Source organism: Pseudomonas sp. NDM (assembly GCF_003105095.1).
In the GTDB taxonomy this organism is placed as follows: domain Bacteria; phylum Pseudomonadota; class Gammaproteobacteria; order Pseudomonadales; family Pseudomonadaceae; genus Aquipseudomonas; species Aquipseudomonas moraviensis_A.
This window is the reverse complement of record NZ_QETJ01000005.1, coordinates 1-57671: the sequence shown is the minus strand read 5'-3', so window position 1 is coordinate 57671 and position 57671 is coordinate 1. Positions and strand designations below refer to the sequence as shown.

Below are 57671 nucleotides of genomic sequence, written 5' to 3'. Positions count from 1 at the left end.
TGCACGCCCTGCTCGATCGGCACCTGCGGGCTGAAGTCGATGCAGCGTGCCAGCGCCGACACGTCGGCCCAGGTTTTCAGCACATCGCCCTCCTGCATCGGCAGATAACGGCGCTGCGCTTTCATGCCCAATGCCTGCTCCAGGCATTCGACGAAGCTCATCAGCGCCACCGGACTGCCGCGTCCAATATTGAACAAGCGGTTGGTGCCGCGCTCCCCGCTGAGTGTGGGAGGTTTGTCGAGCAAGCGGAAAATCGCTTCGACGATGTCGTCGATATAGGTGAAATCCCGCGCCATTTCGCCTTGGTTGTAGATGTCGATGGCGCGCCCTTGCAGCATCGCCTCGGTGAATTTGAACAGCGCCATGTCCGGTCGGCCCCACGGGCCGTACACGGTGAAAAAGCGCAGGCCGGTAGCCTGTAATCCGTAGAGATGGCAGTAGCTGTGCGCGAGTAGTTCGTTGGCGCGTTTAGTCGCGGCGTACAGCGAAACCGGCTGATCGACCTGATCGTCTTCGCGAAACGGCATCCGGATGTTGGCACCATAGACCGAGCTGCTGGAGGCGTAGATCAAGTGGGCCGGCGGATGATGCCGGCAGGCTTCGAGGACGTTGAGAAAGCCGACCAGATTCGATTGCGCGTAGGCGTCGGGATTGTCGAGGGAGTAGCGGACTCCGGCCTGCGCGGCGAGGTGAATGACCTGTTTGAATCGGCCCTCCACGAACAGCGCGGTCAATGCTGCCGGGTCGACGATGTCCAGCCGCTGGAAAGTGAAATTGGTCAGCGTTTGCAATCTGTGCAACCGCGCCTGTTTGAGTTTGACGTCGTAGTAAGGATTCAGATTATCGATGCCAACGACCGAAAATCCCTCGCGACTTAAACGCATGGCCGTGTGATAACCGATAAACCCTGCTGCCCCCGTTACCAGAACGCTCATGATTACCCCGATTTACCAGCTCGACTTTCAAGGGATGCGCATTGCCGGACATATCACGAGAGTCTGGCGGCAACTATTCATAGACGAGCCAAGTTGCTGAAGCCAGCGACATCCGACGCAAGGCATTTAATGACCGCACTTTTTGCGCAGCGAAAGATGTAAGATTGAAACTAATTTGCTATCACAGCCGCCATCTAATCGCAACGACTTCAATAACTCGGAAAAGTTTAAAAAATCCGACGAATAGATTTCGACCATAAAGATCAATGATTTACGAAACATGGCCATTATCAGCGGATGAAAGGCAGTCTTTTTGACTGTTATTAATTGACAGCTAGCAAAGACTGGCCGATAACTAATCCCTGCCCGATGAGCTCGCGCCGATGCGCACTTTCCCGCTCTCTGGCTACTTATGTAAGTGGATCCTGAAGGTCGCAACTGCGAACCGTGCGGTAGCTTTGCCTGAACAAAAGCCGCCGGATCGTTATAGCCAAGACGGCCACGGATATAACAATAACCCACCTAAGTTGATTCATTTTTGAAACACTTCTTCTGCCAATAAACATTGATGCATCTGGCTCGGCACTTTGCCTTGATCAGCCTACTACCTACTAGCAAGCATGACGGCTCGTCCCACGTTATCGGCCGCCTTGCTTAAACGATCGCTATGTATGGAGTACTCCAGCATGCTAACGGTTTGCCGCAACGGTTCTAACTGGTATTTATTGCAGTGCAAGCCCCGCCAGGATGAACGGGCACAACTCAATCTGCAGCAACAGAACTATTCGACCTTTCGGCCGCAGCTGATGAGCGAGCGCAGTATTCGTGGCAAACGCCAACGAACCCTGGAATCGCTGTTCCCCGGCTACGTGTTCATTCAGTTGAGCCGTGACGATAATTGGGCGCCGATTCGCTCGACCCGCGGCGTCAGTCGCATCGTCGAATTCAACCACGTCCCGGCCCGGGTCGATGAAGACGTGATCGCACAATTGCGTGAACGCAGCCAGGAGTCGATCGGTTTTCCCGCCGAGCCGACGCTCAAGCCTGGCGAACCTTTGCAGATCGTCCAGGGCCCACTGTCCCTGCTCGAGGGTGTGTTCCTGTCCATGCAGGGCGATGAGCGCGTGATGATCCTGCTCAATTTCCTCAACCGCCAACAACACGTAAGCGTCCCGCTGAGTTACCTCGAACGCCAGCGACAATAGTCCGGATCCGCTTCGCCCTGACACCGACCCCCTCTATCAGGAGCGTGATCCATGGCTCTGAAGCCTCGCTGTTCCCTGGTTTTAGTCGTCGCCTGCTGCGCCCCCGAAGCTGCCTGGAGCGTTGAGCCGCAAGCGATCAATGTCTACGGCTTCGATTTCACCCCGACCTTCGCCTTGTCGGAAAGCTACGACGACAACTTTCGTGAAGTCGAACATGACGTCGAGTCAACCATGGTCACCCGCCTGGCGCCGGCCTTCGAGCTCAAGGCCGAGGATCGCAACAGCGCTACGCGGGTGATCTGGGAGCCGACCCGATACATCTATCACAGCGCCTCGGACGCTTCGAACACCGCCCAGCGTCTGCGCGCCGACAGCATCATGGAGTTCACCGACCGGCATCGGCTGAAACTCGAAGCCGAGGCGCGCAAATACGAGCGCACCACCTCGACCGCCGTCGACGGCATCAACGACAAGATCGAAAGCAAGCGCGTCGGCGGCGTCTACACCTTCGGCGCGCGCAGCGCGCTGAACCAGATCGACCTTGGCGCCAGCTACGCCCAACTGCGCTATGACAACGCCGACGGCATCAACGATGACAAGGAGCGCAACACCAGCAACCTCACCACCACCTGGTATCACCGCCTCGGCAGCAAGACCCGCGGCCTGCTCGAATACGACCACACGCGCTTCGACTACCTGCAATCGAACAGCCCGCGCAGCAGTCGCTCCGATGCGGTGCTGGCCGGGGCCGAATGGGACATGACCGCAAAAACCACCGGCAAATTGCGCGTCGGCTACGAGCGCAAGAACTTCGACCAGAGCGGCTCCGACGATCTGAGCAACCCGACCTGGCAAGTGGATCTGGCGTGGAAACCGCGCACCTACTCGACGTTTACCTTCCTCGCCCGCCAGGCCATGGCCGAAGGCGACGACGGTTCCGACGCGGTGAAAGCCACCTTCACTCAGGTCGGCTGGCGCCACGGCTGGACCGAACGCATCACCAGCGTTGCCGAAGTCGGCATGGGCCATTACGTCTACGAAGGCCAGGACCGCAGCGACGATCTGCAGGATTACAAACTCGGCGTGATTTACGAAATGCGCCGCTGGCTGGACGTCGAACTCGCCTATCGGCACCGCGACAACGACTCCGATGCCGACAACGAAAGCTTCACCCGCAACGTCTTCCAGATCACTTTCGACGTCAGTCTGTAGGAGGGTTGGGCCATGCACTCGCGCCTGATTTTACTGTTGTTGCTGCTCTGGACAGTGCCCACGGTCGAGGCGGCGGACAGCAACGCCGATTACCGCCTTGCTGCCGGCGATGTCTTGCGCATCACGGTGTTCGGCGAGCCGGAACTGAGCTTCAAGAAGATCCGCCTGAACGACGCCGGCACCTTCTCCTACCCGTTTCTCGGCGAAATCGTCGCCAAGGGCCTGACGCCCAATCAGGTCGAACAGAAGATCGTCGACGGCCTCAAGCAAGGCTATCTGGTCGATCCGAAAGTCAGCCTCAGCCAGATCGAATACCGCCCGTTCTACATCAATGGCGAAGTGCAAAAGCCCGGCAGCTATCCGTTCCAGCCCGGCCTGACCCTGGAAAAAGCCATTGCCCTGGGTGGCGGCCTGACCGAACGCGCCTCAATGAAACGCGTGACGATCCTGCGCGGCAGCGGCGGCCCGCCGGTCACTGAAAACATCTCGCGCACCACCGTCATCGCCCCCGGCGACACCATTTCCATTGCACAAGGCTTTTTCTGATCATGGACAACAGCCCAAGCACCTACCTTGAACGTCCGCTTCAGAGCCACTCGCAAACGCAAGCGGCCGATGAGTCGGACACCCTTGATCTGCTGCACCTGTGGCGCGTGATCTGGTCAGCGAAGTGGAATATCGCCTGGCTGGTGCTGCTCAGTAGCGCGCTGGCCGTGGCGGCGCTGTCGTTGATCACGCCGCAGTACGTCGGCAGTGCGACGTTGCTGATCAAGGACAAGACGCCGCCCGTCATGAGTTTTCAGCAAGCCGCTGAAGCCGGAGGCGCCACCACCACCGATTACCTGCAGACCCAGCAAGCCCTGCTGCAATCGCGGGAACTGGCCGAGCGCGCCGTGCGCAAGCTCGGCCTCACCACGAACCCGATCACCGATCCGCGCCAGCAGGCGCAGAGCTGGTTCACCCCGCGCCAATGGCTGGCCGACCTCAATCGTGACCAATGGCTGCCATGGCTGGATCTGCTGCCGCCACCGAAGCCGCCAGCGACCGAAGAACAGGTATTCAACGACGTCACGCAGAACCTGATGCTGCACACCAGCGTCAAGTTTGTCGGCAAGAGCCAGTTGCTGGAAATCGACGTCGAACTGCCCGACCCGGCCCTCGCTGCGGCGGTGGCCAATGCCCTCGCCCAAGGCTTCATCGACAGCCAGCAGGACACCAGCCTCAAGTCCTCGCAAAACAACACCAGCTGGATGAACACCCGCCTGGTCGAGTTGCGCGACAACCTGCGCGTGGCCGAAAACAAGTTGCAGGGGTATCGCGAAGAACAGGGTCTGGTCGATGTCGACGGTGTCGCGACGATCAGTGCCAACGAACTGCAAATGACCGGCAACCGCATGATCGATGCACGCCGCGATCGCGCCGAAGCGGAGAGCCAGTTCCGTCAGGCGCAGTCCTTGAGCAACGGCGACATCAGTCGCTTGTCGAGTGTGCCGGCGGTGCTGAGCAACCCGCTGATTCAGCAGTTCCAGGCCGACCTGGCCAAGGCCCAGGCCAAGGTCGAGGAGTTGTCGGGCCGCTACGGGCCCAAGCACCCGGCACTGATATCCGCCCGTTCCGAACAACGCACGGCGGCCAACAGCCTGCGTCTGCAGGTGCAGCAAGTGGTCGCCGGCATCGAACGCCAATATCAACTGGCGGTGGCCAGCGAGGACGCGTTGCGCAAATCCTTCAACAGCAACAAGGCGCAGATTCAGGACATTTCGCGCAAGGAATTCCAGCTGCGCGAATTCCAGCGGGAAGTCGACAGCACCCGCGCGCTGTATGAAACCTTCGTCACTCGTCTCAAGGAAACCGCCGCCACCTCGGACATGGATTCGGCCAAGGCGCGCATTGTCGACCCGGCGATCGCCCCGCTGGAAGCGAGCAAACCGCGCAAGAACCTGATCCTGGCAATCGTTGCGCTGGTGGCTGCGGTGGTTGGCGTCGCCCTCGCCTTCCTCTTCGATACGCTGAGCAACACCTTCAAGACCGACGACACCGTCGAGAGCCTGCTCAATGTGCCGCTGCTCAGCGTGGTGCCGCTGGTGATGAAGAAGAGCCGTCGACAATTGGCGCGGCTGTTCGAAGACAACGATCACCCGCGCTTCTGCGAAACCATCCGCAACCTGCGCACCTGGCTGATGCTGCAAAACAACGAGCGCCCGGCGCAGGTGGTGCTGGTCACGTCCTCGGTGTCCGGCGAAGGCAAGAGCACCATCGCCAACAATCTCGCTTCGTCGCTGGCGCCGCTGGAACGGGTGCTGCTGATCGATGCCGACATGCGGCAGCCGACGCTGTCGCTGAACTTCGATTTCCCGCCAGAGAGCCCCGGCCTCGCCAACCTCATGGCCGGCACCGCGCGGCTGGAAGACTGCATTCGCAGCGTCGGCAATCTCGACATGCTTCCGGCCGGCTGCCTGGCACCGTCGATGCTGGATCCGTTCGACGCACCACGACTGAAAGCCTCGAGCAGTTCGAGCAACGCCGTGGCCCCCGCGCAGGATTTGCTCAGTTCGCCACGCCTCGGCCGGTTGTTGCACATTCTCAAGTCGCGCTACCGGCACATCATCATCGATTCGCCGCCAGCGGAAATCGTCAGCGACGCGCTGTTGCTGGCCCAGCATTCCGACGCGGTGATCTACGTGGTCAAGGCGCAGAGCACGCCGGTCGGCCAGGTGCGCAAAAGCATTGCCGTGTTGCAGCAGAGCCAGGCGCCCGTATTCGGCGTGGTGCTCAATCAGGTCGATCTGCGCAAGGCGCGCAAGTACGGCCATGGCCATTCCCGTTCCTTCTACGACTACGACTTCGCCCCGCGCTGATTCTCCGGGCCGTGCCGCCCGGCAGCAGCCATCCCTTCCCTGTTCGATGAATCGGAGATCGTGCCGATGACCTCGCAATATTCCGCGCAAATGGCACAGCGTCGCGGCCTCACTTTCTGGGGGCAATGGTTGTGCGCAATGACCCTGGTCAACCTGTTGCTGATGGTGCTGGTGCACTGGCGCATCGGCGCCTTGCCCAGTGAATACCGGCTGCTGATCATCCTCACCGTGCTCGGCTCGATGCCGGTCTACAGCCTCGTCCAGGTCTATCACAAACGTCATGGCCTGCTGGTCGGGCTCGGACGCTTGCTCGCCGGCTGGCTGATTCTGCTCGGGCTGCTGATGAGCATCGCCTTCGTCACCCAGACCAGCGCGTTGTTTTCCCGGCAGGTGGTGATTGTCTGGGCGGTGGTGGGTTTTCTTGCTCAGGCGGCGACGTTTCTGCCGCTGCATCTGTTCGTGCGCATGTACACCAAGATGATCTGCAACGAGCGCCGCGCGGTGATCATCGGCACCTGCCCGACCGCCCATGAGCTGGCACGTAAACTCCTCGACCCGGATCGCGCGCTGCTGCTCGGTTTCGTCGCGGCAAAAGCCGACAGCGGCCCGGCGCCGAGCATTCTGCCGCTGCTCGGCGAGGTTGAGGACATCCGCGAAATCATCACCCGCTTGCAGGCGCGGCGGGTGTACATCGTGCTGCCGATGGCCGAGGCGGCGACCATCGAAGCGTTGTACATCAACCTGCTCGACATGAACGTCGACGTGGTGTGGATTCCGGATCTGGGCAGCATGGTGTTGCTCAATCATTCGATCTCCGAGATCGAGCGGATGCCGGCGATCTACCTCAACGAAAGCCTGCTCACCTCGCATCCCGGCAGCCTGTTCTGCAAGGACCTGTTCGAACGCAGCGTCGCAGCGGTGGCGCTGATTCTGCTCAGCCCGCTGCTGCTCGGCGTGGCCATTGCGGTCAAGCTGACGTCGCCGGGGCCCGTGCTGTTCAAGCAGAACCGCCATGGCTGCGACGGCGAAGTGATCCGCGTGTGGAAGTTTCGCTCGATGCGCGTGCACGACGATCAGCAAGTGCGTCAGGCCACCCGCGACGACGACCGCGTCACACCGCTGGGACGCTTTCTGCGGCGCAGCTCCATCGATGAGCTGCCGCAACTGTTCAACGTGCTGTTCGGGCACATGGCGCTGGTCGGGCCGCGCCCGCACGCAGTCACCCACAACATCTATTACACCGGCAAGGTCCGCGCCTACATGGCGCGGCATCGGCTCAAGCCTGGCATCACCGGTCTGGCGCAGATCACCGGGCACCGCGGCGAAACCGAGACCGTGGAAAAGATGCAGCGCCGGGTCGCCCAGGACCTCAATTACATCAATCAATGGTCGCTGTGGCTGGACATCAAGATCCTGCTGAAGACGCCCTTCACCCTGTTCTCGAAAAACATCTACTGACTGCGGCCAGCGCTCTGGCCCACCCCGCCGCGCATGAGGTTTTCCCATGAATGTGAGTGTATTCGGTATCGGTTATGTCGGACTGGTCCAGGGCGCCGCGCTGGCCGAGGTCGGCCACAACGTGCTGTGTGTGGATGTCGACGCGGCCAAGGTGCAGGCCTTGAACGACGGCAGCCTGCCCATTTACGAACCGGGGCTGAAAAGCCTGGTGCGGGAAAACCATCACAGCGGTCGCCTGCAATTCGGCAGTGATCTGGCCGCTGCGGTAAAGCACGGCGACGTGTTGTTGATCGCCGTTGGCACCCCACCGGACGAGGACGGTTCGGCGGATCTCAAACATGTGCTGAGCGTCGCCCGTACCATCGGCGAGCACCTGCGCGGCGAGCAGATCATCGTCGACAAATCCACGGTCCCGGTGGGTACGGCGGATCGGGTGCGCGAGTGCATCAACACCATCCTCGCCGAAAGCGGCCGCGCTGCGCTGACCTTCGACGTGGTGTCCAACCCGGAATTCCTCAAGGAGGGCTGCGCGGTCGACGACTGCATGCGCCCGGACCGAATCATCATCGGCACCGACAGCCCCCGCGCCGAAGCGGTGATGCGCGAGCTGTACGAACCGTTCAATCGCAACCGCGAAAAAATCATCGTCATGGACGTGCGCAGCGCCGAGCTGACCAAGTACGCCGCCAACTGCATGCTGGCGACCAAGATCAGCTTCATGAACGAGATGGCCGGGCTTGCCGAAAAGCTTGGCGCCGACATCGAAATGGTCCGCCACGGCATCGGTTCGGATCCGCGCATCGGCTACCAGTTCATCTATCCCGGCATCGGTTACGGCGGTTCGTGTTTTCCCAAGGATGTGCGTGCGCTGATCCATGCCGCCCACGGCGTCGACATCGATGCGCGCCTGCTCAGGGCGGTGGAGTCGCGCAACAATGAGCAGAAAAGCACGCTGTTCCACAAGATTGCCGATCACTTCAACGGTGCCCTTGAAGGCAAAACCTTTGCCCTCTGGGGCCTGAGTTTCAAGCCCAACACCGACGACATGCGCGAAGCCCCCAGCCGCGTGTTGATGGAAGCGTTGTGGCGCGCTGGCGCCAGCGTGCAGGCGTTCGACCCGAAAGCCATGGAGCAGGCGCAGCAGCTTTACGGCCCGCGGGACGACCTGACCCTGGCCGGCACCAAAGAGGCGGCGCTGAAAAATGCCGACGCGCTGGTGATCGTCACCGAGTGGCAATCGTTTCGCGCGCCGGACTTCGAATTGCTCGCCCGCCAGCTGAAAAACCCGCTGATCTTCGATGGCCGCAACCTGTTCGATCCGCAACGCCTCAGCGCGCGCGGCTTCACCTACATCAGCGTGGGCCGGCCGACCTGCGCCGCAGAAGCACAGGATCTCGCGTCATGATCCGCCTGGAATTGCTGGATCGTTATTCGCCGGCGCTGCTGGAATCGAACCGGGCGTTCTCCTTTCTCAACTTCGCCTCGATCGGCAGTTTCATCCGCCAACCGCCGCCGTCGCTGGCGTATTTCTGCGACGGCATGCTGATGTCCGGGTTCATGTCGCGCATTACCGGGCGCGCGGTGGAGCGGGTCAGTTTCGATTTCACCTCGATTGCCGATCCGGTGTTGCGCGAGTCCGAGCAACGCGGCAAACGCGTCTACGTAGTCGGCGCGCGGCAGGCGGAGCTTGATCGTTTCGTGGAGAAGCTCGGCACGCAGTACCCGCGCCTGCAGCTGGTTGGCGCGCACAACGGTTACTTCGACGCCGAGCAAGGCGCGGCGCTGCAGGCTGACATCCGTCGGCAGCGGACCAACCTGCTGTTGGTCGGCCTCGGCGCCGGGCTGCAGGAGCGTTTTGTCCTCGATGCGCTGCGCGGGGGCTTCAGCGGCGTGGCATTCACCTGCGGCGGTTTCATTCGTCAGGAGGCGAATGCCAGCGAGCGCTACTACCCCGACGCCATCAACCGCCTGCACCTGCGCGCCTTCTACCGCATGTACCGCGAGCCGCACACGATCAAGCGTTACCTGCTCGACTACCCGAGCAATGCCCTGCGCCTGACCGAACTGATTCTGCGCCAGCAAGTGGCGATCAATGTCACCGCCCCATGAGGATTGTGCCGATGCATATTCTGTTCACGCTCAAGGATTACCAGACTGGCGGCGGCGTCGAGTGCGTGCAGCAACGCCTCGCCGAGCAGTTCCTGGCGGACGGCCGGCGGGTGAGTTTTTTCGTCATGAACGGCGACTCGCCCAACGTCGACGGCGCGCCAAGCCTTGCCGGTGGCGGCGGCGGCCTCGTTGGCTGGCTGAAATCGATCGTGCTGCTGCGCCGCTTGATTCTTCGCGAAGGCGTGACGCATCTGATCGGCGCCAAGGAGCAGGCGAATCTCTGCACCTGGTTCGCCACCTTGGGCAGTCCGTGCCAAGTCATCTACACCCGCCACGCCGCACTGGATTGCGCCGAACAGAACACCGGGCGCGCCAGCCTGCGCCTGTTGTACGCGCTGTATCTGTGCGGCAGCGGCAAGGTGGTCGCGGTGTCCCAAGGTTTGCGCCAGTCGCTTGCCGGGTTGATGCCCTGGGGCCAGCCGCGCATCCGTTATTGCCCGAACGCGGTGATCAGCGAGCAACTGTTGCATGCGGCACAAGCGCCGTTGCCCGGTGGCGTGCCCCATCATTACTGGCTGGGGATGGGCCGACTGGTGGAAACCAAGGGCTTCGATCTGTTGCTCGAAGCCTATGCGCTGGCAGCGCAACAGCGCACGCTGCCCTATCTGGTGATTGCCGGCGACGGCCCGTTGCGCGCAGCGCTTGAAGCGCAGGCGCAAAGACTGGGCATCGAACGTCTGGTGCATTTCACCGGGCATCTGCGCAATCCCTATCCGCTGATTCGCCATGCGCAGCGGTTGGTGCTCAGCTCATTGCACGAAGGTTTGCCGACGGTGCTGGTCGAGGCGCTGGCGCTGGGCACGGCGGTGATTTCCAGCGATTGCGGCAGCGGGCCGCGGGAGTTGCTCGACGACGGACGCCTCGGGCGCTTGGTCAAGGTTAACGATGTGCCGGCCCTGGCGGAGGCGCTGCTCGACAGTCTGGCCAGCCGCGAATCCGCTGCGCCGGCCCGACGCTCGGTCAGCGAAGCGATCCAGCCCTATACCAGCCAGTACGCCGCTCAGGCTTATTACCAGGTGTGGAACCGATGAAAAAACTGCTGATCATCCTCCAGGACCTCGGCGCCGGCGGCGCTGAAAAAATGATGGTGCGCCTCGCCGGTGCCTTGGTTGAAGCCGGCAACGAAGTCACGTTGCTGATGCTCACCGGTGCCGGCATCAATCAACCGGCGCTCGACCCACGGGTCAGGCAAGTGCTGCTCGACAGTCCGCGCAGCGCAGCGGCGGTGCCGGCGCTGACGCGTTTTTTGCGCAGCAATCAATACGACGCGCAACTGGCCGCCCTCACCCACGTCAACGTCGTGGCGATTGCCGCGGCTGTGCTGTCCGGGACTTTGGCGCGGCTGCATGTCAGCGAGCGCAATGCATTCTCGCGGGACAAGCACGTCAACCCGGCCCTGTCGGTGAAGCTCGCCTACTGGCTGGCGCCGTGGCTGTACCGGCTGATTCCCAACCCGGTGATCTGCGTATCACAAGGCGTCGCCGAAGATCTGGTCGACACCACCATCGCCCGTCCGCGCGACGTGACCACCGCCGACAACCCGGTGCTCGACAACGATTTTCGCGACAAACCTGCCGCCGCGCCCAGCCATCCCTGGCTCAAGGACAAAACCACCCCGGTGATCGTCGCTGTGGGTCGGCTGGCGCAGCAAAAAGGTTTCGACACCCTGATCGACGCCTTCGCCCGCCTGCCGCGAGGCGATGCGCGGCTGATCATCTTCGGCGAAGGCGCCCTGCGCGGCGAACTGCTGGCGCAAGCGACAGCGCTCGGCGTTGCACAGCGTTGCGATCTGCCGGGTTACGCCAGTGATCCAATCGCCGAGATCGCTCGGGCAGATTGCTTTGTCCTGTCGTCGCGTTTCGAGGGCAGCCCCAACGCCTTGGTCGAAGCTTTGTCTACCGGCACGCCGGTAGTGGCGACGCGCTGCCCGTATGGCCCGCAGGAAATTCTCGCCGACGGCGCCGTCGCGCCCTTGGTCGAGGTCGACGACCCGGGCGCTCTCGCCGCCGCGATCAGCGCGCAAATGACCGCGCCGCGCGCCTTGCATCGCCAGCGGCGCATCGATGCTGCCGCGCGTTTTGTCAGCGCTCGCGCGGTGCAGACCTACCTCAAGGCGTTACTCGGGAGGCGCTGAGATGAGCCGCCTGCAAGTGCGCTATTCGACGCTGGCCGACGCCTTCACCTTGTTTGGCGTGCTGTTCTATACGCAAGTGATCGGCTTCTTTCTGCGCCTGGGCAATGTCAGCACGCTGGACGATGCGCAGCAGGATCTGGAAGGCAATCTGGCCAATCAGGTCTGCGGCTTGCTGACCTTGCTGGTGCCGCTGTTCTTTTTCATCCGCCACAAGGTTTTTCTCAGCAAGAGCTTCTACCGGCAGAACCTGTTTTTGCTGGTGTTCCTCGGCTGCGTGGCGGCGTCGATCAGTTGGTCGAGCGAGCCGATGCTCAGCTTCAAGCGTTTCGTCGCGCTGCTCAGCGTAGTGTTCTTCGCCGGTTTCATTGCCTGGCGCTACAGCATCGAGCGGATCGCTTTTCTGTTCGGTTGCGTGATCGGTGCGGCGGCGCTGGTCGGCTTGATCTTCGCCGTGATTCGCCCGGACATCGCCTTCATTTCCGGCGGCATCCGTGACGGTGCCTTTCGCGGCGTGTTCGCGGAAAAGAACGCCGGCGCACGCCTGAACGCCATCGCGATCCTGTTGCTGCTGCCGATGATCCGCCAACGCAACCCGCTGGCAATCCTCTACGGGCTGTTCGCGCTGATCGCCATTGGCCTGGCGCAGTCGGCCACGGCGATTGCGCTGATCGTCGCCGGCACCGCCAGTTACGCCTACTTCATCACGCTGATCCGCTTGCGCATCAACCGCTCCCTGCTGGCCTTCACCGCCGCGACGCTGGTGTTCTTCCTCTTGTGTGGGGTGCTTTACGCCAACTACGCCATGCTGCTGGAACTGGTCGGCCGCGACCCGTCACTCACTGACCGCACGTTGATCTGGGAGCTGTTGCAGCCGCTGATCGATGCGCAATTTCTCAAGGGCTACGGCTTCGGCGCGTTCTGGGCCAGCGCCGATGCCGATGCGTTCATTACCCGCTGGGGCTACATCGGCAATGCCCACAGTGGCTACGTCGAAACCCTGCTCAACGGCGGCGTGATCCAGTTGATTGCCCTGCTGCTGATGTTTGCCCAGACGCTGAGCAAGCGCTACCGGGCAATCACCGCAGATCAGTCGGCGCGCTATCAGGCCTGTGCGCTGGTGATCATCGGCCTGTTCGTGGTCACCAATTACGTCGCCTATGTGATCCCCAACTACCGCTCGGGGGAGTTCCTGATTTTCTGCGTGCTCAGCCTGACCTTCCGCCACCACCTCGTCGCCCGTACGCAGCCGCTGCCAGTCGCCAGCGCTCGGCCGATGCGCACCACTTTCCGGGAGCAACGCCCATGCTGAATGATCCCTCGGCCGTCACCGTGTGCGTGGTGATTCCGCTGTATAACGCCGCCGCCAGCATCCAACGCACGCTGGATTCGGTGAGTGCACAAACCCGCCTGCCGGACAAAGTCATCGTCGTCGATGACGGTTCCAGCGATGCCGGGCCAGAGATCGTCAAGCAGTACGCCGCGCCCTTTCCCATCGTGCTGTTGCAGCAGCCCAACCAAGGCCCGGCCAGTGCGCGCAATCGCGGCGTGTTCAGTGCCGAGGAAACCTTCATCGCCTTCCTCGATGCCGATGACCGCTGGCATCCCGAGAAACTGCAAAAACAACTCACCCTGCACGCCGAACTGAGCCAACAGGGGCGCAAGGTCGGTCTGATCGATTGTTTTCAGATGAGCGAATTCAGTGACGGCAAACGCCAGTTGGAGGACCGCTGCAAACACGGCGACCACTTTGCCGATTTCATGCGCGAAAACATCATCAACGGCACCTCCGGCGTACTCGCCCTGCGCGAAATCATCGTCGCCATTGGCGGCTTTGATCAGAGCCTGCGCTTCGCCGAGGATCGTCTGCTGTGGACGCGCATCGCGGAAATCAGCGAGATCCACAGCGTGCCGCAGATCCTGCACTGGCGCGCCGTCAACGCCGCCAACATCACCGCGCAACCGCACAAGTATTACCCGCACAAGCTGCGCTTCATTCAGCTGTACCTGGCACGCTACGGCACCCGGCTGAACAAGCAGCAGCGGATCTATTTCGTCCTCGCCAATCACGCGGAGTTTCTCAATGCGTTTTCCCGGCGCGGCGATCATCGACGGGTCATCGAGGTGTTCCGGCAGATGCTCGGACATTCGTGGCAGACGCTGTTTTTCTCCCAGGGCAAACCGACCCTGCGCTACCTCTACGCCTGCTTGAAAAACCTGGGCAACAGCCGCTGAGTGTCGGGGATCGCGCCATGGCCAACCGTCGCCTGATGACCCTCGTATGGATTTTCACCGAGAAGTTCGGCCTGATTTTCCTGTCGATGATTACCTTTGTCGTCTACGCGCATTTGCTGACGCCGACCGAGCTGGGCATCGGCACGCTGATCATCGCCGTGGTCGAAATGGTGGGCATTCTGTTCTCGTCGATGCTCGAAGACCCGCTGGTGCGCCTGCAGCGGATGGAAGACAAACACATCAGCAGCGTGTTCTGGTTTGCGGTGCTGGTTAGTCTGTTGTCGATTGCGTTGATCTCGTTGGCGGTCGTGCTGTATACGCCGTCCACCGCGTTGCGCTGGATGACCGCCGTGGCCTCGGTGAAAATCCTCTTCACCCTGATGGCCCGGGTGTATGTGGCACAGATGCGCCGTAGCGGCAATTTCAAGCTGCTGGCCTCGCGCACCTTGCTCGGCAAAGTGGCTGGCGGGGTTGGCGGCGTGGCTGTTGCGCTGCTGGGTTTCGGCCCGTGGGCGGTGGTCGCGCAGGCGCTGATCATGGACGGCATTTCCACGCTGGTGCTGATGCGCAGCGAGCGTCGGCGCATTCCCTTGCTGATCGACCGCCAGGTGCTGGGCGAACTGCTGCGCGCCGGGCTCCCGGTCTGCGTCAACGTCATGAGTTCGCAAACCCTGCAACGCGGCGTCAACTTGATTCTCGGCCTGACTGCCGGGGCGCACGCGGTGGGCATGTTCAACTTGGCGATGCGCATCATCGACCTGCCGCGCTCGGCGATCTACAACGGCTTGATGAGTTATGCCCTGCCGGTGTTCGCCCGGCGCAGTGCCGAACCGGCGCGGCTGATCGGCGTCATCGGCGACTCCACGGCAATCAGCGGCTTCGTGCTGACCCCGCTGTTTTTCGGCATTGCCCTGACCGCCGAAGACATCATCCTGCTGATCTTCGGCGCGAAATGGGCCGACGCGATTCCCTTGCTGCAAGTGCTCGCCGGCACGGCGGCGCTGGGCAATCTGGCGCTGTATGCGACCACTGCGCTGGTGGCGGTCAATCGCACGCATCTGACGCTCAAGGCCGAAGTCGCCACCACCCTGCTCGCGCTGGCGCTGGTGTATCTGCTCGGGGCGAGCTACGGCGGCATGGCGGCGGCACTGGCATTGCTGCTGCGCATGCTGCTGATCACACCCTTGCAGGTGCGCGGCCTGCACGCCGCCATCGGTTACGACTGGCGCAGCTTCTTCCAGTCCAGTTACCGCAGCCTGCTTGCCTCTGTCGTGATGGTCGTGGTGGTGATGTGGCTGTCGCGGCAGACCGGCCTGTCCGGTTATGCGCACCTGGCCGGCGACATCGCCATCGGCACGCTGACCTACGCCTTGGCCTACAGCCTGCTGCACCCGCGCTGGCCGCAAGAATTCAAGTTGGTGTTCACCGCCCGCTGAGCCGGATTTCCTCGCAATGGAGCACGTCGTCATGCGCAAAACCACGTTGATCACGGGCGGTGCCGGCTACATCGGTTCGCACACGGCATTGCAGTTGATCGAGTCCGGACGCTCGGTTCTGATCCTCGACAACCTGTGCAACAGCAGCCGCGAGGCCATCACACGGCTCGAGCTGTTGAGTCATTCGCACATCGATTTCATCGAAGGCGATATCCGCGACGCGGCGTTGCTGGAGGAGATTTTCAGCACTTACGCGATCGACGCGGTGCTGCATTTCGCCGGTCTCAAAGCGGTCGCGCAAAGCATGCGTCGGCCGATGGATTACTACGCCAACAACGTGGTCGGCACGCTGAACCTGTGTCAGGCGATGGCCCGCGCCCACGTGTTCAATCTGGTGTTCAGTTCATCGGCCACTGTCTACGGAGAGCCGACCGTGATGCCGATCGTGGAATCGCATGGCACCGGCAAACCGGCCAATCCGTACGGACGCTCGAAGCTGGTGATCGAAGAATTGCTCAGCGACCTCGCCGTCGCCGACGCGCGCTGGAACATTGCCGTGCTGCGTTACTTCAATCCGATCGGCGCGCACGAGAGCGGGCTGATCGGCGAGGCACCCAACGGTCGGCCGAACAATCTGCTGCCGTGCCTGACCGAGGTTGCCAGCGGCCAGCGCGCGGCGTTGACCGTTTATGGCAACGACTATCCGACCGTCGACGGCACCTGTATTCGCGATTACATCCATGTGCTGGATCTGGCTGCTGGTCATCTCAAGGCACTGCAGGTTTTGCAGGGCGACGAGCATGGCCTGCACGTTTGGAATCTCGGCACCGGCACCGGCTACAGCGTGTTGCAGATCATCAGCGCCTTCGAAGACGTCACCGGTCTGCGCATCCCCTACCGCTTCGCTCCGCGCCGCGCCGGTGATGTCGCCGAATGCCGCGCCGATGCAAGCAAGGCCGGGCGCGAACTGGGCTGGCGCGCGCAACGCGAGCTGACACAAATGCTCATCGACAGCTGGCGCTGGCAGACCAGCAACCCATGGGGCTACCGCCCGCAACCGGCGCCGCTGCTGGCGGTGGGCACGTAATAACGCCGCCAACTCACGTTAGGGACGACTCATGAACAGATCACCATGCATGCTGTTAGTCTTGCTGCTGCTGAGCGCTGGCGCCGAGGCCAATATTCCAGGACCGGTCACTGAAGGCCTGGTGTTGTGGCTCGACGGCAATGACCCGGCCGCGATGACACTGGAGGGGCAAAACCAGGTCGTACGCTGGCTGGACAAATCCGGCAAGGGCAATGACGTCACCGTCGACAACCGCGCGGCGACGATCTTGCCGACGCGGGTCGACAACGCGCTCAACGGCCACGGCGTGGTGCGTTTCAGCGGCACGGCGGCGTTCATGGGCCAGGCGATTCGCACAAGCAAAGGCCCGGTGACGGTCTTCGTCGTCTCGCGACGTCTGCCCGAGCAGGCCGGCGGCAAGGCCTGGCAGCGACTGTTCAGCTCCCGCCCGCAACTGGCGGACAACGACAACGTCGCGCCGAATTTCGGCATCAGTGTGCAGCAGACCAGCGCCTACGAGCCGGCGCTGGCGTTGCTGGAAACCAGTGACGTGCCGATCGGCCCGTTCGCGGTGGCGCGCAACGTAGTCGGCACCTCGGAAATCCTCCGTGGCGACATCGCCGAAGTGCTGGTGTATGACCGTCCATTCAGCAACCAGGACGAACGCCGCACCGTGTTCGAGTATCTGGCGCAAAAGTGGGCGGTCGTGGTTCCGCAGCAGGCCGATGCGTGGACCCGGGTTGGCCCGTTAGGCCCGACCCCGACGCACGTTACCCCCGATCTGCCGTTGTCGGATCAGGCCAATGCCGGCGGCTGGAAGCTCGATACGCGGCTGTCCGACGAATTCAACGGCAGCACGCTCGATGCCCAACGCTGGCACGTCAACAACGCCACCGGCACCGATTCCCTCGGGCGCAAACCGGCGCTGTTTTTACCGGAGAACGCCAAGGTCGGCAGCGGTAATCTGAACATCACTTTCCGCAAACAGACCCTCCCCGAGAAATACGTCGCCTTGGGCTACAAGGACTACAGCTCGGCGATGGTCCGCACCAACGAACGGGGGATGTACGGCTATTACGAAGCCCGGGCGAAGCCGATGAACTCTGCCGGCTCCAGTGCGTTCTGGCTGGCGTGGACCGGGCTGCCGGACAACGCCACGGAAATCGACATCTTCGAAATCGGCGGCAAAACCCGCAACGAAGCGTTCGACCGCCGGTACAACATGAACGCCCATGTCTGGGCCAGACCGCAGAATGATCAACACCTGAGTTCCGGCAGCACCTGGAACGCCCCTTGGCGGCTGGCCAGTACCTTTCATGTGTACGGTTTCGACTGGCAACCCGAGACGTTGCGCTGGTACGTCGACGGCGTTCTGGTCCGGGAGGCGAAGAACACCTATTGGCACTTCCCCATGCAAATCGTTTTCGACAGCGAAGCGATGTGGGACTGGTTCGGGGTGGTCGACGATGCTGACCTGCCGTCGGTGTTTCGCATTGATTACGTCAGGGTCTGGACACGCTCAGCGCAATAGGCCCGCGTTCAACGGTTGTGCACCATCGCCTGCATCTGCCAGAGCGTGCGGAACCGTCCCTGACTTTCGCGCAACTCCTGCGGCGTGCCGTCCTGCACGATCTCGCCGTCCTCCAGCACCAGCACCCGGTCGAAATTGGCGATGGTCGAGAGGCGGTGCGCCACCGCGAGGACTGTCCTGCCGCGCATCAGGTTGCTCAGTGCACGCTGGATGATCGCTTCCGAATCGGAATCCAGTGCCGAGGTCGCCTCGTCGAGAATCAGGATCGGTGCGTCCTTCAGAAACGCTCGCGCCAGCCCCAGACGCTGGCGCTGACCACCGGACAAGGTCACTCCGCGCTCACCGACCGGGGTGTGATAACCCTGCGGTAGCGCCTGGACGAATTCGTCGCAAAACGCTTGGTGCGCCGCTGCGATGATCTGCTGTTCGGTGGCATGGGGCTGGCCGTAGCCGATGTTTTCCAGAATGCTGCGATTGAACAGCGTGGGCTCTTGCGGCACCACGGCGATCTGCCGGCGCAAACTGTCCTGGCTGACCGAACGGATGTCGCGGTCGTCGATCAGGATGACCCCGCTGCGCACGTCATCCAGGCGTTGCAGCAAACCGAGCAACGTCGATTTTCCCGAGCCCGAAGTGCCGGCAATGCCGACGCTTTGTCCCGCCGGGATATCGAGGAAAAAATGCTCGAAGACTTTGCGCCCGTCCGGGTACGCATAGCCCACGTCGAGCATCTTGATATGGCCACGGGTCGGCGCCAGTTCTTCCGCGGTGTCGCTGAGTTCGTGGGGCTGGGCGACGATGCCCAGCGTCTCGCTGATGACACCCATCTGCTGGCTGGTTTCCACCAGGGCCAGCGCCAGTTCGCGCGAACCGTGCAGGATGCGAAAGGTCAACGCGCTGACCATCACCACATCGCCCGCCGTGACCTGCCCCGCTCGCCAGAGCAGGATCGCCCAGCCGAGCATGCCGCCCGCCATCACGGTCAGGCAGATGTCGTGCAGCACCCGCGCCTTCTCCATGTACATCCAGCTGCTACGGTGCGAATCGGCCTCGATGCCGATCTCGCGCTCCAGGCGCAGACGCTCGCGTTGCCGCCCGGAGAACGCCTTGATCGTCCAGACATTGGACACCAGATCGACAATCTCGCCACCGACCCGCGCCGACTGCGAAGCAAAAGCAATGTGCCGGCTGCGGCCGCGCACGCCGAACACGGTGATCAGCGCGGCGACCACGATCACGCAGCCGACCAGGGCCAGTGCCATGCCCCCGTGCACCGCCAACAGCAAAGCCACGGCACCGATGAAATCCACGCACGGCGGCACGATGCGCCAGGTCAACCCGCCATAGACCTTGTCGGCAGCAGCGCCGATCGCCGAGACGCGATTGGCCAGCGAGCCGGAGAAGTGCCGCTTGAAATAGCGCATCGGGTGGCCGGTCAGATGATGAAACAGGTCCACGCGCAGATCGGCGCAACTGCCGACGATAGTGTGGCAGCCGACCCAGCCGCCGAGGCGCCACAGCAGGTTTTCCATCACGATCAACGCCATGAACAGGCCAAACGCGTGCCAGACCTGGTCCGCCGCCGACCCGGCGGCCATGGCATCGACCAGCAGTTTCATGCCGTACTGCACCACCACCGCACAGCACGCCGCGCCCATCACCAGTGCGACCATGGCGATGAAGTGCGCCGGACGAATTCTGATGTAGCGCCATAAGAAGGCAGCGGCCGACGCCGGCAAGGGCTCATCGCGCATTTGCTGGAAGTTCATCTCCCGCGCCCCTCAATGTGCCCGCCATTGACCCTGCGCAAACAGGCGGCAACCCGCTCGGGCACCTGCGCCAGCTCGACGTGCAGCGGGTGAAATGCCGCGCGCTCGCCCTCGCCATCGGGGTAGCCGAACACTCCGGTCGGGCAATACCGGCCGTTATCCCAGCCTGGGTAATCGAGAAACGGGTACCAGCAGATCCCCTGCACCGGCACACCGCGTTCGAGGGCCAGCAGCGTCTGATCAAGGATGTAAGCCAGCCACGGCAGGCGTTCTTCATCTTCGGCCCCGGTTTCAGCGATCAGTATTGGCCGCTGATAACGCTGGTGCAGTTCCTTGAGCATGCCCGACAACGGTCGGAAGTCGCGCTCGCCGCGAAGGATGCGCCGGCCGTGGTAATACCACTGGTTATGCGCATAGAAATTGGCGCCGATGATATCCAGGTAATGCTCCTGCCCGCCCAGGCCGGGCCATTCACGGCCAGTGAGCAGATCCCACGCCTGAAATTGCGACAGCCGATAGGCTTCGGCCGCTTCGATATCGTCGCTGCGCCTGGAGCCGGCGATCACATGGATCAACGGATCGCACTGGACGAACCGAGCATGGGGCGCCCGTTCGCGAATCGCTTCGATCGCAGCGATGCTCGCCCGCACCAGTTGATGCTTGAGTTCCTGCGCGCGCCCGCGTGCGGTCGGGTTGAAGTACGCGACCTCGCCCCCCGCCCAACTCCAGAACGAAATCTCATTGATCGGCGAGTAGAACGGCACGCTGACGCCCTCGTCCAGCATCACCGTCGCTGCAGCAGCGGCGAAACGGGCAAAACGCTCGACGAATGCCGGGCGCCAGAAATCCAGGTCATCCGGATAACCGTAATGGCACAGATCCCAGACCACTTGCACCTGCTGCGCTTGCGCGGCTTTGAGCATCGGCACGAAGCTGCTCCAGTCATAGCGACCGGGGCTGCGTTCGATCAGGTGCCAGCGCAAGCCGTCGCGGGCACAACGAATGTTCAACCCGCTCAGTCGCTGGTAATCCTTGTCCACCCAGCGCGCGTGTCCGGTGTCGGCCAGCAGGTCCAGGCGCCGACCATCCTGGCGGCGCTGACTGGAACATTCGAAACCGGCCATGACGAAGCTGCTGAAGATCGAATGAGCGCCTGCGCCGGGCTCGGGTTCGTCGCCTTTCGGCTGCGCGGTCATGAAGCATCGGTCTCGGTTGCGGCAATGGCGGGTGCCTGCGCCGCTTGAATATCCCGATACAGGGCCAGCGCCTGCCCCACCACCTGATCCATGTTGTAGTACTTGTAGGTGCCCAGCCGCCCAAGGAACGTGACGTTCGGCGTCTGCTCGGCGAGTGCGCGGTAGCGTTTGTAAAGTTCGGTATTTTCCGCCCGGGGCACCGGGTAATACGGGTCGCCGTCGTCACACGGATATTCGTAAGTAATGCTGGTGCACGGGTGCGTTTGCCCGGTCAGGTGTTTGTATTCAGTGATGCGGGTGTACGGCACGTCCGGGTGCGGATAATTCACCACCGCTACCGGCTGATAGTGTTCCTGTTCGAGTGTCTGGTGCTCGAAACGCAGGGATCGATACGGCAAGTGGCCCAGCTGGAAATCGAAGTATTCGTCGATCGGGCCGCAGTAGATCAGATGCTCGTACTTCACCTCGTCGCGCACAGCCTTGAAATCCGTACTGAGCAACAGATCGATGTTTGGGTGATCGAGCATGCGTTCGAACATTTGCGTGTAGCCGGCCATGGGCATGATCTGGAAGGTATCGCCGAAATAGCGGTCGTCTTCGCTGGTTCGCGTCGGAATGCGCGAGGTCACCGATTTATCCAGCGCCGACGGATCCAGCCCCCACTGCTTGCGCGTGTAGCCACGAAAGAATTTCTCGTAGAGTTCACGGCCGATCTGATTGACCACCACATCTTCGGAAGTGCGAATGGTCGCCACCGGTTCGGCGCGCTCGGCGAGGAACACCTCGGCTTCCTCGGAGGACATCGACAAGCCGTAGAGCCTGTTCAGCGTGGTCAGATTGATCGGAATCGGCAGCAGTTGGCCGTCTACCTGGGCGAGGACGCGATGTTCGTAAGGTCGCCATTCAGTGAAGCGCGACAGGTAGTCGACAATGCGCTGGGCATTGGTGTGAAAGATATGCGGACCGTAACGATGCACCATCACGCCGGCGGCGTCGTAGTGGTCGTAGGCATTGCCGGCGATGTGCGGGCGCCGGTCGATCAGCAATACCCGACGGCCCAATCCTTCGGCCAGACGCTCGGCGATGACACTACCGGCGAACCCGGCACCGACGATCAGGTAGTCGTAGGATGGGCAGGACTTTGCGCGCTCCAGGCTTATCGTAGGCATTCGATCTGCTCCTGCATGAAGCGACTGGTGTTGTCCCACGACATGCCAGCGATGGCGGCATCGGCGCACTGCAGAAATTCCGGCGTGCCTTTGAGTGCCAAAGCTTTCTCGATCGCCTCGACAAAAGCCTCGGCAGTGGCGGCAATGAACACCGCGCCGCTCTCGCCGTAGCCGCTGACCACGTCGTGAATCGGCGTCGACACCACCGGGCAACCGCCCGCCAGATACTCCGGGGTCTTGGTCGGGCTGATGTAGCGCGTGGACGCATTGAGGGCGAACGGCATCAGCGCCACGTCCCAACCCGCCAGGTAATCCGGCAGTTCGGTGTATTGCTTCGAACCCAGATAATGAATGTTCGGACGTTGCGGCAGCGTCTGCGGATCAATCTTCACCACCGGCCCGATCAGCGCGATCTGCCAGTCAGGGCGCATCGTCGCCACGCGCTCGATCAACTCGATATCGAAGCGTTCGTCGATCACGCCGAAAAAGCCCAGGCGTGGCCGCGCGATCCCTACCTGATCCGGCGGTTCCGGCAATGCCTGCCGCGCCGCGGCGAAATGCGCGATGTCGACGCTGCTCGGCACCGGATAGGCATTGCCGTGCTGGCGTTGCTTGACCTCCCACAGGCTGTAGCCACCGGTGAACACCACGTCGGCGCGGGCCAGCAGTTGCTGCTCCATATCGATCAATTGCGCGGGCGCGCCCATGAACGCCGACAGTTCATCCATGCAGTCATAGACGGTGACGCGAGCGTCGAGGTGCTCGGTAAACAGCAAGCTCATCGGCGTGAGGTACCACAGCAGCAGATCGCCCTGAACGTGGCCGGCGAGGTGCTCATCGAGCAATTGCCTCTGCGCCTGCTCAATTGCCTCGCCACTCATGCCAATCGGCAACTGTGGCACCGCGACTTCTATCCCCTCCCCCGGATTCGAAATTTCCAGTCTGGGCGTGGCGTCTTCGGCAAATACCGGTTCCTCGAAAAACACCACGTCGTAGTGTTTCGCCAATCGCGACATGACGTGCTGCGGCCGCTGATAGACAAAGCCCCAGCGCAAATGCGACAGGCACACCAGCGTGGGCCGCACCTGAAGGGATGTTTCGAGAGCATTCTGCGCACTCGCCAGTGCGAGCGCCTCGGGTTGTTCTGCAAGGTTCATGGCGAAAATTCCTCATCGGGGAAACAAGTCGACACAGTGCCGAGCCACCGGGCCGTCTCACTTGTCGGCACTGCAAGTGCAGGGCATTTCTCGATGAGGCCGTAAGGCTCTTGAAGGTTGGAATAGCGGCGTTCACACGTCGTTCAGCCCAACCATGGGCGCAGCCGATGAACTGCACATACCGGCTGGCAAACGAAGTTGAACTCGCCGGACAATCCATCCCCTACCGTCCAGGACAACATGGTTTTTGCCGCCGCACAGGCGCCTCGAAACCATGCACAAAGCCATCGGCCGATGGCAGTACTTGGGAGGACGGGCGCATGATCTTGATTACCGGTGGTGCGGGATACATTGGTGCGCACGTCGCACTGGAGTGGCTGGGCCAGGGCGTGGACGTGTTGATTCTCGACAACTTGTGCAACAGCCAGCGCGCAGCGATCGAGCGCATCAGTACTCTGGCGGGAAAACGACCGGAGTTCATTCAGGGTGACGTGCGCAATCGACGACTGCTCGATAACCTTTTGCACGATTACCCGATCGATGCCGTGGTGCATTGCGCCGGGTTGAAAGCGGTCGGTGAAAGCGTGCGCGAGCCCCTGCGCTATTTCGACACCAATGTCGGCGGCAGCCTGACCTTGTGCCAGGCCATGGCCGAGGCTGGAGTGTTCCATCTGCTGTTCAGTTCATCGGCCACTGTTTACGGCAACTGCGCCACCCTGCCGATCAACGAAAACTGCGCCACCGGCCAGCCGACCAATCCCTACGGCATGTCGAAGCTGATGTCGGAAAACATCATGAAGAGTGTCGCCAGCTCCGACCCGCGCTGGTCGATCGGTCTGCTGCGCTATTTCAATCCGATCGGTGCGCATCCTTCCGGCCTGCTCGGCGAGGCGCCCACCAGCACGCCCAACAACCTGCTGCCCTATCTGCTGGAAGTCGCCAGTGGTCGACGCGCGCAGCTGTCAGTGTTCGGCAACGATTACCCGACTCCGGACGGCACCGGTATTCGCGATTACCTGCACGTGGTCGATCTTGCGCTCGGTCATGTCTGCGCGCTCGACGCCTTGCGCGATCGCCATGGCATGAGCGTCTGGAACCTGGGTACCGGGCGCGGCTATTCGGTGCTGGAGGTGGTCAGCGCGTTCGAACAGGTCATTGGTATCAAGATCCCGTTGCGTATTGAAGCGCGGCGCCCGGGCGACATCGCGCAGTGCTGGGCGGACCCGCATAAAGCCCTCGAAGAACTGGACTGGCAGGCGAGCCGCTCATTGCCGTGCATGCTCGCCGATGCCTGGCGCTGGCAGTGCAATCAGCTTGGGCAGGTCGACGTGCGCCAGGCCAATTGAACGTTGCGCACGGTCATTCATTGTCGTGACCGTGCGCGTCGGCACACGTTAATCGCCCGGACTCGCCGCCAGCGATGCGTTCCGCCTGATCGATACCGCGCTTGAGCGCATCCTCGACCGCCCATTCGATGCCGGGCAGTTTCCTGATGCGCTCGTAGGCGCATTCGCCGGTCGCGGTGTAGACGCTGATGAACATTTCCACGTCGCCGTATAACCAGAGCCCGATTCATAGCAGTGCCGGCACCAGCCATGGCACCAGTCGTTCGTACATGGTCGGTTTCATCATTTCGGTGATCCTGACGGTGATTCCCTTTGGCCTGGTCATGTACCCGACCCTGCCGCGCAGCGTCACCGCCTGGGTGGTCGTCGCGTCGGGTGTGGTGCAGGTTTTCGCATGGGCAGCATCCACCACAACATGCTGGCGCACTGACGCCGCTGAACGGGGTGCTGCCCTCGCCCTTTGCTCTACCATCCATCGGGTACGGTGGAAAATCATCAAACCCAGAGGCAGGTCCGTTATCAGAAGCGGTAACGACTTCAGCAACAGACAATCTCGAGGACACTGATGGCTAATGATCCTTCCACCTCCGGGTGCGCCGGCCCGGAGTGCACCTGCGAGTGCGGCGTTGACTATTCATACGACCCTCGCGCCATCGGCACGCTTTCATCGTGAGTCTTGATCGACGCAGCCTCAATCTGGTCGCGGCCGCGTTCGCGCTGACGGCGTTGTCCTATGGCCTGGCGCGCTTCGCTTATGGACTGTTGCTGCCGCAGATCCGTCAGGATCTGGCGCTGAGCGTGTCCGCTGCCGGCTGGATCGGCGGCAGCGCTTTTGCCGCTTATTGCGTAGGCATCGTTGCGACGTTTGTCTGCAACGGCAAGGTCAGTCCGCGCGGGTTGACGGTAATGGCCGGCGCGGCTGCAACGCTGGGGATGGGCCTGGTGGTTATCGCTTCGTCGGGATTGGCGTTGGGCTGCGGCGTGGCGCTGGCGGGATTGAGCACGGGTCTGACCTCGCCGCCACTGGCCAGTGCGGTGGCGGCGCGTCTGGTCGATGCGGATCGCCCGCGAGCGAATGGCTTTATCAATGCCGGGACGGCGGTCGGTATCGTTTTTTCCGGCCTGGCCGCGATCGCGGCCGCCGGGCAATGGCGCGAGCTGTATGCGCTGTTTGCCTTGATCGGCATCGGCGTCACGCTCTGGCTGTGGTTTGCCGTCCCGCGCCGGGTTCAGCATGAGGCCTCGCAGAGTTTTTCGCTGCTCATGCTGCGTCGGCCCGGTGTGCTGCCGTTGTGCGCCAGCGCTTTCCTGATGGGATTGGCGAGCACCGCGGTCTGGACATTCGGCGCCGATATCCTGCGCAGCCAGGCCAGTTTCAGCGATCAGTCGATTGCATGGGCCTGGATCGTGTTGGGCGCGGCGGGGATCAGCGGCTGCATGACCGGCGTGCTCACAGGGCGCTTCGGTGTCGCACGCATGCAGCATCTGGCGCTGGCCGGCATCGCCCTCGGCACGCTGGGGCTCGCCGCTGCTTCCGTCTCGGCCGGCTTGGGCCTTGCAGCGATGTGCCTGTTTGGCGCGGCGTATATCGTTTCGTCAGGGGTTTATCTGCTGCAAGGCATCAGCCTGTTGCCGGATCGCCCGGACCTGGGGCTGGGCATTCCGTTTTTGCTGTTGGCACTCGGTCAGACCGCCGGCACGCCGATCTTCGGCGCGGTGCTGGAGGCTGCTGGCGTGATCGTTGCCTTGTGTGTTTTTGCGGCGGCCGCGTGCGTCGCCATGCTGCTGAGTCCGAGAGGTGGTGAAAGTCCGCGCAGGCAAATGTGCGGCTCAGGAGTTACCTAAGGCTTGAAGCGCCAATGATTTTTATCGTCAGGAGTAGAAACCATGGCCGTAAATATCAGCAATCTCACCCTCTCCACTCTGGTTCCCGTCTCGGCAACCAACCCGGTTGCACTTGAACTCAACGGCGCCGAGGCCATTGCGCAGTTTCCCAGTATTGTCACGGTGCTGCCGGATGGCTCGCTGCAACTGTCCGCGCCGACCAAGGGCCCATCAGTGATCTGTTGATTTCGCATACCTAGGCGGCTGATACGCGCAGGGCCTGCGCAGGGTGTGCTGGCAGGCCCTCGGGTAAATCTAAACGCCAATTACGACGCGTCGATCCAGATGGTTTTCAGTTCAGTGTATTGGTCGTGCGCCCAGATCGACTTGTCGCGGCCGCCGAAACCCGATTCCTTGTAGCCGCCGAACGGCGTCGAGGCATCGCCCTCGCCGAAGCAATTGACCGTGACGATCCCGGCGCGAATACCGCGCGACAGTTTCAGCGCGTGGCGCAGGTTGCCGGTGTACGCCGAAGCGGCCAATCCATAAGCCGTGTCGTTGGCCAGCGCTATGGCCTCATCGACGGTCTGAAAAGTCGTGACGCTCAGCACCGGGCCGAAGATCTCTTCCTGGAACAGGCGACTGTCGCGGCTGACGCCATCGACGATGGTCGGCTCGACGAAAATATCGTTGCGGGTCTGGCCGCCCGCCAGCACGTTGAGGTTTTCATCGCGGGCGAGATCAAGATACGAACGCACCTTGTCGAAATGCGCCTTGCTGATCATCGAACCCAAGCGGTTCTCAGGGTCAAGGGGGTCGCCCATTTTCCAGTCGCCGAGGTGCATCTGCATGCGCTGCAAGAGTTCCTCCTTGATGTCGGCGTGGACGATCAGCCGCGACGAGGCCGAGCAGTTTTCGCCCATGTTCCAGAACGCGCCATTGACCACATGCTGCGCGACCACATCGATGTCTTCGACATCGTTCATCACCACCGCCGGGTTCTTGCCTCCGCACTCCAGCACGATGCGCTTGAGGTTGGATTCGCTGGAATATTTGAGGAACAGCCGCCCGGTGTCGGTCGAGCCGGTGAAGCTGACCATCGCCACGTCGGGGTGCCGACCCAACGGCTCGCCGGCCTCTTTACCGCCGCCGGGGACGACGTTGAACACGCCGGCGGGAATCCCCGCCTGATGCGCCAGTTCGGCAACGCGCAAGGTGCTCAGGGTGGTTTCCTTGGCCGGTTTGACCACGATCGAACAGCCTGCGGCCAGCGACGGGCCGATTTTCCAGGCGAGCATCAGCAGCGGGAAATTCCACGGCAGCACCAGCCCGACCACGCCGATCGGCTCGCGCACGACCATGGTCACCGCGCCAGAACCGACCGGCGCCGTGGCGTCGTAAATCTTGTCGATCAGCTCGGCGTGCCAGCGCAAGGTATGGATGGTCTCCGGCACGTCGATGGTCTGGCATTCGCGGATCGGCTTGCCGCTGTCGAGGCTTTCCAGCACCGCCAGTTCATGGGCGTTGTCCTCCAGCAACTGGGCAAAGCGCAGCAACACCGACTTGCGCGCCGAGGGTGCGAGTGACTGCCAGCGGCCGTCATCGAACGCTGCTTTCGCTGCGGCGACGGCCTGATCGATATCTTCGGCATCACACGCGGCAATCTCGCTCAGCACCTGCTCGGTGGCCGGATTGGTCGTGGTGAACGTCTTGCCGGATTTTGCCGGGCAAAACCGGCCATTGATGAATGCCTGATGGCGAAACTCAAGCGTGGCTGCCAGTTCACGGTATTGCTCTTTACTCAGCAGGTCTGCCATTTCAAGCCTCCTCGACGATGCGCGCGACGTTCTTCTGCAGGGTTTCAATCACGCTTTGCAGTTGCTCTTTCTCGGCAGGCTCAAGCGCTTGCAGCGGCGCGCGAACACCGCCGGCACGCAGGCCGCTGAGTTGGCTGCCATGCTTGATCGACTGGACGAACTTGCCACTTTCGAGGACATCCATCAGCGGCAACATCGCCGACATGATCCGCCGGCCCTTGTCGAAGTTCTTCTCCAGAACACAGGCTTCGTACAGCGCAATGTGTTCACGCGGGATGAAGTTGGAACCGGCGCAGACCCAGCTGCGCGCGCCCCAGGCAAAGAACTCCAGCGCCTGATCATCCCAGCCGCAGGACAACTGAATCTGCGGGTGCGAGTGAGCCAGACGATGCAGGCGGCTGGTCTCGCCCGAGCTTTCCTTGATCGCGGCGATGTTCTTGCAGTCGGCAATGGCGGCGAAGAACTCGTCGCCCATCGCCACGCCCATCCGCGACGGGTAGTTGTAAAGCATGATCGGCAGACCGGCGGCCTTGTCCACGGCGAGCACGTGGGCGGCGATCTCCTTCTGGGTCGGCAAGGCATAGGGCGGTGAACCGACCAGGATCGCGTCTGCTTGCAATGCCTTGGCCTGCTCGGCGAAGTACACCGAATCCTCGGTACGGATGCCGCCGGTACCGACCACCAGTGGCAGGCGCCCGCGAATCACCTCTTTCGCGCGCCGGGCCACGGCGACCCGCTCCTCTGCGGTGTGCGCGTAATACTCGCCGGTCGACCCGCCGATCACGATGCCGTGCACCCCGGACTCGATCAGGTATTCGATCACCTCGGAGAACGCCGCATAGTCGATCTGGCCATCGGCGGACAACGGGGTAATGGCCGGGGTAAAGATTCCATCAAAGTTCATCGCGTTTTCTCCAGGGTTCAATATTCAGGATTCGGGCTTCAGGTGTTTCAGCTTTCTCTGCCGGCGCGGTACTGCCCCCACTTGAGGTTCATGTTCACCCCGAGCGAGAGGAACGGTTCAGGCGGGTTGCTGTTGGGGCCGGGCGTCTGCAAGAGGAAATCGATCAGTCCGTCGCGCTGGCCGGCCAGCCAGTCGGCCAGCAACTTGCCGGTGACGGTGCCGCGGGTGACGCCGAGGCCGTTGCAGCCCAGCGCGCCATAGACGTTGGGCGCGAGCTCACCGAAGAAGCCGTTGTGATTGCGCGACATGGCCAGCGCGCCGCCCCAGGTGTAGTCGAACGTGACGTCGGGCAGCATCGGGAAACGCTGGTCGAACGAGGCCTTATGCCGACGCACGAAGCGCTCGTTGTATTTGCGGTTGCTGCGGCCGTCGGGGTTGAAGGTGAAACTGTTGCGGATCAGCAAGCGGTTGTCCGGCGTGCGGCGTACCGTGGTGCCGAACGGGTCTGCCGGAATGGCACCCCAGAACGGTTTGCCGCCCAGGCGCGCCTGCTCTTCCTCGGTCAGCGGCCGGGTGATGCTGGCGTAGGTGTAGATCGGCAACATGCGTCCCTGCAGGAAACCAAACCGCATGCCGAACGAGTTGTTCGCCAGAATCAGTTTGTCGGCCGTGATGCTGCCGTGGGGATGTCTGAGCACGGTCTTCGCGCCGTACTCCACTTCGAGAATCGGCGTGCGCTCATACAGCGTGACGTTGGCCGGCAGATTATCGGCCAAGCCTTTGACCAGCCCGGAAGGCTGCAGCAACACCGCGCCCGGCGTGAACAACGCCTTGCGATAGAAATGCGTACCGAGATGTTCCGGCAATTCATCGGCGTCGATCATTTGAAACGGCTGGTCGAGCTTTTCCAGACCGCGGCGATAGGCATCAAGCACGGCGATACCGCGATTCTCCACGGCTGCCTGATATTTGCCGCACGCCTTCATCTGGCAGTCGATGCGGTATTGATCGACCAGATCCCGCAGGATCGATTGGCCGGCCAGATTGAGTTTCAGACTGGTCCGGGCCAGTGCGATATCACCGATGTAATCATCGGCACCAATATCGTGCGGCAGATCAATGGCAAAACCGGCATTGCGTCCCGAGGGGCCCAATCCAACTTCCTGCGCTTCGACCAATACCACTTCGTCGTCGGGAAAATTCAACGCCAGTTGCCGCGCGCAGGCGAGTCCGGTGAAGCCGGCGCCGATGATCACCCACCGCGCCGAACGCTGCCCACGGTGCGCAGGCTCGGGGCTGCGCGGTTTGCTCAGATGAAACCAGCCACAACTGTCATCGTCGGCGGGTAATGAACTGACTTTCATAGTGTTGAACCGTTAATCGTTGAAGTTGCAAAACGCACGCGGCACAAAGCGAACGCACGCAGTGGCGTTGATCCGGAACTGATAAAAACCGTTACTGGCGCAAACAGTCAGTTCGCGCGCGTTATTCAGTAGTTGGCGGCTACGGCATAACGCCCGCTGCTGGCAGCGTCGCCGGCGTAGTAGTAATCCCTGAACGTCATCGGCGGTAAGCCGAACAGATCCTTGAAGCGCTTGTAGAAGTGCGGATAACTGACAAATCCCGTCGCCAGTGCCACATCGGTCATCGAGCGATCACTTTGCACAATCAATTGCCGCGCCCGGGTCAGGCGCAACTCCAGGTAATAGCGATTGGGCGCGGCATTCAGATAGCGCGCGAACCGCCGCTCCAGTTGCCGGCGCGACACTCCGACATGGCTGGCGATGGCATCAATTTCCATCGGCTCCTCGATGTTGTTTTCCATCAGGTCGATGGCGATGTTCAGCGGCCTGGGAATCGCTGCAGGCCGAACACCGTCGGCAGTCATCGCAGGTTTGCCCCGTGCCGGCTGATGCACCCTTCTGATTTCATCTAACAGCGTCGCATCGTTACGCGAACCCAGTTCCTGCATGATCGCCAGGGTCATATCCAGAGCCGAGTGAGCGTTGGCGCAGGTGGCTCGGCGCTGAGCGAAGATGAATTCACGGCTGGACGCTTTCAACTGCGGGAAGTACTCGCCGATCAGACCGCAACTGTCGCTGTGACAGGCGAACTCCTCGGCGCCGAGCAACCCTGCATCAGCCAGATGGAACGCCGCATTCCAGCATCCGGCAACGATGCCCTTGCCCGCGGTTTTCTTCAGCACACGGCGCAGCAGCAGATGCGCTGCCAGCCTGACGCGCTGACCGCCGATCACGATCACCGCGTCATGGTTGAAGCCTTCTGCAACCAGTCGTTGCGAAGACACCGGCACGCCGACATCGCTTTCGACCGATCCGCCCTGAAGCGACCAGGTCGAGATCCGGTACTGCGTTTCGCCGCAAATCAGGTTGCCAGTGGCCAATGCATCCATTGCCGTGGAAAGCGTCGTCAGGGAGAAATGGTCCAGCAATACGAAGGCCACTCGCACCACGCGCGCTTGTCCGGAGACGGATGCGGACTGGCGAAAGCCGGTGTTTTGCTGCTTCAACGGGCTCTGAAAGGTTTCCATCTTCGCTCACTCACTCGCCGTTCACTGACACCTGCGACCGTAACGTGGGCGACGGGCTGAGCCGCCGCACACTGTGGTCGAACCGATTACTTCGCCGCCGCGCGTGCGTCGCTCAACCAACCGTCATAAGCCTGCTGATTGGCCTTGATCCATTCCGCGGCGTGGCGCTTGATGTCGGCGAGGGATTTTTCACCCTTCTGCATGCGCAGGTTCTGCTCGCTTTCCGCGCTGGGAGGGATGCTGACCTCGGAGAGGAATTTGCGCGCCACCGGGTTCTTCTCGGCGAACTCCTTGTTCATCACGGCATTGATCGTGTCCACCGGGAACCCGAGGTTCTTGCCGTCATGGAAGGTGTCTTTGCTTTCCTTGCCATCCGGCAGCGAGGTGAACGGCACTGGCAGCCAGACCACATCGCGCCCTTCCACCAGCACGCCGGCAATCCACTGCGGCACCCAGGTGAAGAACAACACCGGTTTACCCTGCTGATAGCGCGCGATGGTGTCGGCCATCAAGGCGAAATACGAGCCGCGGTTATCCACCACGGTCGGGCCGAGACCATAGGCTTTCATGTGATGCTCGATCATGATTTCGCAGCCCCAGCCCGGGTTGCAGCCCGTCAGGTCGGCCTTGCCATCGCCGTTGCTGTCGAACAGTTTGGCGATCTCCGGTTTCTTCAGATCGGCGAGGTCCTTGATCTGGTAGGCGTCGGCGGTCTTCTTGTCGATCATGTAGCCCTGCAGCACACCTTTCATGACCTGCCCGACTTTTACCATCACATCGTCGCCGCCGGCCTTTTCATAAAACGCCTGGTGCAGGTTTTCCCATTCATGCACGGTGAAATCCGCATCGCCGTAGGACAGCGCGAGAAACATGGCCGGGTAATCGACTTCTTTCGGCGCTTTGACGTCGTAGCCCAATTCCTTGAGTCCGGCGAGCACCACCTCACCGCGAAAACGCTCTTCGGCGATGCTCGGGAAAATCGGCGTGATCGACACACCGGCGCCCGGTTTGTTGGCATCTGCCGCGTGGACCGCCGAGCACAGCAATGTAGCGAACAGCGACGCCATCAGGCTTTTCTTGAGAGTTGTCAGTTTCATGTTTCACCACGCTTGAAAGTGTTTATGGGTGAGCAGGCAAACTCAATTGGTCACGGGACGTGCAACGGTCTTCTTTTTCTTCAGTTTCATCAGCAGCCCCACCGGGCCGCTCTCATACCAGCGCTGACCGGTGGCCAGGTCACTGCTGCGTTCACCCATGGCCTGGGTCAATCGATCGAGGAACACCGCCAGCAACACCAGCCCGGCGCCGCCGACACTGGCTAGGCCCATGTCGAGGCGACCGATGCCGCTCAACACCATCAAGCCGAGACCGCCCACCGAGATCATCGAGGCGACCACCACCATCGACAGCGACAACATCAGCGTCTGGTTGAGCCCGGCCATCATCGTTGGCGCCGCCAGTGGCAATTGCACCTTCAGCAGCATTTGCGTGGCTGTGCAGCCAAAGGCCCTCGCCGCTTCGACTTTGTCGGCGGGCACCTGACGGATGCCGAGGTTGGTCAGGCGCACCAGTGGCGCGACCGAGAAGATGATGGTGACGATCACCCCGGGGACGTTGCCGATGCCGAAGAGCATGACCACCGGCACCAGATAGACGAATGCCGGCAACGTCTGCATGGCGTCGAGTACCGGGCGGATGATCATTTCCGTGCGATCACTGCGCGCACAGAGGATGCCCAGCGGAATGCCGATGACCGCGCAGAACAACAGCGAGGTCAGCACCAGAGCCAGAGTGACCATGGCGTCATTCCACACGCCGATCAGGCCGAGGCCGGTGAGCGTGGCGACGCTGAAAAGAGCGATGCGTTTGCCGCCGATCTGCCAACTGATCAGCCCGGCAATGATGATGAACACCGTCGGCGGCACCGACAACAGGCTCCACTGCACGCCGTCGAGAACCTGGTCGACCGGCCAGCGGATCGAGCGGAATACTTCGCGAAAGTTACCGACCAGGTATTTGAGCGCGGTTTCGACCCACGCACCGAAGGGAATATTGATGCTCTGGAAAGGATCCAGAATATTGAAATCTGACATGGTGCTACCTCGCCCGCAGAAACTGCTTAATCAATTCTGACTGTTCGGAGTTCAGCTGTTACTCAGGCAGCTCAGTAAATGCCCCTGGGAAATCGAACCTTTATAAAGTCCAACTTCATCCACTACCGGCATTGGCGTTGCCGAAGCCGCGACTATATGAAAGATGTCGCGCAATGAGGCTTCAGCCTTGATGGTTACTTGACTGCCCGGCAAATAAACAACATTCGAATCCTGCTGAGCGATATCGCCGGCCTTCAATATTCGACTGGTGTCGAAACCATTGAAGAAATCCCTCACATATTTATTCACCGGATTGCACAGCAGTTCACGCGGCGTGCCGATCTGCACCACGCGCCCGCCCTCCATGATCGCGATGCGATGGCCGATGCGCACCGCTTCTTCAATGTCGTGGGAGATGAAAATGATAGTGCGATCCTGCTCGGCCTGAAGCTTGATCAATTCGCCCTGCATCTCGCTGCGAATCATCGGGTCGAGTGCAGAGAAGGCTTCGTCCATCAGCAGAATGGCGGGATCATTGGCCAGTGCGCGGGCCAGGCCGACGCGCTGCTGCATGCCGCCGGAGAGTTGATGGGGGAAGCTGAGTTCCTGGCCGGAAAGCCCGACCTGCTCGAGTGCGCCCATGGCCCGGCAGTAGCGTTCTTTCTCGCTGACGCCGCTGATTTCCAGACCGAAACTGACGTTGTCGATCACGCTCATGTGCGGCATCAGGGCGAACGACTGGAAGACCATGCCCATGTCCTTGCGGCGGACTTGCAGCAGATCCTTGTCGGCCAGACCGGTGATTTCCTTGCCGTTAAGGAAGATCTTGCCGGAGGTCGGTTCGATCAACCGGTTGAACAGGCGGACCATGGTCGATTTGCCGGAGCCGGACAAACCCATGATCACGAAGATTTCGCCTCGGCGAACGGAAAAGTTGGCGTCGAATACACCAATTGCCTGACCGGTCTTTTTGAATACTTCAGCTTTCGAGGCGCCCTCTTCAATCATCTTCATGGCCAGCGCTGGCTGATTGCCGAAGACTTTGAAAACATTCTTTACGCAGATGATCTCGTCGGAACTTGTCATACCATGCCTCCTTCGTGCCGCACTTCGATCGCTTTAAACGACGAGCAATTGAGTGAAACCATGTTTGAACGGCAGCAGTAATCAATAAATGTCTTCACGACGGGTTTCCTTTTATTATTTTTGGGTGCCCAGGAAAGAGGGGATGTTGCAAATCTATTAGCATCACCTCGCTTAATCCAACTACATTTACAGGGACAATTCGATAACGTCGGGTTATCGGTTGCAGGGTCGGCCATGGCTGATCCTTCGGCTTCGCACCGTGAGCGACCGGGTCTATTCCCAAAGCGACGCTGGCGTGGCCCTGCGAAGAGCGTTCCGTTACCCTCCTCGCGCTTCGTTGGGGAGCTGTATCGTTAGGAGAGTGTACGAATGACCAAGCATGTCGACCCTGACACCATCCTGTTGAAAATGCCGTCCTTGCGGGCTGTGAAGGCATTTGTCGCGGCCGCCAAGTACGAAAGCTTCACCCGCGCCGCCGAGGCGTTGTGCGTTTCGCAAGCGGCGATCAGTCGGCAGATCCGTGAGCTGGAAAGCTATCTGGGCGCACAGCTGTTTACCCGGGTGGGTCGTGCGGTTGAACTAACCGCCGCCGGCGCGGTGTTCTTCGATGCCGCGCAATTGTCGTTCGTCAACATCGCCCAGGCCGCCGAACGCATCCGCAGCAGCCAGTCGAGCAAGAAGGTGCTCACGGTCTGCTGCTCACCGGCCTTTTCCGCATTGTGGCTGTCGAATCATTTGCAGGAATTCTTCGCTCAGTGCCCGGACATCGAACTCAATCTGATCACCACGCAGAACTTCCTGACCATGGAGCCCGGCGTGCAGCCGGACATTTTCATCACCAAGATTTCGCGGATCCGCGAAGGTTATAGAAGCTATCCGCTGTGCCACGACGTGATCTACCCGGTGTGCACGCCGCAGTACCTGGAGCAGCACCCGGAGATTTCCACCATCGAGGGCGTGCGCGATTCAGCGTTGCTCAACCTCAGCCCTTACGGCCGCTCGCAGGTCGCCGAACACGTCGACTGGGGCGTGTGGCTGGCGTTTCAGGCGATCGATATCGACGACCGCCCGACCAACAGTCCGCAGATCTTCAACGCCAACGATTACAACCTGCTGATCAGCATGGTCCTGACTCACCAAGGCATCGCGCTCGGCTGGAATCATCTGGTCACCTCGCTGGTGCAGCAAGGCCTGCTGGTGCGACCGATCGAGCAACAGGTGCAGTTGCGCAACAGTTGGCACTACTTGAGCTGCCGGGAAAATTCCGACAATGAAGATGAATTGCGGCGCTTTCGCGAATGGATTCTGGCGAAGTTTCCCCGCCGTTGATCTGCGCTGCGCCAGCGTCGGGCGTTTTGGTTATCAATAGCCCGACGAAAATGTCGCTGGAGCAGCTCCCTCGCCTGACCCATTGTTGAGCGGCGCCGACCAAGCACGGTCGCGCTCAACACACAGGAAGGGCTTGCTGCATGTCACTCTTCGAATTCTCTCGCGATTTTGATTTTCTCGACGCTCCGCAGAAAACCCGCGCCATCGTGCAAAACAGTCTGCTGGACATCATCGGTGTCATGGCCGGCGCGGCGAGCAATGGCACCACTGTCGCCATGCGCCGGTTTGCCGAACGGCACTATCCGGCCGGTCTCTACAGCAGTCGCCTGATCTTTGCCGGGCAGCGCGTCAATGTGCTCGGCGCAGCCTGGGCCGGCGGATTCAGCGCTGACAGCCTCGATGCCCATGAAGGCCACTTCAAATCCAAGGGCCATGCCGGGGCAACCGTGGTACCCGCCGTGCTTGCCCTCGCCGATGCGCTGCATCATCAGGGCCGATCCATCACTGGGCATGAGCTGCTGAGCGCTCTGTGCATTGGTTACGAAACCGCACTGCGTGCCGGCTCGGCACTGATGGCGACCTCGCCCACCTATCACGCTTCCGGTGGCTTTTCCGCGCTGGGGGTGGTCTGCGCCGGGGCGCGATTGTTGGGTCTGGATGAGGCCACCTTTCGCCACGCTTTGGGCATTGCCGAATACTTCAGCGCGCGTTGCCCGATGATGCGCGTGGTGCAGGCGCCGACGATGCTGCGTGATGCCCACGGCGCAGGCGCATTCGCCGGTCTGAACGCGCTGTTCATGGCCATGGAAGGCATCACCGGGGCGCCGGCGGAAACGGTCGAAGACGTTACGGTCGCGGAACACTGGCGCGACCTCGGTCAGCGTTGGGAAATCGACAGCCAGTACTTCAAGCCCTGGCCGGTCTGCCGCTGGGCGCAGCCGGCGCTGACGGCGCTGACGGCGATGCTCGAGCTGCAACGGCAACATCCGCTGCTTGCTGCCGATTCGATCGAAAACATCCGGGTGGAAACGTTTTATGAATCGATGTGCCTGCAGGGGCATTCGCCGAAGGATGCCGATCAGGCGCAATACGCCCTCGCATTTCCGCTGGCAGCGCTGGTTGTCAGAGGCAAGGTCGGCCCTGAGGAAGTCACCGGTTCGGCTATTTCTGCGCCGGATATTCTCGCCCTCAGCGCCCGCATCGAAATCGTTGAAGCCGCCGATATCTCGGCGCGATTCCCAGAGGAAATCCTCTCGCGGCTGAGCATTACCTTGAAAAATGGCCAAGTGCTGGTCAGCCCGATCACCGCTGCGCGCGGCGATCCGCACACGCCTTTGAGCGTCGAAGAGCTGCAGCAAAAGTTTGATCTGTTCGCTCAGGGTCTCGGCCATGAGCGCAGTACCGCTGTGAAAACGGCGATCAGGGACATCGCCCAGGCCCGCTGCGCGATCACCGCCCTGCAGCCTGTTTTTCAAGCGATACCGTCGTCACCGTGAACCGTCCATCGATAACCGCAAATCATTAATTGCCCGCAGCAAATGTCGGTTGTGGCGTTTGTCCTGCGCCCGATAGGCTGAGGCTTATCGTTCGCTTATGTAGAAAGTCACGGTTAAAGGTGACCGCTCAAGATCGAAGTCCTGGGAGGATAACAATGAACAACAAGCAAAGCGTTTATGACCTGATCGCACAACGCAAGCCGTGGCATTCGCTGCCGGGCGCGCTCTACCGCAGTGAGGACGTTTACCGTCAGGATCTTGAGCAGATCTGGCACAAGGACTGGATCTTCGCCGGCCACACCTTCGAAATCACCAAACCGGGGCAGTACTTCACCCTGCAGATTGGTGACTACCCGGTGGCCGTCGTTCGCGGCAAGGACGGTGAGGTTCGGGCTTTTCACAACGCCTGTCGGCACCGTGGCGCGAAAATCTGTGAGGCCGACCATGGCAAAGTGGCGAAGATGGTTTGCCCGTATCACAAGTGGACTTACGAGCTGGATGGCAACCTGTTGTTCGCTGGCAACATGGGGCAGGACTTCGACAAATCGCAATACAACCTGAAAAGCGTGCACTGCGAAATCGTCGATACCTACATTTATGTCTGCGTGGCCGCCAAGGCGCCGGACTTCGACGGTTTCCGCAAAGCCGTCAGCCCTTTCATCGCGCCGCACTACCTCGAGAACTGCAAAGTCGCGTTCGAGTCGAACATCGTCGAGAAAGGCAACTGGAAACTGGTATTTGAAAACAATCGCGAGTGCTATCACTGCGACGGCTCACACCCAGAACTCCTGCATTCGTTTGTCGATAACCTGTCAGTCGGTGGCATCAGCGGTGAAGATGATCCCGAGCTGTCGGCGTACTGGGCCAAGTGCGAAAAGGCCGGATTACCCAGCCGTCTGGTAATGGACATCAATGGCCAGTTCCGCATGACGCGCATCCCGCTTTCATCCGGCGCCGTCAGCTACACCATGGACGGCAAGCCGGCGGTCAATGGTCGCCTCGACAAAACCTCCGAAGCCGACATCGGCGCGCTGCTGTACTTCCACTACCCGTCGACCTGGAACCATTTCCTCGGCGACCATGCACTGAGTTTCCGTGTGCTGCCGATCAGCGCTACCGAAACACTGGTCACCACCAAATGGCTGGTGCACAACACGGCCGTGGAAGGCGTTGACTACGATATCGAGCGCCTGACCAAAGTGTGGATTGCCACCAACGATCAGGACCGCACGCTGGTCGAAGGCACCCAACGCGGGGTGACCTCGCCTTCCTACGAACCCGGCCCGTATTCGGAAACCGCCGAGACCGGGGTCTGTCAGTTCGATGACTGGTACTGCGCGACGATGATGGATCGGCTGAAAGGGCCGATTTCGTTGAAGTCGGTTGGTTGATTGGCGCATCTGTCCATGAGTGGATGCACCTCGTCTCTGGCAATTCGCGAAAACCACGGCGAACGCGCGTCCACGCGGATCGTTTTCCTGATCACAGGCATCGTCATGTCGGCGTGGGCGCCGCTGGTTCCGCTGGTAAAAACGCGCACCGGCCTGGACGAAGGTGGTCTGGGCCTGTTGTTGCTGGGCTTTGGCATCGGTTCGATCGTGGCCATGCCGTTCGCCGGTTACCTGACCGCGCGATTTGGCTGCCGCCCGGTGATCATCGCTTCAACCCTGGTCTTGTGTGCGGTGCTGCCGATGTTGAGCCATTTGGCGGGGTTGCCCGGGCTGGCGCTCACCGTGCTGTTGTTCGGCGCGAGCATGGGCATGCTCGATTGCGCGATCAATATCCAGTCGATCATCGTCGAAAAGAACAGCGGCGAAACCCTGCAATCGGGTTTCCACGGGCTCTACAGCGTGGGCGGGATCGCCGGTGCTGGCGCGATGACGGCGATGCTCAGCCTCGGGCTCGATCCGCTGTTGGCGGTGTTGTGCCTGGTGGCGATCATCGTTGCCTCGCTGTACAAGGCCGCGCCGAACCTGTTGCCTTATGGCACCGAACGCGACGGGCCGATCTTCGCGATTCCGCGCGGAATCGTCCTGCTACTGGGGATCCTCTGCTTCATCGTGTTCCTCACCGAAGGCGCAATGCTCGATTGGAGCGCGGTGTTTCTGGCTTCACAGCGCGATATGCCAGCGAGTTACGCAGGTTTGGGCTACGCCTGTTTCGCCGCGGCAATGACGCTGGGACGGCTGACCGGAGACGCGATTGTCAGACGACTGGGCGGCATTCGCGTGGTGACACTGGGCGGCATCTGCGCGGCAGTCGGCATGCTGGTTTCACTGGTGTTCGATGGCTGGCCGGCGTCATTGCTGGGCTACGCGCTGGTCGGCGCCGGATGCTCGAACATCGTCCCGGTATTATTCAGCGCCGCCGGTCGGCAACAGCGCATGCCGCAGCGCACGGCCATTCCGGCGATCATTTCCATGGGCTACGCGGGGATTCTGATGGGGCCGGCGTTCATCGGCATGCTCGCCCATTTCAGTTCGCTGGTCTTCGCGCTGGGTGGCGTGGTGTTGCTGTTGCTGTTCGTCAGTTGCGCCGCGAGGTTTCTCAAGGCTTGATGCGGCGCCCATTGGGGCGGATCGACAGTCTCTGAGGCCTGCGTCCTAACGTCGCAGCCTTCAGCTATTGGCAAATCCTGCACAAGCCTTAGAATCCCGCGCGCACCTGCATTCGGCTGTCTTGTCGCAGACGCGAACTAGAGGGGCGGCCATGTCGTCCGACACCACAACCCTGCCCGACCGGCAGACACTTGCCCAACACCTGTTCCAGCCTGGCAACCGCACGCGCAGAGGCGCACGTTGCGCTGTTCGATTTCTTGAGGTTTTTATGTCTCCGCGTTTGCTGGCCATGGCGCTGGCGCCCCTGCTCGGGCTGTTCATTATTGCTCTGGGCAACGGTTTTCTTTCCTCCCTGACCACCCTTCGCCTGGACGCCGCCGGTGCCTCGGCGACAATGATCGGGATTGTTTCATCGGCCTACTTCATGGGCCTGACCTTGGGCGCGGTGTTCAATGACCGGCTGATCCTGCGCATTGGCCACATTCGCGCCTACGGCAGCTTCGCCTCGCTGATTGCCGTGACGATCCTGATGCAGGGCTTGTTCTATGACACTTGGGGCTGGCTCGTCCTGCGCCTGATCAATGGCTGGGCCACGGTCGGGGTGTTTCTGGTGATCGAAAGCTGGCTGCTGCTGGCGGGTGACGAGAAGATCCGCGGACGCTTGCTCGCGCTGTACATGATCGTCCTCTATGGCGCCGGCGTTTTGGGCCAGGCCACGCTGGGAACCATCACCGGCATGAGCGACAGCGCGCCGTTCATGGTCGCCGGCATGCTCGCTGCGCTGTCGGTGCTGCCGATCGTGATCCTGCCACGGGTGTCGCCGCTGCTCGATCAGGTCGAGCCGCTCAAGCCTCGACAACTGCTGGGCGTAACGCCGACCGGGCTGGTCGGCTGTTTCGGCTCGGGGGTGACCATCGCGGCGATCTACACCTTGCTGCCGCTGTATCTGCAACGCAGCGGTCTGGATGTCGGTGAAGTCGGCAGCATGATGGCCTGGACGATCCTCGGCGCGATGCTTCTGCAGTACCCGGTCGGCCGCTGGTCCGACCGCACGGATCGCTTGCAAGTGCTGACCCTGCTGGCGGTGGCGTGCACTGCGTTATCGCTGGTGATCGTGCTGATGCCGCTGTCCTCGACCATGCTCGCAGCGATGCTGTTTCTGCTTGGTGGCGGCGTGTTCGCGCTGTACCCGGTTGCCGTCAGCCACGCCGCCGACCGCGCCCCCGCCGAAGCGCTGGTGCCGATGATTCAGGGTTTGCTGCTGATCAACTCGCTGGGCTCGGCCATCAGCCCGATGATGATCTCGCCGGGGATGAACTCGTTCGGCGCCAACGGCCTGTTCTGGGTATTCGCAATGGTCAATCTGTGCATGGTCAGCTTTTTCTTCTGGCGCCGCGGCAAACGCCCGGTGCCGGCCAACCCTGCCCCCTTCGCAGCGGCAGCGACTTTTTCGCCGACGGGTGCAGAGTTGCGGGTCACCGAGGATTTACGCGTGGCAGCAGAGGAGCATCCGGCCATGGTCGATGCGATCAGCGGGGAACTGGTGACGCAGGTCGAGTCGAGTGCCGCTGGGAGTTAAAGAGTCAGACGTCGGGGAAACGCCTGACTCCTTGTGATCAGCAACTCCCCGGCGGGATCCCGTCCTTGTTGAAGTCTTTCAAGCGCTCGCGCTCTTCTTCAGTGGAATGCGCAGGGGTCGGTTCATCGGGGAGATCTTCCGGCGCTTCGGTTTTTTCGTCAGTCATGTGTCTGCCCTCGTCGTTGTCGTTGCTATTTCGGCATCGGCGAAGGGCTGGCAGTTCCGGATTTCGAACATCGCTCCCGAGGCGGAGAGCGCAAAAACAGGGAAGCGGAAATGCACAAAGGCCTGCGTCGCTTTCGCTCGCAGGCCTTTGTTGAAAGATGGTGCCCGAAGCCGGAATCGAACCGGCACGCCCTTACGAGCGGGGGATTTTAAGTCCCATGCGTCTACCAGTTTCGCCATTCGGGCGGTAGCGCGGTGTTGCGTTGCTCAGCCTTGCGGTTGCGATCCTGACAGGATGGCTGCTTGAAAAGCCGAGCGGGGAATATATACATGACGTCCCGGTGAAGCAAGTTCGCAGTGGTCGATTTGAAGACTAAATCTTGCTGGCGACTGATTAGCAAAAAGTCATTGGAATCATTGAGCTACGAAGCCTGCTTGAAGTAGAGCCGAAGCTGCCGGTAAATCGAGGCAACCGGGCACGTAATTAAAGCGAAACATCAATAAGATCAGAAGGTTACCACTGCTTTCGCATCCCAGGCCAGAGATTTTTCTGCGTTGGCGATATGAAGAAGCAACCCATAACTCGCCGAGGTGTCTACGCTAAACGATGACGCCGGAATCAGCGATTGGACCAAACAAGCCTGCACCTTTCACCACGACCCCGCCCCCACGGGCGCTGACTTCCACAACACGTCACCAGAGCCCAGCTCAGGGATGTACCAGCAATCAGGAGATTTGACCCTATGCAAATGAGTGACACCGTTCTCAAAGCGTCCTTGAGCCCCGAGGAGCGCTCCGCGATCGCCGAGATCGAAGCGACCACCAACATCCTGCAGCTTGTCACCCGTCTGACCGGTACGCGCTTTGCCGGCATTGCCAAATTCACGGAAACCGAGTGGATCGTCTGTTCCGCCTACGATCCGATCGAACTGGGGATAAACGTCGGTGATACGCTGGATCTGGAAACCACGCTTTGCAGTGAGTTTCGCAGAAATCCTCAAGCCCTCTTCCTTCCACAAATCAGCCAGGATGGACGACTTTCGTCACGTCCTGTGGTGAAGCAGTATTCGATCGAGAGCTACGCAGGCGCGCCTGTTTTCCTGCCGGATGGCAGATTGTGGGGCGCACTGTGTGCTTTGGATTCAAGGTCTGTGCTGTTCGACAACCCGGATATGGCAGAAACATTGACGCTGTTCGCACGGCTTATCGGCTGTATCTTTTTCTCGAATCTGACTGTTGAGGGCGTTACCCATATCAAGACCGGGGCGTGCCTGACTGAGTAGCCCTGTTCATTGGTCGAGGATTACCCAACTTTCTTGCAGACAACAAAAAACCCCGTAGATCATTGATCTACGGGGTTTTCAATAGTGGAGGCCGAGGTCGGAATCGAACCGGCGTAGGTGGATTTGCAATCCACTGCATAACCATTTTGCTACTCGGCCTCAAAGTATTCGCTGTCAGTAGCGCAACAACAAACACTGTACAAATTGGAGCGGGAAACGAGACTCGAACTCGCGACCCCGACCTTGGCAAGGTCGTGCTCTACCAACTGAGCTATTCCCGCTTGGTGTGGCGCATTCTATAGAATTAAGAAGCCCCGTCAACCCCTTGATTCAAAAAAGTTTTATTTCTTTTCGACATCGGTCTTCAGGTGCGGCCAGGCGGCGCGAAGGTATTGAACCATCGACCACAGGGTCAGCCCTGCAGAGACCATCAGCAGCGTATAACCGAGCACGACCCAGAAGCTGAACGCCTTTGGATGGGCCAGCAGGATCACCAGCGCGAGCATCTGCGCCGCGGTTTTCCATTTGCCCAGATTCGAAACTGCTACCTGTGCCCGGGCGCCGAGCTCGGCCATCCATTCGCGCAGCGCCGAAATCACGATCTCACGACCGATGATGACCGCTGCGGGCAGCGTGAGCCAGAGATTGCCGTGTTCCTGCACCAGCAGGACCAGGGCGACAGCCACCATCAGCTTGTCGGCGACCGGATCGAGAAACGCACCGAAGGGTGTGCTCTGCTCCAGTCGGCGCGCCAGATAACCATCGAGCCAGTCGGTGGCGGCCGCGAAGGCGAACACCGAGGCGGAGGCCATGTAACTCCATTCGTAAGGCAGATAGAACAGCAAAATGAAGATCGGGATGAGCAGGACGCGTAGAACGGTAATCAGATTAGGGATATTCATCGGCACAACTGGCTACGAGGTGAAGGGGCATTCTACTCACTATGCAGGTTCGCATAAATCGACTCAGCGAGCTTTTTACTGATCCCCGGGGCTTTGGCGATCTCTTCGATGCTTGCACGAGACAGCTCCTGCAATCCACCAAAATGTTTCAACAGGTCACGGCGCCGGGTCGGCCCTACCCCTGCCACGCCTTCCAGCGTTGAGGTGCGGCGCGTCTTGCCGCGGCGGGCGCGGTGTCCCGTAATCGCGAAGCGATGCGCCTCATCGCGGATCTGCTGGATCAGGTGCAAGGCAGGCGAATCGCCGCGCAATGTGAACTCGTGGGCTGCATCATTCAGATACAACGTTTCGAAACCGGCCTTGCGGGTGGCACCTTTGGCGACGCCCAAAAGGATCAGGTCGGGCACGGCCAGTTCGTTGAGGACATCACGGGCCATCGACAACTGGCCCTTGCCACCGTCGACCAGCAGGATGTCTGGCAACTTTCCCTCGCCGTCCTTGAGTTTGCTGAAGCGGCGGGTCAGCGCCTGGTGCATGGCCGCATAATCGTCGCCGGCGGTGACGCCTTCGATGTTGTAGCGACGGTAATCCGACTTGATTGCCCCTTCCGGCCCGAAGACCACGCACGAGGCCACCGTCGCCTCGCCGCTGGAATGACTGATGTCATAGCACTCCAGGCGTTGCGGCGGCTCGTCGAGGTTCAACACCTCGGCCAGCGCGTCGAATCGTGCAGCCGTGTGCTGACGATTGGCCAGACGCGCGCCCAACGCTTGCTCAGCGTTGGTCACGGCCAGTTGCTGCCAGCGCGCTCGCGTACCGCGCACCCGGTGGCTGATCGCCAATTCGCGGCCGCGCAAGGTATGGATGCCTTCGATCAGGGCCGGGAAGTCCTCGTGAACCACGTTGACGATCAATTCGCTCGGCAGATCCCGTTCGGGGCTACTGATGTAGTACTGGCCGAGAAAGGCCGCCATGACTTCGGAAACTTCTTCCTCGATGCCGACCTGGGGGAAGAAATTCTTGCTGCCCAGCACTCGCCCGCCGCGCACGCTGATCAGGTGGACACAGGCGCCACCGGGGTTGACGAAGGCCGCGATGACATCGATATCACCGGTGCCGCCCTCCATGCTTTGCTGATCCTGAACGCGGCGCAGCAAAGCAATTTGGTCGCGCAATTCGGCGGCACGCTCGAATTCGAGATTGATCGCCGCTTCTTCCATCGCCGTGGACAGCTCATTGGTCAACGCGTGGCTGCGGCCTTCAAGGAACATCACCGAGTGGCGCACATCTTCGGCGTAGACATCAGGCTCGACCAGGCCCACACAAGGCGCCTTGCAGCGCTTGATCTGATATTGCAGGCATGGACGGGTGCGATTCTTGTAATAGCTGTCTTCGCACTGACGGACAAAGAAGGTTTTTTGCAGAATGCTCAGGCTCTCGCGGATGGCACCGGCACTCGGGTACGGGCCGAAATACTTGCCCTTGGCTTTTTTGGCGCCGCGATGAATGCTCAGGCGCGGAAACTGCCCATCCGACAAAAACACATAGGGATAGGACTTATCGTCACGCAGCAGGATGTTGTAGGGCGGGCGCCATTCCTTGATCAGCGTCTGTTCCAGCAACAGCGCTTCGGTTTCGTTGGCTGTGATGGTGGTTTCGACCTGAGCGATGCGCCCGACCAGTGCAGCAGTCTTCGGCGCCAGGCCGGTCTTGCGAAAATAGCTCGCCAGACGTTTCTTCAGGTTTTTCGCTTTACCCACATAGAGCAGACGCGCCTCGCTGTCGAACATGCGATAGACGCCGGGGCGACCGCTGACGGTGGACAGGAAAGCACTGGAATCAAATATTTCGGTCATGGTCAGGCGCTGGCATCCACCATGCCATGTCGCACCGCGAGGAGCGTCAACTCAACGTCGCTGCTGATCGAAAGTTTCTCGAAAATGCGGTAGCGGTAGGTGTTCACGGTTTTCGGCGACAGGCACAGTTTGTCGGAAATGATCTGCACCTTCTGGCAACCGACAATCATCAATGCGATCTGAATTTCCCGCTCGGACAGGGCATCGAATGGCGAGTCATTGGTTGGCTGGAAGGACTTGATCGCCAACTGCTGGGCGATCTGCGGACTGATGTAGCGCTGGCCGGCGAACACCAGGCGAATGGCCTGGACCATTTCCGGCAAGCCTGCCCCTTTGGTCAGGTAACCGGCGGCGCCAGCCTGCAGCAGACGCGTCGGGAAAGGGTCTTCCTCGCACACGGTGACAGCAACCACCTTGATGTCGGGATGGCTGCGCAGCAGCTTTCGCGTGGCTTCGAGGCCGCCGATGCCTGGCATCTTGACGTCCATCAGCACGACGTCAGGCTTCAACTCCCGTGCCTTGATCAGGGACTCTTCACCTGATTCGGCCTGACCCACCACCTGCAGGCCATCGATATCGGCCAGCATCCGTGTAATGCCTGTACGAACGAGATCATGGTCATCGACCACTAGCACCCTAATCAAGCAGACACCTCGCGATATGGTCTTATTGGGATGCCGGACACCTTAGCAAAAAGTGCCTGACAGACCTAGCGGAAAGCCGCATTTAAAAAGTTTCAATTCGTCATTGAGGGCTTGCCGGCTGTGGGTTTCAGAGCACAGCTGTACTTAAATCGAGCTGCATCCTCAGGAAATACTCATCCCTGCCGACGATGCGCAGTCCTTTGCGCCCGTACAGTTTTTGCGCCGGGTTGCTATCGAACACCGTCAACCGCAGCGCCGGTCGTCTTGCCTGAAGGGCCATGCCGATAACCTGATCAATGGCCCAGGAACCGGCGCCCTGCCCTTGCCAAGCCTGATCGATCTGCAATTCGCGGACGTACAGCGCCCGCGCATCCTGGCTCAGACTGAAAAACCCGATCGGGGTTTCCTCCCGGACAATCAACCAGCTGTCACGATAGTGCCAGCCTGCGTCGAACGCTTCGTCCTGCCACAACAGATCGTGATCAATGTAATAGCGCAGCATGTTGCGACAGGTCAGGCCCCGCGCGAAATCCAGGTCATCATCGGTGGCATGCCGAATTCGGTAGCTCATTCAGCCCCTCCATAACCAGAAAAATTTACTCAACCCGAATCATTTGCCAGCGATAGCGGTTTCGCTCAACTGGTAATAGCATTTTCTGATTGCTGATGCGCACCAGCGTCGAGTAAGCTCGGCGCATTCAACGGAGAAAACCATGTTCAACGCCCTCGCACAGTCACGCATCGCCAGCGCCCCGCGCTCGATTGCGCCTGCCCGGGTGAATGACGTGTGCGCTCCTGGCAGTTTTTATTTTGGGTATTGGTTTAGCCACTGGCGCGCCTGATACCCAAACGGCGCCCATGAAAAACGGGTCGCCTACCAGAGATTTCTCAACCCCCGGTCGGCTTCCCGATCGGGGGTTTTGTTTTTTCAGGCCCAATATTTTCCAGCACCACACCAGACAATTCGAGGATTACATCATGAACTACGCCACTTATTACCGTTACGACAGCTTTAGCGCCTGGCGATTTACCAGCCTCCGCTCGGGACAGCCTGCCGCCTCCGATCGGTCACCCACAGGTGGCAAACATACACCCCTAGCCAGTACGGCCATTTGTCGAACACCCCAGTAGGGCCGATCGCGCGGGAAATACCCGCCATCCGCCCAGGAAGACCGAACATGAACTCTTCAGTTTCCGCTCTGCCGCTGTCCACACTCGATTCTGCCAACGAAGCACTGACCCTGCGTCTGCCCAGCTCGTTGCAACTCAAACAGCAATTTCCGCTCAGCCATTCCCTGCATCAGCAGGTCAATGCCCACCGCCAGGCGGTGCGCGCCATCCTCAACGGCGAAGACCCGCGCCTGCTGGTGATCGTTGGCCCCTGCTCTATCCATGACCCGCAATCAGCAATCGAATACGCTGCCAGACTCGCTCGCCTGGCCCAGGATGTGAGCGAGGAAATGCTGCTGGTCATGCGCGCCTACGTTGAAAAGCCGCGTACGACGGTCGGCTGGAAAGGCCTGGCCTACGATCCGCATCTGGACGGCACTGACGACATGGCTACAGGCCTGACGCTGTCCCGCGAACTCATGCTGGAAATGATCCGTCTCGGTCTGCCGGTGGCCACCGAGCTGCTACAACCCATGGCCGCTAACTACTTCGATGACCTGCTCAGCTGGGTGGCCATTGGTGCCCGCACCACCGAATCGCAGATTCACCGGGAAATGGCCAGCGGCCTGAACATGCCGGTGGGTTTCAAGAACGGCACCGACGGTGGCGCCGCCGTTGCTGTCGACGCCATGCGTTCGGCAGCCCATCCGCATCGGCACTTCGGCGTGGATAGCCAAGGGCATCCAGCGATCGTGCAGACCGCTGGCAACGCTGACACCCACATGGTGCTGCGCGGCGGCCATCAAGGGCCAAACTACGACGCGACCAGCGTGGCCAAGATCAGCGCCGACCTCAGCCGACTGAAAATCCCGAGCCGGATCATGGTCGATTGCAGCCATGCCAACAGCGGCAAGGATCCACTGCGTCAGCCAGCAGTCTTCAACGACGTTCTTGAGCAGCGACTGCGTGGCGACCGCTCGCTGATCGGTATGATGCTGGAATCGCACCTCTTCGAAGGCTGCCAGCCGCTGAGCAATTCCCTGCGCTACGGCGTGTCGATCACCGATGGCTGCCTCGGCTTCGACGCAACGGAACAATTGCTGACTGACGCGGCGCGACGCCTCGCGCAAACCCAACGTTGATCGCAAGCGCCCTCCCGCTTACACAGAGCGTGGAGGGCTGCAGTTCGCAGGCTATGCCACTACGTTGATCCGTCTCACCGCGGATTGCTGACTGACGTCATCCAGGCGTTCAACCGTGTAGCCAATTTCGACTGTTGTGCCGTGATGTTCACGCCAGAAGCGGTGAGGGACGGTGAAACTCAGCGGTTGCCCGGCCATCTCCGGAGTGATTTCAAGGTCATCCCGGTGGCTGAAAAATTCGCCGTCAAGCTTGAGATAGACCAACTCATCCTCCTGCACTTGCGCGTCCTCAATGAGAATGGCAACCCCGTCGACCGAATCCTTCACTGACAACACGTCTTCAATCGCGCCGACAACATCCGGCGCAACCAGTTGCGCACGCGCCGCAGGCCCGATGAAAACAGTGGCGGGCTCTGACGTTCGAATGGTTGCGCAGGGTTGTTCGACACGGTAACCGACAACCACCTCGCCACCGCGATGGGCTTCGATGTAGCTGCCCGGCACCCAGAATGAAAGACTTTGGCCAACCGCATAGGCCTCCACCTTCAATGCATCGGTGAAAATCTCGGGCGAGGTATCTCCGTGCCAGGACAACATCACCCGGTCGCCCACGGACATTCGCGCGTAAGGCTGCAGCGTCACCAGCGTGCCTTCGGCAACGCGCAACGGCTCCAGCGCCCCGTTGACCGAGCCCTCTATCTGCGGCGCCAACAGCTGCGGACGGACATCCCCCACAGACAATTGCAGGCGAGCAGACTCCACGGGGCCGGGGACGCGCGGACTTTGCAGTGCCCAGTAGACCTGCAGCGAACCTCCGTCCAGCGCGGCCACATGCATGCCCTTGATGACGAAGATGACGTCTTTGCCCACCTGGGCCTGGCTGATAAACCGGATCCTCTCGTATTGATAGGCAAAACCTTCGATATCCAGCCCCTCCCAGTACAGCACCAACTGATCGCCACAGGTCATGTTGGCGTAGGGCGCGATCCGTACGACGATCCTGGTTAGCGAAGGGTCGAGGACGCTGCCCTCCAGACCGTCGATCGTCGGCGCGAACAGCGGTTCGGCAGACACTTGAGCCGCGACCGGCTGATGCATGCGCCAGCAAAACTCGATTTCATGGTGATTCATTTCGTCTCCACTCCATGGATAACGTGCCGCCCTGGATGACGACACCGACACCTACATTGAGGACTTCTTTGACTGTCCTGGCTGTCAGCCGCATACGTCGCGAAGCCGGCGTAATCGCTACTCGCAAAGTAGGCAAGTGGGGGCTTGGGGCTCTTATGCCGACAAACGACCCAATGAACTTCCGATTCGGATTTCACAGGTATCCGAAATTTCGTACGCCCCCTATTCCATTTTCAAACGCAACGTGAAGCCTCTTCGTACTTCTTCAACGAGATGAGTGTTTTAGAGTGGCCCGGTGATTTCCCGATGAACTTCTACGAAAAAGGTAAGAACATGCAACGGAATGCTACAACTCGTTATCCCATCCTGTTGGTCCACGGTCTGTTCGGGTTCGAGCGTATCGGTCATTTCGAGCTGTTCCATGACGTCAAGTCCGCGCTGAAATCGGCCGGCTGCCGATTGTTTGTTCCACACCTTTCGGCGACTCACAACAACGAAATGAGGGGTGAGCAATTGCTGTCACAGATTGCCTGTGTGCTGCGAGGCACAGGCGCGAAGAAAGTCAACCTGATCGGACACAGCCAAGGCGCACTCGCTGCACGCTACGCGGCGGCGCTTGCACCAAACGTCGTCGCTTCAGTCACCTCCGTCAGTGGTCCGAACCATGGCTCGGAGCTCGCCGACTTCCTGCGCAATGCGCTGATCCCGGGCAAGCTGCCGGAGGCCGTCGCACAAAACGTGGCGACACAGTTTGCTGATTTGTTGTCGCTACTCAGCGGTAATGTGGCACTGCCGCAGAATGCATTGGCCGCGCTCAACGCACTGACCACGGTCGGCGTCGGTCAATTCAATGACAGGTTTCCGCAGGGACTGCCGCAAACCTGGGGTGGCCACGGCCCCGGGCAGGTCAATGGCGTGCGCTATTACTCGTGGAGCGGGGTTGTCCCCCAATCGACGCTGCCAGCGCTGGATCCGTTTCAGGACATATGCCGGCGCCTGTCGCAATACTTCACCACCGAACCCCAACAGAACGACGGTTTCGTCGGACGCTTCAGTACCCATCTGGGGCAAGTGATCCGCTCTGATTATCCAATGGATCATCTGGCCAGCCTGCGGCGTACCACTCGCGTAAACGGGCCATCACCCGATCCGATTGACCTGTATGTCGAACATGCACGGCGCCTGCGAGCGGCGGATCTCTGAATCGGTTCTGCCATCGAGAATGGAACTTTGCCGAGAATTCGCCCACTGATTCCGGTAGGCTCCACCTTTTATTGAAACAGTTCGGAGAATTCCCCATGGCTAAAGCCACTGCCCGCCACATCCTGGTTTCCAGCGAAGACAAGTGCAACGAACTCAAGGCTCAGATCGAAGCCGGCGCTGATTTCGCCGAAGTCGCCAAGACCAACTCCACCTGCCCGTCCAGCCGCCAGGGCGGTGATCTGGGTTCTTTCGGTCCTGGCCAGATGGTCAAGGAATTCGACACCGTGGTGTTCAGCGCGCCAATCAATGTCGTGCAAGGCCCGGTGAAGACCCAGTTCGGTTACCACCTGCTGGAAGTCACCAGCCGTCAGGACTGATCCGTCGTCCGATTGCGATAACGGCCCGCCTTCTGGTGGGCCGTTGTGTTTCAGTTACATATACGGCTGGCGAGTGACGCGCGGCTCGCGTACAACTTGCGCTTATCGATTTTCCGTTCCAAGGCTGACGATGCGACTGGTTTTTCCCACACTGCTGTTCACCGCCCTCGCCCTGCTCACGGGTGCCGCCGGTGTCAACGCTGCGCCGCAACACGCGTTGACCGTTTACGGTGAACCGGCCAAATATCCCGACGGCTTCAGCCATTTCGACTACACCAATCCGCAAGCGCCGAAGGGCGGGACGATGCGTCGCTCGGCGATCGAAATCGGTCACTTCGACCATTTGCTGCCTTATATAGACAAAGGCATCGGTGTCACACAGATCGACGGGCTCCTTTATTCTCCATTGGCGCAACGCTCGCTCGATGAGCCTTACACCGTCTATGGTCTGGTCGCGGAGAAAATGGAGCGTTCGGACGACGGGCTGTCGCTGCGTTTCTTTATCAATCCCAAGGCGCGCTTTGCCGATGGCAAACAGATCACCGCCGAAGACGTTCGCTATACCTACAACCTGCTGATGACCCAGGGCAGCCTGCGTTATCGCACCCAGTTCGCCGACGTCAAGGACGTCGAAATCGAAGCGCCGCTGACCGTGCGCTTCGACTTCAAAAGCAACGAAAACCGCACCCTGCCGCTGGATGTCGCGACCCTGCCGGTGTTCCCCGAACATTGGTGGAAGAGTCGCGATTTCGCTGGCGGCGGTGGCTATGAACCGCCACTGGGCAGCGGACCGTACCGGGTCGGCAAAGTCGATTCCGGGCGCAGCATTACCTTCGAACGCAATGGCGACTGGTGGGGCAAGGACCTGCCGGTGAGTCGCGGCCTGTACAACTTCGACCATTTCAGCATCGAGTACTTCGGCGATACCGACGTCGCCCGTCAGGTGTTGCGTGGCGGCGCCTATGATTACAACCGCGAATTTTCCGCGACCGGCTACTCGATCGGCTACGACAGCCCAGCTCTCAGCGATGGCCGTTTGCAGAAAGCCCACCTCGCCACCGAAGCGCCGCAGTCGGCTCAGGGCTTCGTGTTCAATCTGCAAAAACCGATGTTCCAGGACCGTCGTGTGCGCCAGGCACTGGCGATGCTCTGGGATTTCGAATGGAGCAACCGGCAGATGATGCGCAACGTCTATATCCGCCAGCAGAGCTACTTTTCCAATACCGATCTCGCCGCCCGGCAGTTGCCCGATGCGCAGGAATTGAAAATCCTTGAACCGCTGCGCGGCCAGATACCTGAGGAAGTTTTCAGCAAAGTCTTCGAAGCACCGAAGACCGATGGCAGCGGCATCATCCGTGACAAGCAACTGCAAGCGCTCGATCTGCTCGAGCAGGCCGGCTGGAAACCGGACGGCGACCAACTGGTGAACAGCGCCGGCGAGCCGTTGAGTTTCACCTTTCTGGTCAGCCAGAACGGAATGGATCGCCTGCTGCTGCCCTACAAGCGCACCCTGAAACAGATCGGCATCGAACTCAATATCCGCCGCATCGATGCCTCGCAGTACGTCAACCGCCTGATGAGCCGCGACTACGACATGATCGTTACCGGCTATCCCGTCACCACCTCCCCCGGCGGCGAGCTGCTCAACTATTTCGGTTCGGCGGCAGCCAACGATCCGGGCGCGAACAATTACATGGTGCTGAAAAACCCGGCGGTTGACACCTTGATCAACGGCCTGATCCGCGCCTCGACCCAATCGGACATGCTGCATTACGCCCATGCACTGGACCGGGTGCTGCAATGGAATTACTACTGGATTCCCAACTATTACCCGCCAGGCACCTCGACCGTCTGGTGGAACCGCTTCGGCATTCCGACAGTGCAGGCGAGCAATGACGAAGCCATCGAGAGCTGGTGGGAAATCAGTCGGACACCGCTGACCAATCAACAAATGACCGCTGAGAAAATCAGTCGCAGCAGACCCGGAGGGCCGCACTGATGTGGGGTTATATACTGCGGCGCCTGCTGCTGATCATTCCGACGCTGGTGATCATCCTGCTGGTCAATTTCGTGATCATTCAGGCCGCGCCCGGCGGACCGGTGGAACAAGCCATCGCCCATCTGCAAGGCATCGGCGGTGCCAGTGTCGGCGGCGGAGCCAGCGAGACATCGAGCAACGCTTCGCGCGCCAGCCGTGGCCTGGATCCGCAACTGATCAAGGACATCGAAAAACAGTACGGCTTCGACAAGCCTGCCCACGAACGCCTGTGGCTGATGCTGAAAAACTATGCGCAGCTGGATTTCGGCAAGAGCTTCTTTCGCGGCGCGACGGTCACCGACCTGATTCTGGAAAAAATGCCGGTCACCATCTCATTGGGTTTATGGGCGACGCTGATCACCTATCTGGTGTCGATCCCGCTGGGCATCCGCAAGGCCGTGCACCACGGCAGCCATTTCGATATCTGGAGCAGCACAGCGATCATCATTGGCTATGCGATGCCGGCGTTTCTGTTCGCGATGTTCCTGATCGTGGTATTTGCCGGCGGCACTTCGCTGAACTGGTTTCCGGTGCGCGGACTGGTTTCGGACAACTTCGAATCGCTGTCGACGCTGGGCAAGATCGCCGATTACTTCTGGCATCTGGTGTTGCCGGTCACCGCGCTGGTGATCGGCGGGTTCGCCACCCTGACCATCCTGACGAAAAACTCGTTCCTCAATGAGATCACCCGGCAGTACGTGGTCACTGCCCGGGCCAAGGGTTTGAGCGAACGCCGGGTGCTGTACGGACATGTGTTCCGCAACGCCATGCTGCTGGTGGTGTCCGGGATTCCTCAGGCATTCATCAGCGTATTCTTCGCCGGCTCCCTGCTGATCGAAGTGATCTTCTCCCTCGACGGCCTTGGGCGCATGAGCTACGAAGCGGCGGTTTCACGGGACTATCCGGTGGTGTTCGGCTCGCTGTTCATCTTCACCCTGTTCGGTCTGCTGATAAAACTGCTCGGCGACCTGTGCTACACCCTGGTCGACCCGCGTATCGACTTCGCCGCGAGGAACGCCTGATGCTCACGCTCTCGCCTTTGGGGCGCCGCCGTTTCGAACGTTTCAAGAAAAACCGTCGCGGCTGGTGGTCGCTGTGGTTGTTCATCGGCCTGTTCATGCTGACGCTGGGCGGCGAATTGATCGCCAACGACAAGCCGTTGATGGTCAGTTATCAGGGACAGTGGTACTTCCCGGTGCTCAAGCGCCACACCGAGCAGGAGTTCGGCGGGCAACTGCCCTTCCAGGCTGATTATCGCAGCGAGTACGTGCAGAACCTGATCCGCAAGGAGGGCGGCTGGTTATTGTTCCCGCCGATTCCGTTCAGCGACGACACGCCCAACTACGACTTGAACAAACCGGCGCCGAGCCCACCAACGTCGGTCAACTGGCTGGGCACCGATGATCAGGCCCGCGATGTGCTGGCGCGGGTCATTTTTGGCGCTCGGGTGTCGATCCTGTTTGCGTTGATGCTGACCTTCGTCAGTGCGCTGATCGGCATCGCTGCCGGCGCGTTGCAGGGCTATTACGGTGGCTGGGTCGATCTGCTCGGGCAGCGCGTACTGGAAGTCTGGTCGGGACTGCCAGTGCTGTATCTGCTGATCATTCTTTCCGGTTTCGTCGAGCCGAATTTCTGGTGGCTGCTGGGGATCATGGCGCTGTTTTCCTGGCTGGCCCTGGTGGACGTAGTGCGCGCCGAGTTCCTGCGCGGGCGCAATCTGGAATACGTCAAAGCCGCGCGCGCCCTGGGTCTGACTGACCGCAAGGTGATCTTCCGGCACATCCTGCCCAACGCCATGAACGCGACGCTGAGCTACCTGCCGTTCATTCTGACCGGGGCCATCTCGACGCTGACCGCGCTGGATTTCCTCGGCTTCGGCATGCCGGCCGGCAGTGCTTCGCTGGGCGAGCTGATCGGTCAGGGCAAGCAGAACCTGCAAGCGCCATGGCTTGGCTTGACCGCGTTCTTCACCCTGGCGCTGATCCTTTCATTACTGGTATTCATCGGCGAAGCGTTGCGTGACGCTTTTGACCCTCGATCCTGAAGCGTGACCATGACTGACAACCTGATTGAAATCCGCAACCTCAATGTCGCCTTCCATGGCCAGACGGTGGTGCGTGACCTGTGCCTGGATATCCGCCCCGGTGAATGCCTGGCACTCGTCGGCGAATCGGGTTCGGGGAAATCGGTGACGGCGCATTCGATCCTGCAACTGCTGCCCGACACTGAGGCGCAATCCCGTGGCAGCATCCGCTATCGAGGGCAGGAGCTGCTGGGCGCCGATCCGAAAGTCTTGCGAGAACTGCGCGGCAATCGCATCGCCATGATCTTTCAGGAGCCGATGACCTCGCTCAATCCCTTGCACACCATCGAAAAGCAGATCGGCGAAACCCTGCTGCTGCACCGTGGCCTGGGCGGCAAGCAAGCGCAGCAGCGCATTCTCGAACTGCTCGGACTGGTCGGCATCCAGAAGCCCCGGGAACGGCTGAAGGCCTATCCGCATCAACTCTCTGGCGGGCAACGGCAGAGGGTGATGATCGCCATGGCGCTAGCCTGCGAACCGGAGTTGTTGATTGCTGACGAACCGACCACGGCACTGGACGTCACCGTGCAGCGCAAGATTCTCTTGCTGCTCAAATCCCTGCAACAGCGCTTGGGCATGTCGCTGCTGCTGATCAGCCACGATCTCAATCTGGTACGCAGCATTGCTCAGCGCGTCTGTGTGATGAAGGCCGGCGAGATTGTCGAGCAGGCGCCCTGCGAAACCCTGTTCACCGAGCCGAAACACCCTTACAGCTGCGTGCTGTTGAACGCGGAGCCCGAAGGTGAAGCCCTGCCCCGTGACGAGCGTGAAAACGTGCTGGAAGTGGCAGACCTGCGCGTCGATTTTCAGGTCGCTGGCGGACTGTTCCAGCGCAAGCAGTATTTGCGCGCAGTTGACGGCATCAGTTTGAACATTCAGCGCGGCAAGACCCTGGGCATCGTTGGCGAATCTGGTTCGGGCAAGTCGACGCTGGGTCAGGCGATCCTGCGTTTGCTCGACTCCGAGGGCAGCATTCGCTTTCAGGGCGCAGCGCTCGACGGCCTCAATCAAAAGCAACTGCGACCGTGGCGGCGGCAAATGCAGGTGGTGTTTCAGGACCCGTTTGGCAGCCTCAGCCCGCGCATGTCGGTGGCGCAGATCATCAGCGAAGGTCTGGAAGTGCATTGCGAATCGACGGCTAACGAATGCGACGAGCAAGTGATTCGCGTGCTCAGGGAAGTCGGCCTCGACCCGGAAAGCCGCCATCGCTACCCGCATGAATTCTCCGGCGGCCAGCGTCAGCGCATCGCCATCGCGCGGGCGCTGGTGCTGAAACCGGCGCTGATCCTGCTCGATGAGCCGACTTCGGCACTCGATCGCACGGTGCAGAAACAAGTGGTCGCCCTGCTCCGTGACCTGCAGGAAAAACACGGTTTGACTTATCTGTTCATCAGCCACGATCTGGCGGTGGTGCGCGCCCTCGCCCATGACATGATCGTGATCAAGGACGGCAAAGTGGTCGAGCGTGGCGCCAGTCATGAGGTATTCGACAACCCCCAGCATCCGTACACCAAAGAGCTGTTGGCGGCGGCGCATCCGGGGTAGGTTTTTTCTGTTAATCCGCGGCGCGGCATTCGCGAGCAGGCTCGCTCCCACATTGGAATGCAGTCCCCCCGTGGGAGCGAGC

The 57671-nt window shown here is 60.8% G+C and carries 50 protein-coding genes, 3 tRNA genes and 1 pseudogene (1 of these 54 running past the window's edge); 32 read left to right on the top strand and 22 right to left on the bottom strand.

Annotated elements, in window-relative coordinates:
* Positions 1-935: the 5' portion of an NAD-dependent epimerase gene (locus DCO47_RS02335; protein ID WP_116657370.1), read on the bottom strand. The gene continues 40 nt to the left of window position 1, outside the view; the window shows 935 of its 975 coding nt (coding positions 1-935); its start codon is at positions 933-935; the stop codon falls past the left edge of the window.
* A 686-nt stretch (positions 936-1621) separates the two neighbouring features.
* Between DCO47_RS02335 and rfaH the strand changes: the two genes are divergently transcribed.
* From rfaH to DCO47_RS02265, 14 genes are all read left to right on the top strand, one after another.
* On the top strand, positions 1622-2140 hold the full coding sequence (gene rfaH, locus DCO47_RS02330) for a transcription/translation regulatory transformer protein RfaH (RefSeq protein WP_064361725.1): 519 nt from the start codon (positions 1622-1624) through the stop codon (positions 2138-2140).
* Positions 2141-2191: 51 nt separating this feature from the next.
* Positions 2192-3352, top strand: a complete 1161-nt coding sequence (locus DCO47_RS02325) for an outer membrane beta-barrel protein (protein WP_042609791.1) — start codon at positions 2192-2194, stop codon at positions 3350-3352.
* A 12-nt stretch (positions 3353-3364) separates the two neighbouring features.
* Positions 3365-3898 carry a polysaccharide biosynthesis/export family protein gene (locus DCO47_RS02320; protein ID WP_042609790.1) on the top strand — a complete coding sequence of 178 codons (534 nt, stop codon included), beginning with the start codon at positions 3365-3367 and terminating at the stop codon, positions 3896-3898.
* Between the two features lie 2 nt (positions 3899-3900).
* On the top strand, positions 3901-6210 hold the full coding sequence (locus DCO47_RS02315; protein ID WP_116657369.1) for a polysaccharide biosynthesis tyrosine autokinase: 2310 nt from the start codon (positions 3901-3903) through the stop codon (positions 6208-6210).
* A 66-nt stretch (positions 6211-6276) separates the two neighbouring features.
* The gene (locus DCO47_RS02310) at positions 6277-7668 is read left to right on the top strand and encodes an undecaprenyl-phosphate glucose phosphotransferase (RefSeq protein WP_116657368.1); all 1392 of its coding nucleotides are present in this window, start codon (positions 6277-6279) and stop codon (positions 7666-7668) included.
* A 46-nt stretch (positions 7669-7714) separates the two neighbouring features.
* A complete protein-coding gene (locus DCO47_RS02305) occupies positions 7715-9073 on the top strand; it encodes a UDP-glucose/GDP-mannose dehydrogenase family protein (protein ID WP_064361729.1) in 1359 nt (452 codons plus the stop codon).
* Positions 9070-9777 carry a WecB/TagA/CpsF family glycosyltransferase gene (locus tag DCO47_RS02300; RefSeq protein ID WP_065617238.1) on the top strand — a complete coding sequence of 236 codons (708 nt, stop codon included), beginning with the start codon at positions 9070-9072 and terminating at the stop codon, positions 9775-9777. The genes DCO47_RS02305 and DCO47_RS02300 overlap by 4 nt, the downstream gene beginning before the upstream one ends.
* Positions 9778-9788: 11 nt before the next feature.
* Complete coding sequence (locus tag DCO47_RS02295; protein ID WP_116657367.1) at positions 9789-10868, top strand: glycosyltransferase; 1080 nt, start codon at positions 9789-9791, stop codon at positions 10866-10868.
* On the top strand, positions 10865-11971 hold the full coding sequence (locus DCO47_RS02290) for a glycosyltransferase (RefSeq protein ID WP_116657366.1): 1107 nt from the start codon (positions 10865-10867) through the stop codon (positions 11969-11971). The genes DCO47_RS02295 and DCO47_RS02290 overlap by 4 nt, the downstream gene beginning before the upstream one ends.
* A 1-nt stretch (position 11972) precedes the next feature.
* Positions 11973-13280 (top strand): O-antigen ligase, encoded by a 1308-nt coding sequence (locus DCO47_RS02285; RefSeq protein WP_116657365.1) that lies wholly within the window; start codon positions 11973-11975, stop codon positions 13278-13280.
* A complete protein-coding gene (locus tag DCO47_RS02280; RefSeq protein WP_116657364.1) occupies positions 13274-14203 on the top strand; it encodes a glycosyltransferase family 2 protein in 930 nt (309 codons plus the stop codon). Before DCO47_RS02285 ends, DCO47_RS02280 begins: the two co-directional genes overlap by 7 nt.
* 17 nt (positions 14204-14220) lie before the next feature.
* Positions 14221-15639 carry an oligosaccharide flippase family protein gene (locus DCO47_RS02275; RefSeq protein WP_065617235.1) on the top strand — a complete coding sequence of 473 codons (1419 nt, stop codon included), beginning with the start codon at positions 14221-14223 and terminating at the stop codon, positions 15637-15639.
* A 31-nt stretch (positions 15640-15670) separates the two neighbouring features.
* Positions 15671-16726: a UDP-glucose 4-epimerase GalE gene (gene galE / locus DCO47_RS02270; protein ID WP_116657363.1), complete on the top strand. Its 1056-nt coding sequence runs from the start codon at positions 15671-15673 to the stop codon at positions 16724-16726.
* Positions 16727-16775: 49 nt separating this feature from the next.
* The gene (locus DCO47_RS02265) at positions 16776-18236 is read left to right on the top strand and encodes a family 16 glycosylhydrolase (RefSeq protein ID WP_116657362.1); all 1461 of its coding nucleotides are present in this window, start codon (positions 16776-16778) and stop codon (positions 18234-18236) included.
* 8 nt (positions 18237-18244) lie between these two features.
* Here DCO47_RS02265 and DCO47_RS02260 read toward each other — a convergent pair whose 3' ends face one another.
* The 4 genes from DCO47_RS02260 to DCO47_RS02245 are packed head-to-tail and all read right to left on the bottom strand — an operon-like array spanning position 18245 to position 23527.
* Positions 18245-20005: an ABC transporter ATP-binding protein gene (locus DCO47_RS02260; protein ID WP_116657361.1), complete on the bottom strand. Its 1761-nt coding sequence runs from the start codon at positions 20003-20005 to the stop codon at positions 18245-18247.
* On the bottom strand, positions 20002-21201 hold the full coding sequence (locus DCO47_RS02255) for a beta-glucosidase (RefSeq protein ID WP_083352882.1): 1200 nt from the start codon (positions 21199-21201) through the stop codon (positions 20002-20004). Before DCO47_RS02255 ends, DCO47_RS02260 begins: the two co-directional genes overlap by 4 nt.
* Positions 21198-22370: a UDP-galactopyranose mutase gene (gene glf / locus DCO47_RS02250; RefSeq protein ID WP_083352883.1), complete on the bottom strand. Its 1173-nt coding sequence runs from the start codon at positions 22368-22370 to the stop codon at positions 21198-21200. The genes DCO47_RS02255 and glf overlap by 4 nt, the downstream gene beginning before the upstream one ends.
* A complete protein-coding gene (locus DCO47_RS02245) occupies positions 22358-23527 on the bottom strand; it encodes a glycosyltransferase family 1 protein (protein WP_116657360.1) in 1170 nt (389 codons plus the stop codon). The genes glf and DCO47_RS02245 overlap by 13 nt, the downstream gene beginning before the upstream one ends.
* Before the next feature lie 320 nt (positions 23528-23847).
* Here DCO47_RS02245 and galE (DCO47_RS02240) point away from each other — a divergent pair, with 320 nt between their 5' ends.
* Positions 23848-24873 (top strand): UDP-glucose 4-epimerase GalE, encoded by a 1026-nt coding sequence (gene galE / locus DCO47_RS02240; RefSeq protein WP_116657359.1) that lies wholly within the window; start codon positions 23848-23850, stop codon positions 24871-24873.
* 13 nt (positions 24874-24886) lie between these two features.
* On the opposite strand, the gene DCO47_RS02235 is transcribed toward galE (DCO47_RS02240), so the two are convergent.
* On the bottom strand, positions 24887-25069 hold the full coding sequence (locus DCO47_RS02235) for a hypothetical protein (RefSeq protein ID WP_223259148.1): 183 nt from the start codon (positions 25067-25069) through the stop codon (positions 24887-24889).
* Between DCO47_RS02235 and DCO47_RS27485 the strand changes: the two genes are divergently transcribed.
* From DCO47_RS27485 to DCO47_RS02220, 3 genes and pseudogenes are all read left to right on the top strand, one after another.
* Positions 25062-25439: a hypothetical protein gene (locus tag DCO47_RS27485; protein WP_317615030.1), complete on the top strand. Its 378-nt coding sequence runs from the start codon at positions 25062-25064 to the stop codon at positions 25437-25439. The genes DCO47_RS02235 and DCO47_RS27485 overlap by 8 nt on opposite strands.
* Positions 25440-25542: 103 nt before the next feature.
* Positions 25543-26718, top strand: coding sequence for an MFS transporter (locus DCO47_RS02225; RefSeq protein WP_165839175.1), 1176 nt, complete (start codon positions 25543-25545; stop codon positions 26716-26718).
* Between the two features lie 42 nt (positions 26719-26760).
* Positions 26761-26931, top strand: a pseudogene (locus DCO47_RS02220) (polysaccharide lyase family 7 protein); the annotation flags it as partial.
* 92 nt (positions 26932-27023) lie between these two features.
* Here DCO47_RS02220 and DCO47_RS02215 read toward each other — a convergent pair.
* The 7 genes from DCO47_RS02215 to DCO47_RS02185 form a co-directional block, all read right to left on the bottom strand.
* Positions 27024-28514, bottom strand: a complete 1491-nt coding sequence (locus DCO47_RS02215; protein WP_116657357.1) for an aldehyde dehydrogenase — start codon at positions 28512-28514, stop codon at positions 27024-27026.
* A 1-nt stretch (position 28515) separates the two neighbouring features.
* A complete protein-coding gene (locus DCO47_RS02210) occupies positions 28516-29418 on the bottom strand; it encodes a dihydrodipicolinate synthase family protein (RefSeq protein WP_116657356.1) in 903 nt (300 codons plus the stop codon).
* Between the two features lie 47 nt (positions 29419-29465).
* Positions 29466-30782, bottom strand: coding sequence for an FAD-binding oxidoreductase (locus DCO47_RS02205; RefSeq protein ID WP_116657355.1), 1317 nt, complete (start codon positions 30780-30782; stop codon positions 29466-29468).
* Between the two features lie 125 nt (positions 30783-30907).
* Positions 30908-31969: a GlxA family transcriptional regulator gene (locus tag DCO47_RS02200; protein WP_083352889.1), complete on the bottom strand. Its 1062-nt coding sequence runs from the start codon at positions 31967-31969 to the stop codon at positions 30908-30910.
* A gap of 86 nt (positions 31970-32055) precedes the next feature.
* The gene (gene proX / locus DCO47_RS02195; RefSeq protein WP_042610386.1) at positions 32056-33066 is read right to left on the bottom strand and encodes a glycine betaine/L-proline ABC transporter substrate-binding protein ProX; all 1011 of its coding nucleotides are present in this window, start codon (positions 33064-33066) and stop codon (positions 32056-32058) included.
* Positions 33067-33108: 42 nt separating this feature from the next.
* The gene (gene proW, locus DCO47_RS02190; RefSeq protein ID WP_116657354.1) at positions 33109-34062 is read right to left on the bottom strand and encodes a glycine betaine/L-proline ABC transporter permease ProW; all 954 of its coding nucleotides are present in this window, start codon (positions 34060-34062) and stop codon (positions 33109-33111) included.
* Between the two features lie 51 nt (positions 34063-34113).
* Positions 34114-35148 carry a glycine betaine/L-proline ABC transporter ATP-binding protein gene (locus DCO47_RS02185; RefSeq protein WP_064361750.1) on the bottom strand — a complete coding sequence of 345 codons (1035 nt, stop codon included), beginning with the start codon at positions 35146-35148 and terminating at the stop codon, positions 34114-34116.
* A 369-nt stretch (positions 35149-35517) separates the two neighbouring features.
* On the opposite strand from DCO47_RS02185, the gene DCO47_RS02180 reads away from it, so the two are divergent.
* The 5 genes from DCO47_RS02180 to DCO47_RS02160 all read left to right on the top strand — a co-directional run bounded on the left by DCO47_RS02180 (position 35518) and on the right by DCO47_RS02160 (position 42110).
* Entirely contained in the window at positions 35518-36477 is a 960-nt protein-coding gene (locus DCO47_RS02180) for a LysR family transcriptional regulator (RefSeq protein WP_042610383.1), read from the top strand.
* 140 nt (positions 36478-36617) lie between these two features.
* Complete coding sequence (locus DCO47_RS02175) at positions 36618-37973, top strand: MmgE/PrpD family protein (protein WP_116657353.1); 1356 nt, start codon at positions 36618-36620, stop codon at positions 37971-37973.
* 155 nt (positions 37974-38128) lie between these two features.
* Positions 38129-39364, top strand: coding sequence for an aromatic ring-hydroxylating dioxygenase subunit alpha (locus tag DCO47_RS02170; protein WP_116657352.1), 1236 nt, complete (start codon positions 38129-38131; stop codon positions 39362-39364).
* A 15-nt stretch (positions 39365-39379) separates the two neighbouring features.
* Entirely contained in the window at positions 39380-40531 is a 1152-nt protein-coding gene (locus DCO47_RS02165) for an MFS transporter (RefSeq protein ID WP_116657351.1), read from the top strand.
* 151 nt (positions 40532-40682) lie between these two features.
* Positions 40683-42110 carry an MFS transporter gene (locus DCO47_RS02160; RefSeq protein WP_371919853.1) on the top strand — a complete coding sequence of 476 codons (1428 nt, stop codon included), beginning with the start codon at positions 40683-40685 and terminating at the stop codon, positions 42108-42110.
* Positions 42111-42147: 37 nt separating this feature from the next.
* Here the strand turns inward: DCO47_RS02160 and DCO47_RS27190 are convergent, their stop codons facing one another.
* Together DCO47_RS27190 and DCO47_RS02155 are read right to left on the bottom strand one after the other, a co-directional pair.
* Positions 42148-42276, bottom strand: a complete 129-nt coding sequence (locus tag DCO47_RS27190; protein ID WP_256590071.1) for a hypothetical protein — start codon at positions 42274-42276, stop codon at positions 42148-42150.
* Between the two features lie 158 nt (positions 42277-42434).
* A tRNA-Leu gene (locus DCO47_RS02155) sits at positions 42435-42521 on the bottom strand.
* 503 nt (positions 42522-43024) lie between these two features.
* Here DCO47_RS02155 and DCO47_RS02150 point away from each other — a divergent pair.
* Positions 43025-43558: a GAF domain-containing protein gene (locus tag DCO47_RS02150; protein WP_371919855.1), complete on the top strand. Its 534-nt coding sequence runs from the start codon at positions 43025-43027 to the stop codon at positions 43556-43558.
* Between the two features lie 85 nt (positions 43559-43643).
* Here DCO47_RS02150 and DCO47_RS02145 read toward each other — a convergent pair.
* The 6 genes from DCO47_RS02145 to DCO47_RS02120 all read right to left on the bottom strand — a co-directional run bounded on the left by DCO47_RS02145 (position 43644) and on the right by DCO47_RS02120 (position 47531).
* Positions 43644-43717 (bottom strand) — tRNA-Cys (locus DCO47_RS02145).
* A 46-nt stretch (positions 43718-43763) separates the two neighbouring features.
* Positions 43764-43839 (bottom strand) — tRNA-Gly (locus DCO47_RS02140).
* A 60-nt stretch (positions 43840-43899) separates the two neighbouring features.
* Positions 43900-44460, bottom strand: coding sequence for a CDP-diacylglycerol--glycerol-3-phosphate 3-phosphatidyltransferase (gene pgsA / locus DCO47_RS02135; RefSeq protein ID WP_042610378.1), 561 nt, complete (start codon positions 44458-44460; stop codon positions 43900-43902).
* Positions 44461-44492: 32 nt separating this feature from the next.
* Positions 44493-46316, bottom strand: a complete 1824-nt coding sequence (gene uvrC / locus DCO47_RS02130) for an excinuclease ABC subunit UvrC (RefSeq protein ID WP_042610377.1) — start codon at positions 46314-46316, stop codon at positions 44493-44495.
* 2 nt (positions 46317-46318) lie between these two features.
* Positions 46319-46960 (bottom strand): UvrY/SirA/GacA family response regulator transcription factor, encoded by a 642-nt coding sequence (uvrY, locus tag DCO47_RS02125; protein WP_024012761.1) that lies wholly within the window; start codon positions 46958-46960, stop codon positions 46319-46321.
* Between the two features lie 127 nt (positions 46961-47087).
* A complete protein-coding gene (locus DCO47_RS02120; protein WP_116657349.1) occupies positions 47088-47531 on the bottom strand; it encodes a GNAT family N-acetyltransferase in 444 nt (147 codons plus the stop codon).
* A gap of 142 nt (positions 47532-47673) precedes the next feature.
* Here DCO47_RS02120 and DCO47_RS27185 point away from each other — a divergent pair, with 142 nt between their 5' ends.
* Both DCO47_RS27185 and DCO47_RS02115 read left to right on the top strand, forming a co-directional pair.
* Positions 47674-47802: a hypothetical protein gene (locus tag DCO47_RS27185; protein ID WP_256590070.1), complete on the top strand. Its 129-nt coding sequence runs from the start codon at positions 47674-47676 to the stop codon at positions 47800-47802.
* A 336-nt stretch (positions 47803-48138) separates the two neighbouring features.
* Positions 48139-49212 (top strand): 3-deoxy-7-phosphoheptulonate synthase, encoded by a 1074-nt coding sequence (locus DCO47_RS02115; protein ID WP_116657348.1) that lies wholly within the window; start codon positions 48139-48141, stop codon positions 49210-49212.
* Positions 49213-49263: 51 nt separating this feature from the next.
* Here the strand turns inward: DCO47_RS02115 and DCO47_RS02110 are convergent, their stop codons facing one another.
* Positions 49264-50343, bottom strand: a complete 1080-nt coding sequence (locus tag DCO47_RS02110) for a hypothetical protein (protein WP_064361756.1) — start codon at positions 50341-50343, stop codon at positions 49264-49266.
* Positions 50344-50676: 333 nt separating this feature from the next.
* Here DCO47_RS02110 and DCO47_RS02105 point away from each other — a divergent pair, with 333 nt between their 5' ends.
* From DCO47_RS02105 to DCO47_RS02080, 6 genes are all read left to right on the top strand, one after another.
* Positions 50677-51546: a triacylglycerol lipase gene (locus DCO47_RS02105; RefSeq protein ID WP_116657384.1), complete on the top strand. Its 870-nt coding sequence runs from the start codon at positions 50677-50679 to the stop codon at positions 51544-51546.
* A 95-nt stretch (positions 51547-51641) separates the two neighbouring features.
* Positions 51642-51923, top strand: coding sequence for a peptidylprolyl isomerase (locus tag DCO47_RS02100; RefSeq protein WP_042610373.1), 282 nt, complete (start codon positions 51642-51644; stop codon positions 51921-51923).
* 130 nt (positions 51924-52053) lie between these two features.
* Positions 52054-53922, top strand: coding sequence for an extracellular solute-binding protein (locus DCO47_RS02095; RefSeq protein ID WP_116657347.1), 1869 nt, complete (start codon positions 52054-52056; stop codon positions 53920-53922).
* Positions 53922-54983 (top strand): microcin C ABC transporter permease YejB, encoded by a 1062-nt coding sequence (locus DCO47_RS02090; protein WP_065617214.1) that lies wholly within the window; start codon positions 53922-53924, stop codon positions 54981-54983. The genes DCO47_RS02095 and DCO47_RS02090 overlap by 1 nt, the downstream gene beginning before the upstream one ends.
* Positions 54983-56005 (top strand): ABC transporter permease, encoded by a 1023-nt coding sequence (locus DCO47_RS02085; RefSeq protein WP_042610370.1) that lies wholly within the window; start codon positions 54983-54985, stop codon positions 56003-56005. The genes DCO47_RS02090 and DCO47_RS02085 overlap by 1 nt, the downstream gene beginning before the upstream one ends.
* A gap of 9 nt (positions 56006-56014) precedes the next feature.
* Entirely contained in the window at positions 56015-57589 is a 1575-nt protein-coding gene (locus tag DCO47_RS02080) for an ABC transporter ATP-binding protein (protein WP_064361760.1), read from the top strand.
* The last annotated feature ends 82 nt before the right edge of the window (positions 57590-57671 follow it).

Bases quoted from the DNA above. Each gene is read 5' to 3' on its own strand.
- rfaH (WP_064361725.1), top strand. From the start codon at position 1,622: ATGCTAACGGTTTGCCGCAACGGTTCTAACTGGTATTTATTGCAGTGC.
- DCO47_RS02325 (WP_042609791.1), top strand. From the start codon at position 2,192: ATGGCTCTGAAGCCTCGCTGTTCCCTGGTTTTAGTCGTCGCCTGCTGC.
- DCO47_RS02320 (WP_042609790.1), top strand. From the start codon at position 3,365: ATGCACTCGCGCCTGATTTTACTGTTGTTGCTGCTCTGGACAGTGCCC.
- DCO47_RS02315 (WP_116657369.1), top strand. From the start codon at position 3,901: ATGGACAACAGCCCAAGCACCTACCTTGAACGTCCGCTTCAGAGCCAC.
- DCO47_RS02310 (WP_116657368.1), top strand. From the start codon at position 6,277: ATGACCTCGCAATATTCCGCGCAAATGGCACAGCGTCGCGGCCTCACT.
- DCO47_RS02305 (WP_064361729.1), top strand. From the start codon at position 7,715: ATGAATGTGAGTGTATTCGGTATCGGTTATGTCGGACTGGTCCAGGGC.
- DCO47_RS02300 (WP_065617238.1), top strand. From the start codon at position 9,070: ATGATCCGCCTGGAATTGCTGGATCGTTATTCGCCGGCGCTGCTGGAA.
- DCO47_RS02295 (WP_116657367.1), top strand. From the start codon at position 9,789: ATGCATATTCTGTTCACGCTCAAGGATTACCAGACTGGCGGCGGCGTC.
- DCO47_RS02290 (WP_116657366.1), top strand. From the start codon at position 10,865: ATGAAAAAACTGCTGATCATCCTCCAGGACCTCGGCGCCGGCGGCGCT.
- DCO47_RS02285 (WP_116657365.1), top strand. From the start codon at position 11,973: ATGAGCCGCCTGCAAGTGCGCTATTCGACGCTGGCCGACGCCTTCACC.
- DCO47_RS02280 (WP_116657364.1), top strand. From the start codon at position 13,274: ATGCTGAATGATCCCTCGGCCGTCACCGTGTGCGTGGTGATTCCGCTG.
- DCO47_RS02275 (WP_065617235.1), top strand. From the start codon at position 14,221: ATGGCCAACCGTCGCCTGATGACCCTCGTATGGATTTTCACCGAGAAG.
- galE (WP_116657363.1), top strand. From the start codon at position 15,671: ATGCGCAAAACCACGTTGATCACGGGCGGTGCCGGCTACATCGGTTCG.
- DCO47_RS02265 (WP_116657362.1), top strand. From the start codon at position 16,776: ATGCTGTTAGTCTTGCTGCTGCTGAGCGCTGGCGCCGAGGCCAATATT.
- DCO47_RS02260 (WP_116657361.1), bottom strand. From the start codon at position 20,005: ATGAACTTCCAGCAAATGCGCGATGAGCCCTTGCCGGCGTCGGCCGCT.
- DCO47_RS02255 (WP_083352882.1), bottom strand. From the start codon at position 21,201: ATGACCGCGCAGCCGAAAGGCGACGAACCCGAGCCCGGCGCAGGCGCT.
- glf (WP_083352883.1), bottom strand. From the start codon at position 22,370: ATGCCTACGATAAGCCTGGAGCGCGCAAAGTCCTGCCCATCCTACGAC.
- DCO47_RS02245 (WP_116657360.1), bottom strand. From the start codon at position 23,527: ATGAACCTTGCAGAACAACCCGAGGCGCTCGCACTGGCGAGTGCGCAG.
- galE (WP_116657359.1), top strand. From the start codon at position 23,848: ATGATCTTGATTACCGGTGGTGCGGGATACATTGGTGCGCACGTCGCA.
- DCO47_RS27485 (WP_317615030.1), top strand. From the start codon at position 25,062: ATGAACATTTCCACGTCGCCGTATAACCAGAGCCCGATTCATAGCAGT.
- DCO47_RS02235 (WP_223259148.1), bottom strand. From the start codon at position 25,069: ATGTTCATCAGCGTCTACACCGCGACCGGCGAATGCGCCTACGAGCGC.
- DCO47_RS02215 (WP_116657357.1), bottom strand. From the start codon at position 28,514: ATGGCAGACCTGCTGAGTAAAGAGCAATACCGTGAACTGGCAGCCACG.
- DCO47_RS02210 (WP_116657356.1), bottom strand. From the start codon at position 29,418: ATGAACTTTGATGGAATCTTTACCCCGGCCATTACCCCGTTGTCCGCC.
- DCO47_RS02205 (WP_116657355.1), bottom strand. From the start codon at position 30,782: ATGAAAGTCAGTTCATTACCCGCCGACGATGACAGTTGTGGCTGGTTT.
- DCO47_RS02200 (WP_083352889.1), bottom strand. From the start codon at position 31,969: ATGGAAACCTTTCAGAGCCCGTTGAAGCAGCAAAACACCGGCTTTCGC.
- proX (WP_042610386.1), bottom strand. From the start codon at position 33,066: ATGAAACTGACAACTCTCAAGAAAAGCCTGATGGCGTCGCTGTTCGCT.
- proW (WP_116657354.1), bottom strand. From the start codon at position 34,062: ATGTCAGATTTCAATATTCTGGATCCTTTCCAGAGCATCAATATTCCC.
- DCO47_RS02185 (WP_064361750.1), bottom strand. From the start codon at position 35,148: ATGACAAGTTCCGACGAGATCATCTGCGTAAAGAATGTTTTCAAAGTC.
- DCO47_RS02180 (WP_042610383.1), top strand. From the start codon at position 35,518: ATGACCAAGCATGTCGACCCTGACACCATCCTGTTGAAAATGCCGTCC.
- DCO47_RS02175 (WP_116657353.1), top strand. From the start codon at position 36,618: ATGTCACTCTTCGAATTCTCTCGCGATTTTGATTTTCTCGACGCTCCG.
- DCO47_RS02170 (WP_116657352.1), top strand. From the start codon at position 38,129: ATGAACAACAAGCAAAGCGTTTATGACCTGATCGCACAACGCAAGCCG.
- DCO47_RS02165 (WP_116657351.1), top strand. From the start codon at position 39,380: ATGAGTGGATGCACCTCGTCTCTGGCAATTCGCGAAAACCACGGCGAA.
- DCO47_RS02160 (WP_371919853.1), top strand. From the start codon at position 40,683: ATGTCGTCCGACACCACAACCCTGCCCGACCGGCAGACACTTGCCCAA.
- DCO47_RS27190 (WP_256590071.1), bottom strand. From the start codon at position 42,276: ATGACTGACGAAAAAACCGAAGCGCCGGAAGATCTCCCCGATGAACCG.
- DCO47_RS02150 (WP_371919855.1), top strand. From the start codon at position 43,025: ATGAGTGACACCGTTCTCAAAGCGTCCTTGAGCCCCGAGGAGCGCTCC.
- pgsA (WP_042610378.1), bottom strand. From the start codon at position 44,460: ATGAATATCCCTAATCTGATTACCGTTCTACGCGTCCTGCTCATCCCG.
- uvrC (WP_042610377.1), bottom strand. From the start codon at position 46,316: ATGACCGAAATATTTGATTCCAGTGCTTTCCTGTCCACCGTCAGCGGT.
- DCO47_RS02120 (WP_116657349.1), bottom strand. From the start codon at position 47,531: ATGAGCTACCGAATTCGGCATGCCACCGATGATGACCTGGATTTCGCG.
- DCO47_RS27185 (WP_256590070.1), top strand. From the start codon at position 47,674: ATGTTCAACGCCCTCGCACAGTCACGCATCGCCAGCGCCCCGCGCTCG.
- DCO47_RS02115 (WP_116657348.1), top strand. From the start codon at position 48,139: ATGAACTCTTCAGTTTCCGCTCTGCCGCTGTCCACACTCGATTCTGCC.
- DCO47_RS02110 (WP_064361756.1), bottom strand. From the start codon at position 50,343: ATGAATCACCATGAAATCGAGTTTTGCTGGCGCATGCATCAGCCGGTC.
- DCO47_RS02105 (WP_116657384.1), top strand. From the start codon at position 50,677: ATGCAACGGAATGCTACAACTCGTTATCCCATCCTGTTGGTCCACGGT.
- DCO47_RS02100 (WP_042610373.1), top strand. From the start codon at position 51,642: ATGGCTAAAGCCACTGCCCGCCACATCCTGGTTTCCAGCGAAGACAAG.
- DCO47_RS02095 (WP_116657347.1), top strand. From the start codon at position 52,054: ATGCGACTGGTTTTTCCCACACTGCTGTTCACCGCCCTCGCCCTGCTC.
- DCO47_RS02090 (WP_065617214.1), top strand. From the start codon at position 53,922: ATGTGGGGTTATATACTGCGGCGCCTGCTGCTGATCATTCCGACGCTG.
- DCO47_RS02085 (WP_042610370.1), top strand. From the start codon at position 54,983: ATGCTCACGCTCTCGCCTTTGGGGCGCCGCCGTTTCGAACGTTTCAAG.
- DCO47_RS02080 (WP_064361760.1), top strand. From the start codon at position 56,015: ATGACTGACAACCTGATTGAAATCCGCAACCTCAATGTCGCCTTCCAT.